The organism is Methyloversatilis sp. NSM2 (assembly GCF_038066675.1).
In the GTDB taxonomy this organism is placed as follows: Bacteria; Pseudomonadota; Gammaproteobacteria; order Burkholderiales; family Rhodocyclaceae; genus Methyloversatilis; species Methyloversatilis discipulorum_A.
The window spans coordinates 502,604-558,445 of sequence record NZ_JBBUKV010000004.1 but is presented as its reverse complement, the minus strand read 5'-3'; the positions used below and the strand labels follow the sequence as shown (position 1 = coordinate 558,445).

The following is a 55,842-nucleotide window of genomic DNA, read 5'->3' as shown; positions in this document are numbered from 1 at the left end:
CCGCGCCGATGCGCTGGGCGGCCGCTTTGCCATCGGTCCGGCACCGGAGCACGGCACCTTGCTGGAATTCGCGCTGCCGCTGGCGTGAAGCCGACGCACCCCTGCGGGTGCGTCAGGCGAGGACCATATTGTCGCGGTGTATCAGTTCCGGTTCGTCGACGTAACCGAGCAGTGCCTCGATGTCGGCAGACGGGCGACGCGCGATGCGCCGGGTTTCCGACGCCGAGTAGTTGATCAGGCCGCGCGCCAGTTCCTTGCCCGCACTGTCGCGGCAGGCGACGACCGCGCCGCGTTCGAACTGTCCCTGCACCTCGGTCACGCCGATAGGCAGCAGGCTGCGACCCTCGCCGAGCGCCTTCACGGCACCTTCGTCGAGTATCAGCGTGCCGGCGAGCTGCAGGTGATCGGCCAGCCACTGCTTGCGCGCAGCCAGCGGCGTGTTGCCTGCTTTCAGGAAGGAGCCGAGCGCTTCGCCGCGCACCAGACGCAGCAGAACGTCGGGTTCGCGACCGCTGGCGATGACCGTGTCGGCACCGCTGCGCGCGGCGCGGCGGGCAGCGCGAACCTTGGTGATCATGCCGCCGCGCGAAATGCCGGTGCCGGCACCGCCGGCCATCGACTCGAAGCGCGGGTCGTCGGCTTCGCCTTCGCTGATCAGCGTGGCGGCCGGATCCTTGCGCGGGTCGGCAGTGTAGAGGCCGCTCTGGTCGGTCAGGATGACCAGGCAGTCCGCTTCGGTCAGGTTGGCGACCAGCGCACCCAGCGTGTCGTTGTCGCCGAACTTGATCTCTTCGTAGACGACGGTGTCGTTCTCGTTGATCACCGGCACCACGCCGAGCTCCATCAGCGTGGACAGCGTCGAGCGGGCATTCAGGTAACGGGTGCGATCGGCCAAGTCCTCGTGCGTCAGCAGGATCTGCGCGCTGGCCAGACCGTACTGCGAGAAGGCGCCTTCGTAGGCCTGAGCCAGACCCATCTGACCGACGGCGGCAGCGGCCTGCAGTTCGTGCATCGCGCTCGGCCGTGTGCTCCAGCCCAGGCGCTGCATGCCGGCCGCAATGGCACCCGACGACACCAGCAGCACTTCGCGCCCCTCGGCGCGCAATGCGGCGATCTGGCGCGCCCATTCCTGCAGCGCGCCGAGGTCCAGCCCGGCGCCGTTATTGGTGACCAGCGCGCTGCCGACCTTGACGATCAGCCGCTTCGCATTCTCAAGGCGCGTTCTCATCGTCCGCTCCATCGCCCGGTTCGCTGGCGTCCAGATTGCGCACGTCCGGCTCCGGCTCGGGCGGCGGACGGGTCGCTTCCACGTGATCCATGATGGCGTAGCACAGCGCATCGCAGCCCTGACGTGTCATCGCCGAAATGCTGAACGCTCGTTCGGCGCCGAAGGCCTCGACGAAATCACGCACACGCTGTTCGCGCTCTTCCTCGGGAATCAGGTCGATCTTGTTCAGCACCAGCCAGCGCGGCTTCTGGTACAGCGATTCATCGTAGCGACGGAGCTCCTCGACGATGGCGCGCGCGTCGTGCAGCGGATCGGCTTCCGGATCGAAGGGGGCCAGATCGACCAGATGCAGCAGCAGACGGGTGCGCTGCAGGTGGCGCAGGAACTGGTGGCCGAGACCGGCACCTTCGGCCGCACCTTCGATCAGGCCCGGAATGTCGGCGATGACGAAGCTGCGCGAGTCGTCGACCCGTACGACGCCGAGGTTGGGCGCGAGCGTGGTGAAGGGGTAGTCGGCGACCTTGGGGCGCGCGGCGGACACGGCGCGGATGAAAGTGGACTTGCCGGCATTCGGCATGCCGAGCAGGCCGACGTCCGCCAGCACCTTCAGTTCGAGCTTCAGTTCGCGTCGCTCGCCGGCTTCGCCAGGCGTGGTCTGGCGCGGCGCGCGGTTGGTACTCGACTTGAAATGCAGGTTGCCCAGACCGCCGCGGCCGCCTCTGGCGATCAGCGCGCGGGCACCGTCGTGGTCGAGGTCGGCGATCACTTCGCCGGTTGCCAGATCGGTGATCGTGGTGCCGACCGGCATGCGCAGTTCGCGATCGTCGCCGCCCTTGCCGTAGCAATCGGCGCCGCGACCGTTCTCGCCGCTTGCGGCGCGGAACATGCGCGTATAGCGGAAATCGATCAGCGTATTCAGGTTGCGGTCGGCGACCGCCCAGATGCTGCCGCCGCGGCCGCCGTCACCACCGTCCGGACCGCCGAACGGAATGAATTTTTCGCGGCGGAACGAGGCCGAGCCATTGCCGCCATCGCCGGCGATGACCTCTATCTTCGCTTCGTCAAAGAATTTCATTTCGCTTCACGCGTGCCTGGAGTGACTGGAGTATCGAATACGAGCCGGATGCCGCCGTGTACGCAGGCGGCAGAAACGAAAAGCCCTGCCTCGCGGGCAGGGCTTCGGTTCAGGCGAGCCGGAATCAGGCTGCAGCCGGAACGATGGTGACCACGCGACGGCGGTTTGCACCCTTGACGACGAACTGCACAACGCCGTCAATCTTGGCGAACAGCGTGTGGTCCTTGCCCATGCCGACGTTGTCGCCGGGGTGGAACTCGGTGCCGCGCTGACGCACGATGATGCTGCCTGCCGAAATCAGCTGACCGCCATAGCTCTTGACGCCAAGGCGCTTCGATTCTGAGTCGCGGCCGTTACGCGTACTGCCGCCGCCTTTTTTGTGTGCCATTTGATGCTCTCCTGGATACGCTCAGCCCTGCTCAGCGCATTTTTCAACATTCTCAGCCGTTGATGGCTTCGATGCGCAGTTCGGTGTAGTTCTGACGATGACCTTGATGCTTCTGGTAGTGCTTGCGACGGCGCATCTTGAAAATCGTCACTTTCTTGTGGCGCCCTTGAGTGAGCACCGTTGCACGAACGCTGGCACCGGCAACCAGGGGCGCACCGATCTTGACCGATTCGCCCTCACCGACCATCAGAATCTGGTCGATCACGATTTCCGAGCCCACATCCGCAGGTATCTGTTCTACCTTGATTTTTTCGCCAGCGGCAACGCGATACTGCTTGCCACCGGTTTTTATGACCGCGTACATGTGTAACCCCAGTAAGGTTTAAGGGAATCCACAACTATATCCGAGAGGCTGGCTTTTTGTCAAAGGCTGCGAAACATCAACGGCTTGACGGGTTTTCGCGCGCTGCTACCATCCGCGTTTTTCCGCGTCCGGCAGCACTTCCTTGTCTTCAATGAACCGTCTTTACAGCCTGATTGCGGACGACATGCGCGCGCTGGATGGCGTCATCCGCGAGCGCCTGCACTCGGACGTCGTGCTGGTGCGCCAGGTGGCCGAGTACATCATCGGTGCCGGCGGCAAGCGGCTGCGTCCTGCGCTGGTGCTGCTGACCTCGGGCGCCTGCGGCTATTCGGGGGCTCATCGCACCGAGCTGGCCGCCGTGGTCGAGTTCATCCATACCGCGACGCTGCTGCACGACGACGTGGTGGATGAATCGGAACTGCGCCGCGGCGCCAAGACCGCCAACGCCCTGTTCGGCAACGCGGCCTCGGTGCTGGTCGGCGACTTCCTCTACTCGCGCGCCTTCCAGATGATGGTGTCGGTCGGCAGCATGCGCGTGCAGGCCGTGCTGGCCGAGGCGACCAACATCATCGCCGAGGGCGAGGTGCTGCAGCTGCTGAACTGCCACGATGCGGATGTCGACGAAGACCGCTATCTGCAGGTCATCCGTTACAAGACCGCCAAGCTGTTCGAGGCGGCCAGCCGCCTCGGCGCCATGCTGGCCGGCGTCGATGCCGACGTCGAGGAGCGCTTTGCACGTTTCGGCATGCACCTGGGCACCGCCTTCCAGCTGGTCGACGACATCCTCGATTACTCGGGCGACGAAGGTTCGATCGGCAAGAACCTCGGCGACGACCTGGCCGAGGGCAAGCCGACGCTGCCGCTGATCCACGTGATGAAGAACGGTACGCCCGAGCAGGTTGCCGTCGTCCGGCATGCTATCGAGGAGGGCGGGCGCGACGACTGGGCTGACGTGCTGAAGGCGGTGGTGGACAGTGGCGCGCTCGAGATTGCCCGTGTTCGCGCGAGGGAGGAAGCAGAACTGGCGCGTGCGGAATTGGCCGGACTGCAGGCGAATGAATATCTGCAGAGCCTGCTCGATCTCGCAACGTTTGCAGTCGAGAGAAAGTTCTAGTAAAGTGCGCGCCTCGTTGCTTACGGCAACGGGCACGACGAGCTGCCTCGGTAGTTTGCTGTGAGGTTCGGGGAATAGCTCAGCCTGGTAGAGCACTGCGTTCGGGACGCAGGGGCCGGAGGTTCGAATCCTCTTTCCCCGACCAAGAATCCCGCGAAAAAGCCACCTTCCGAGGTGGCTTTTTTGTTTTCCGGACCTGCGCGTGCGGCAAGCCTTCTGTGGCTAACGTCGGAGTGCCGCCATTCGGCGAAACTCGCTCACGCAAATCCCTTCCTCGAGCGGGAGGGCATCATGCAATTCTCCGCGGTCGGGCCCTGTGCAATGCACGTTCACAGCGGTCGCTTTGTCGGACGCTTCTCGGGTCCAAGGCGTCGCAACGCTCAGCCCAGGTCGAAAAACCGCCCTGTTCGATGTAGCCTTGGCGACCCGGAACCAAACAGCCCTGCTCACTGCAATGCCGCATCCCTATACCGATCTGCCGGACACCGCCTTCTGGTCGCGCACCGCTGGCGTTCCCGGGTTCGACATGAGGCAGGTTTCGGCCGGGAATGACGGCTTCGTGATTCACGCGACGGACAGGATCGTGTCGGCGGGCAGTTGCTTTGCGCAGCACCTGGCTCGCCTCCTGCCGACGCGGGGCTTCAACTATCTGGTGACTGAAACCGGACCGGCAGACCGCCAGTTCGGCGTCTACCCGGCACGTTTCGGCAACATCTATACCGTTCGGCAGCTGCTTCAGCTGTTCGAGCGCGCCTACGGACTGTTCGCGCCTCGCGAGCACGTCTGGCGCTGGTGTGATGCCTACGTCGATCCGTTCCGGCCCAATGTCGAGCCGAATGGCTTTGCCACGCTCGATGATCTGCTTGCGGACCGCGTATCGCACCTGGCGGCGGTACGCCGGATGTTCGAGCAGTGCGATGTGTTCGTGTTTACGCTGGGGATGACCGAAGCATGGGTATCCGATGTCGATGGCGCCGTATTTCCACTGGCGCCCGGCGTGCACGGTGGGCCGGAAGGCGAATCGGACTGCCGCTTCCACAATTTTTCGGTACCGGAGATGGTGGATGACCTGCGGCGCCTGATCGGCAATCTGCGCCTGCTGAATCCATCGGTGAAACTGGTGCTGAGTGTGTCGCCGGTGTCCATTGCGGCCACCTACGAACCGCGTCATGTGCTGGTATCCAACAGCTACACCAAGGCGGCACTGCGCGTGGTGGCGGACATGGTGACGCGAGACGACGATCTGACTTCGTACTTTCCGTCCTATGAGTGCGTTGCCGGCCATCACACGATGGGGCGCTACTTTCAGGCAGACATGCGTCACGTGACCCCTGAGGGTGTGCGCGACGTGGTCGATTACTTCACCGGGCTTTACCTGGCCCAGGGCCCGGCCACCGAGATACCGGCGCGCGTATCGCCGGCCGCGCAGACCACCCGGTCGGAGCGTGACCAGTGGTACGAGGTGTGGTGTGACGAAGAGCAGCTGACTGCACCATGAGATTCGGCATCGTCGGCAATTGCCAGTCGCGCGGCCTGCTCGACTGCCTCGAGGCGCTTGCACCCGATCATCTGTTCGATGCGATACAGGTCGAGCAGCTGGAGGACGGTGACGAGGCGACGCTGGCGGCCGTGATGGCTCTGGCGAACGAGGTGGATGTGCTGTTCGCGCACCTGCCGGAGTATGCCGTTGCCAGCGCGGGGCCTCAGCAGGCCTTGCGGAACGCCTTGTCGCTGGCGCGTCCGCGTTCGGTGATCGCAATTCCCACGGTGGTGTTCGGCGGGTTTCATCCGGACAGCTGCGTGCTCCGCTGCAACGGCACCTATGTGCAGACTGTCGCTGCCCACTATCACTCGGCCATCGTCGCCGGTGCCTACCTCTGCAAGCTGCCCGCAACGCGCGTGCCTGCACTGTTCAATCGCTTTGTCTACGCCGGCCTCGGTTATGTGAGCGACTTCGCGCACCACAGACAGGCCTTGCTGGATAGTTTCTCGAATCTGGGGTTCGACGCCCGCTACATTTTTGCTGCCCGCCGCACCTTCATGCACTGCCCGAACCACCCGGCCGTGTCCGTCCTGTTCGAACTGGCAAAGCAGATGCTGGCCCGGGTGAACGTCGAACCTCTGGCGGTGCCGCCGCCGGAGGACTGGCTGCTGAAGTACTCCCTGCTGTGGCCGGTCTATCCTGGCTTGCCCGGATCCACGCATGGCGAGTGTGACGAAGTGAAGCCTGCCGAAGCGCTGCGGCTTATCCATAGCGAGCGGGTGATCTCCTGGGGGGAGCTGATTGAAAGCAGCTACGCGTGCTACGCCGAAAATCGCCTGGAAAGTGCCGACTGGGTTTCCCCGGCCATCGAGCGGGCGGCTCGATTCCTCAGTGAGCACGTCCGCCCGTGAACAATGCGCCGGCCACTGACCGATTGCGCCGGTGTGCGACGCCTGCCCGGTGAGGGCAGGACCTCGATGCGCCCGCCCTCCGGATACTCGACGACACACGCATGAACATCTATCACGCGGACATCCAGATCGCCGCCGCCCGCTATCTGGGATGGATGCCGGATTACATCGCCGTCACGGACGACGACATCGCGGTATCCGGGTGGGCGCTGTCGATCTGGAACGAACCGGCGCAGCTGCGCTTCCTGATCAACGGTGCAGATTTCGATCAGGTCGATCGCGCGCTTGCATCGCCGGACCTGCTGGCGCCGTTCGCGCACATCCCGCATGCGGTGAACTCGCGCTTCTTCTGCAGGCATCGCCGCGACGGCAGGCCGGACCTGTTTGCCGACGGCTTCATCCGCCTGAACGTGACCGGCCCGTTCGGCGAACACAGGCTGTCGTACCGCACCGCGTGGTATCTGGCCGACCCCGCGCGCGAGCCCGACATGCCGTCGCCAGCGCAGATCGAACGCGTCATCGGCACGGGCAACTTGCAGATATTCCGGCTGGGCGGCGCCACCATCGCCAAGCACGTCGAGCAACTGCTGCTTGAGCGTTTCGACCGCTCCATCGGCTCCTTCCAGGCCATCCTCGACTGGGGGTGTGGCGCGGGACGGCTGAGCCGCTACCTGTCGCTGCTGTCGCCGTCGGTGACCGGCATAGACATCGATGCCGACAACGTTGCATGCTGTGACCGCACGCTGCCCGGTGCCCGCTTCGTCCACATCGACCTGATGCCGCCCACGCCCTTTGCGGATGGCGCGTTCGATCTGGTGATCGGGCTGTCGGTGCTTACCCACCTCGACGAGCCGGTGCAGGATGCCTGGCTGGCGGAGCTGCGTCGCATCACGCGTCCCGGCGCGCTGCTCCTGCTGTCGGTCCAGGGGCTGGCGCAGATGGTGTTCTTCGATACGCCGCCCACGCTGAATCTCGAAGCGCATCGCAGGGGCATACTGGATACCGGTGCCAACGACCAGTTGCAGGCCGTGCTCGACCATCCTTCGTACTACCGCAACGTGATGCATTCGCCCGACTACATCATGACCCGGTGGTCGCGCTGGTTCGATGTGCTGGACATCATCCCCGCCATGGCCGGCACACAGGACCTCGTGCTGCTCCGGCGACGCGCGGACTGAAAGGAAAGTACATGCATCCGAGCGCGATGGAGAACGGCAGGCTGTTCTTTGAGACCTATGTCGACGCCAGCGCACCGGCGCTGATACTCGACATCGGTTCGCAGGACGTCAACGGCTCGCTGCGACAGCTGGCGCCGCCCGGCGCACGCTATGTGGGGCTGGACTTCGCCGCCGGTCGCGGGGTGGACGTGGTACTCGACGACCCCTATCGGCTGCCGTTCGACGACGGCGTCGCAGACGTGGTGGTGAGCAGTTCGTGTTTCGAACATGTCGACATGTTCTGGCTCACTTTCAACGAAGTGCTGCGCGTGCTCAAACCGGATGGACTGTTCTACCTGAACGCGCCGTCGAACGGCGAATTCCACCGCTATCCGGTCGACTGCTGGCGCTTCTATCCGGATGCAGGCGAGGCGCTCGTACGCTGGGGGACACGGTCAGGCTATCGACCGGCACTGCTGGAATCGTTCACCACCTATCAGCATCTCGATATCTGGAATGACTTCGTCGCCATCTTCGTCAAGGATGAGGACTGTGTGGCGCGTTACCCGGCGCGCATGCTCGATCGCATCGAGCGCTACATGAATGGTCGCCGCTACGGCACCGAAGGCATCCTGAATCTCCACGCGGCGACCGAAGACGGAGCCCGCCTGCACGCCCTCACCGGTCACGCCAAGCCGCAGCAGTGACGCTCAGCCCACCTTGCGCAGCCACAGGCTGGCGCCGGTGTTGCGCAGGCACAAGGGCATCCGGGTTTCGAAGAAGCTGCGGTGGAAGTGCGACATGAAAGTGTTCATCAGCAGCACCTGGAAACGGTCGTTGTGCTGCAGGAAGGCGCGCACCATGTAGGCCTCGTTCCAGGCACGACCTTCGTAGATCCATTCCTTCGGATATTCGAAGGGATAGAAGATGTCGTGCAGATGGATCACGACACCCGGCGCCAGCGCCGGAAAGATATCGAACAGCAGGCGATTGACGTCGCTGCCCACCTTGCCGACATGCGTCGAGTCGATGAACAGCACGTCGTTCTCTTCAAGCTGCCTGAACACGTCGATACCGACGTCCTGCAGCGGGCTGGCGATGATCGTGGAACGGGCCGCATCGTCGGGGCTGATCAGGGACTGCAGCAATTGCGGGAAGGGATCGATGAAGGTGGTGTGCAGCGTGCGACCCAGAAAGTACTGGTTCGTATCGAGCGTCACGCATGACGAGTAACCGGAGCCGACTTCGACCAGCCGTCGCGGCGCCAGCGTGCGCAGCATGCAATGCAGCATGATCGCGTCGGAATGGCCGTAGGCCGGATTCAGGTAGTGATAGCGCAGTCCGGGCGTGGGCTGGTCGGCGAACGGGAGGGTGGAGTACAGCAGCGCAAAGCGCTCCAGCAGGGCCAACTGCGCGGTCTCACGCATGTCGATGCCAGGCAGTTCGCGCGGCACGGTACCGAACAGGCGGTCCTCGTTGCGCCGCAGCTCCTGCGGATCGGGGTAGGGCGAATAGAAGTGCCCGGACGGAAACAACTCGGGGACGACAACGGGGGGCTGCTTCATCGCGTGATTTTCGACTTGAATGGACCGGTTGCGCCGCGCTGCCGTGTCAAACTCGCCCTGGGCCGGCGTTCGTCCGCCCGCGTCTCTGCCGCATTATTGCATGCCGGTTCGCACCGGCCTCTCCAAGAAACCGCACTCACCCAATCCCGTGTCGCACAGCACTCCACTCCCCGATATCGACCACGAACTCGCCGGCCGGCTGGATGCAGCCTGGGGTGATCCCGCCGCCTGGGTCGCGCACGGCCTGCACTGGACCCACCTTCCGGCGGTCAAGGCGCGCCTGCACGAGCAGGTCACCGGCGACGCATCGGTCGAGCCGCTCGAGTGGTTCTTCAGCGTCGTCGCAGCCCATCAACCCCTGCCGCTCCGGCGGGTGCTCTTCCTCGGCTGCGGTCAGGGCAGGGACGAGCGCCTGGTTGCCCGATCAGCTTGGGCAGACGAGATCGTGGCTATCGACCTGTCCGCCAAGGCGCTGGATCTCGCGCGCGAACAGGCGAAAGCCGCCGGCGCGCGCATCCGTTACGTGCAGGCGGACATGAACAGCCTGCCAGTGGGGCAGAGCGGTTTCGAGCCCGGCAGCTTCGATGCCGTGCTGGGTATTTCCAGCGTGCACCATTGCGCCAATCTCGAAGACCTGTATGCGGGCGTGGCCCAGCTGCTGGCACCGGCAGGCTGGTTCTACCTCGACGAATACGTGGGCCCCGACCGCTTCCAGTGCGCGAACTCACAATTGCGTCTCATGAACCAGCTGGTCGATATGCTGCCGCACCACCTTCGCACGACGGGCGACGGACAGCTCAAAGGCAATCTGTGGCGGCCTTCGGTGGATGAGGTTGTTGCCGTGGATCCCACCGAAGCGGTCCGCTCGTCGGAAGTGCTGCCGCTGCTCGACCACCACTTCGACGTGTTCGAGCATCGACCTTATGGCGGCGCACTGATGCGCGTGGTGCTGGCCGCAATCGCGCAGAACTTCATGTGCGCCGAGGCCGAGCCCTGGCTGCACGCATTGTTGCGCGCCGAGGATGATCTTTTCCGGTCCGGGCGCGTGCAGCCGGACCTCGCGTGTGTCATCGCCCGCGTGCGGACTGCAACCACTGCGCCACCCAGTCCGTATCGTTGATGCCGAGCGAAAACACGGCGTGCGGCGTCGCCACCGCGTGGTCAGGCGGCAGCGCCGCGTAGGACTGACGGATCAGCGGCAGACGGTCGCTCAGCACGCGGTTTCCGGGGTCTAGCCGGGTGATCACCGTCAGGCCGGTCGGTGCGGTCGGCAGCGTAATGACGTGCAGGTCAGGACGCAGGCTCCGCAGACAGGGCACGATCTTCCAGCCGTCGCCGGTGTAGAACCCGGTCCGGCGCTCGCGCGCTGCGGTGAGCGCGTTGAGTGGCAGCGTGTCGTGCAGCAGCACGACCGCTCCGGGCGCGGCGTGGCGCTCGATGGCGATGAAGTCGTCCAGCACGGTTTCGAAGTGGTGATCGCCGTCAATGAAGGCGAGGTCGAAACCGTCGGGCACCAGCCCGCTGTCCGCCGGCACGGCGGCGAAGAAGTCGGCGCTGGTCTGGCGGTACAGGCGCGCATTCGCACGGCAGTGCTGCAGCGGGTCACCGAGCGGCGCAGGGTCCACGCCCACCACCCGCGTCGGTGGCTGGGCCAGCGCCAGCGATTCGCCCTTCTCGACGCCGATTTCCAGATACAGCCGCGGTGTCAGCTGTGCGTGGAACCAGGCCAGCCAGAAACGGTAGTCGGGCCCCGGCCAGCGCAGCCGCGCCAGCGCGACGTGCACGCCGGGCAGATTGGGCTCGCGGACCAGTGCATCGAGCAGACAATCGCGCGCGGCGTCGGTCAGTCCGTGCGCCATCAGATGTCGGAAGCGCCGCAGCGTGGGCTCTTCCAGCGGATGACGGGCGCTCATCGCGGTGTCTCCGACAGCGCGTCGCGCAGGATGTGGCCGAAGCGCTCCGGGCTGTAGCGGGCATCGCACTGATCCCACGCAGCGCGTTGCTGCCGGGCCCACAGTTCATCGTCATGCAGCAGGCGTGCGATGCCGCGGGCAAAGGCGTCGGCATCGCGGGCGGACTGGATGTCGATGCCCGCGCTCCAGTCCAGCTGCCGCACCAGCACGGCGGAGGCCACGACCGGCACACCGTTGGCGGCCGCCTCGATCACCTTGGCGGGCACGCCGCCGGCGAACCGTACCGGCGCGACGAACACGCGTGCGCGGTCGTACAGCGGCTCCAGGCTGTCCACCGGACCGATCAGCTGCACGTCGTCGCCGGCAAGATCGCTCACCCGATGCGAGCGGTTGATGCCGACGACGGACAGCACCGGCGCATGCGGCAGCAGGTCGCGCAGCCGCGGCATGACTTCGGTGATGAACCAGACCAGACCGTCCTCGTTCGGCGTGTCCGGATGCAGCGCGCCGACGAACAGCAGACCGCTGCGATGCTGCGGCCCTGGCGCCGTGCGGCGGGTCGATATCGCGTGACTCAGTATCCGGACCTGATGGCCGGCGGCGCGGAACAGGCGGGCATCGCGTTGCGACACCACCCACACCTGATCGGCACCTCTGGCCAGCCCGATCTCGGCGGCCAGACGGGTCTGTGCCGCCGCCCGCGTCAGCGGGCGTCCCTTGACCGCCGCTTCCGGAATCTCACGCAACGCGAACAGCGCTTCCGCGTCGTAGATCATGCGCATGCCGGCGAACAGTTCCGGCCTGCGCCGGAACAGCGGCGACAGCGCCTGAAGATTGGGCGGGCGGCTCACCACGAGCACGTCATAGATACCGCGACGCTGGTCGAGAAAGGTTTCGAGCCGGCCCATGCCGTGGCCGAGCGCCACTTCCGTAGTCGCGGGCAGCGACGCGTACACATCCCGCCAGTCATCATCCTCCTGCCACAGCGGAAAGAAGGTGACCGGCCAGTCGCTCAATGCCTGCAGCATCAGGCGGGCGCGTGGCAGACCGCCGCCCTTCACCATGTGCGGCACCTCGTTGTCTAGGATGAGCACGCGCGGGCGGCGCGGATGGTCCTCAGGCGAGCGCCAGCGATCGCCCGACAGCGGCTGTGGCGCGGGTGCCGGCTGGCCCTTCAGCCATTCGCCATGGCGGTCCACGAAGCGCTGCCGGTTCTCGCGCATCTGCCGGGGCGCTTCGTCGCCGGTGGCACTGCCCCATTCCAGGTGTTCGACCAGCACCGCCGGCTCATACACCACGCGGAAACCGGCGCGCCAGGCGCGCAGGCAGAAATCCGTGTCCTCGTAATAGGCCGGCGCGAAGCGCTCGTCGAAGCCGCCCAGCATCCGCCACAGAGGCGTGCGCACCGCCATGAACACGCCGGACACGTAATCGGTCGCCCGGCTCGCCATCGCCGCCGGGCAGAAGGGGTCTTCGCCGCGGCCGATGCCCAGCGACGAGCCGTCGCGGAAGATCGTGTTGCCCGCTTCCTGCAATCCGCCCGCCGTCAGCACGATGCGGCCGCCGAGCACCCCGATCGCCGGCTCGGCGTCGAGCCGGGTGAGCGCCGCTGCCAGCGCGCCCTGCTGCAGGATGGCGTCACTGTTCAGGAACACCAGATGACGTCCGCGTGCCAGCGCCGCTGCCTGATTGGCGGCGCGCAGGAAACCGGCGTTCTCCGCGTTGTGCACGATGCACGCACCGCGCACGCGTTGCAGCAGCGAGTCCGTTTCATCGTCCGACGCGTTGTCCACGATGATGGTCTCGAACACCGCACCCCGCTGGTCGGCCAGCGCCTGCAGCGTCATGCGTGTCAGTCCGGCCTGCTTGTAGAGGACCACGATCACCGACAGATCAGGCGTCGTGCCTGCCGGAAGCGTCGGCAATTCGAGGACTGCCGCCTTGTCCAGCCAGACCTGGAGCGCACGGCGCGCCCGGGCGCGGATCTGTGCCTTCGGGTCGTCTTCGGCGGCGTCTGCGGCAACCAGATCGAGCATGCGCTCGCACGCGTGCTCGATCTGGCGCGCCACCCGGCGTCCATCGAGCAGAGGTGATTCGTACATGCGCTGGCGCAGGGTGGTGCGATGGTGTCGCAGCGTATCGACGTCGGCGGCCAGTGCGGTCGCGGTGTCGACATAGGTGGCCGCGCTGTCGGCCACCCAGCTATCCAGTCCGAGCGAGGCCAGTACGGAAAGCCCCTGGCGCGCGCCGGCCCAGTCGCCCGCCAGGCTGATCACCGGCACGCCCATCCACAGCGGTTCGAACAGGCTCAGCCCGCCGTTGCCTGGAAAGCTGTCGAGCACCAGATCGATCTGCTGCAGCCATTCGAACAGCCCGGCGTGGCTGCGCGGCGGGTCGAACGCCACGCGTGCGCCGTCGATGCCGTGGGCGTTCAGCACGGCTAGGATGCGCGTGCGCTGCGGCCAGTCGCTGGCCACTTCACCGATGAAGTGGATGCGCGATCGCGGGGTCGCCGCGACCACCTGGGCCCATGTTTCGAGGCAGGCGCCGGTCATGCGCAGCCCGCGCGCGGTGACGCCGAAGGTGACGACGCCATTGCGCAGCACCGGCGGCGGCAGCGGCTGCGGTGCATGAACAGGCGGGTCCCAGCACCACTGGCCGCCGTCGAGCCGCCACAGCGCCTCTTCGTGGAACGCCTCGTGCGCGGCCGGCACCGCGTGAGCGTCGGTCAGCAGCACGTCGAACAGCCCTCCGGCCGTGACCGGGCAACCGAGCCAGCCCACCTGCAGCGGCGCGACGCGGCGGGCGTAGGCTTGCAGCAGTTCGAACTGGCCCTCGAACGGATGCAGCCCGCCGGCATCGATCACGACGTCGATGCGGTTCGCCGCGCACGATGCGGCCAGTCGGGCAGCCACCAGCGGCTCGCAGTGGATGTGCGGCGGCAGATCCGGCGGCGGACGGTTGCTGAACAGGAACACGTCGGCCTGTTCGGCGTCGTGATTCGCGAGCACCCGGTGCAGCAGGCTCTGGTGCAGCTGCCCCGCGACGTAGGCGATGCGCAGTCGCGCGCCGTGCCGACGCAGCGCGGGCGGCCGCGGCGTTCGATCCAGGCCTGCCCGCAGCTTGAGTGCGCGGTACAGGTCGCGCGCGGCCCGCGCGAGATCGGCCGGCGTCGACGCGTCGGACAGCGTTGCGCCATACAGCGCCGCACTGTCGACCCACGGATCGGGTGGACAGTCCTCCACGGCGGCGGTGAGCAGACGGTCGACGCAGTCATGACCATGGCGCGCGATGGCCACGGCCAGCGCCTCGCGCAGCGCGGCCCGCCGTTCCGGTACCGAGGCCTGCTTCAGCGCCGCGCGCGCGCCGGGAGCGTCGAGACCGACGAGGCGCGCCAGCATGGCGGTCGCACCGGTCACGTTCTGGCGTTCGCTCGCCAGCCGACGACACAGATCCAGCGCGCGTACCGCGCTGGCCGACTGCGGGTCGCCGCTCTCGGTCAGCAACCGGGCCTTCATCAGCACGGCCTGGGCATGACCGGGTTGCCGGGCAAGTACGTCGTCGACCGCCTCCAGACCGTGGCTGAAATCGCCGCAGCGCAGACAGGCCTCGGCCAGCTCCAGCACGGGCAGCACATCGTCCGGCTGCAGCGCGCGCAGGCGCAGGAAGGCCAGCTGAGCCTGGCCCGGGCGTTGGTCCGCGAGCAGTATCCAGCCCAGTTGCCGCAGGCTGTCGCTGCGATCGGGCTGCAGCAGCAGGGCGGTTTCGATGGCGGTTTCGGCTTCGCTCAGCCGACGCTGCCGCAGCCGCACTTCGGCCAGGGCTCGCCAGGCATCGACCTGCTGCGGGTCGTGCGCGACGGCAGCCTGCGCGAGTTCCGCCGCCCGCGCCAGCTCGTCGCCAGCGGCGAACACGAAGGCGGCCTGTACCCTCGTGTCCTGATCGTCCGGGTGGAGCGTCAGCGCCCGCCGCATGGCGTCCTTCGCCACCGGCAGTTCGCCCTGTTCGAGCGCCAGCCAGGCCAGCGCGCGCAGCGCGGCCACATTGTCCGCATCGAGGCGCAGGGCGCGCGCCAGCGCGCGCCGCGCGAGGCCACCCCGGCGTCGCTGGCTATGCACTGCCGCCAGCAGGCGCCAGAGCTCGCTTTCGCCCGGCGCAGTGCGCAGCAGTGCCCACAGCTGCCGGCGTGCGTCGGCTGTCCGCTTCAGGTCGAGCAGCGCCTGCACCTTCAGTGCCTGCGCTGGCAAGGACTGCGGCTGTTGCTGCAGTACGAGTTCGACCAGCCACAGCGCCGCTTCGGCGCGACCCCAGCCGGACTGGATCTGTGCGCGACGCAGCAGCGCATCGGCGTTCGTCGGGTCACGCTGCTGGACTTCGGCGTAGCACTGCTCAGCCGCTTCGAGATCGCCCGAGCGGTGCTGCAGCACGCCGAGCAGGTACCAGGCGTCCGCCCGTTCCGGATGGGTGTCCGCCTGGCTGCGCGCCAGTGCGAGCGCGTGTGCGCGCCGGCCCTGGTCCCACTCGTGACAGGCCTGTTCCGTCAGCAACTCGGCGTCCAAGGACAGATGTTCGAGTCCGCGAGCGAGTGCACGGCCGGCCAGATCGGGGCGGTGCAGGGCTGCATGGCATTGCGCGAGGTGGCGGTGCAGTGTGCGCTGCTCCGGCGCGCCATGAGGAAAAGCCGCGATGGCCTCCTCGTACAGCTCGATCGCCTCCCTCAGCATTCCCTGCCGCTGCAGCAGCCATGCCGATTGCAGCAGGCGTTGCGGTTGACGGGAGGCCTGCAGCGCCTTCCCCGCCCAGATCGCGGCCTCGGACACCTGATCGACGTCCTGCAGCAGCCAGGCCAGCGTGAAGGCGGCTTCATCCAGACGGGCATCCAGCAGACAGGCACGGCGCAGAGCCTCGATCGCCGGCGCGACGTCGCCGCGGCGCTGGTGCAGCAGGCCGGCATACCAGTGCAACGGTGCGTAGTGGGAAGCGCGGGCCAGTGCCGGCAACAGGACGTCCGCGGCCGCATCCATCCGACCGGCATCGAGCAGGAAGTAGCCCAGCGCAGCGGCGACCGACGGCCCGCCATCGGTGGCATGTGCCTGCTGCGCGCAGTGCATGGCCGCCGTCTTCTCGCCGTCGGCGAAATGCCGCCAGGCCTGCCGGATCAGCTCCGTCGCATTCACGGCGCGTGCGTCGTCAAGGCAGCGCGCGGTCGCCGCTCGCTACCGGCCGCCGGGCCACGACCGTGAACATCGCGACCTCCCTGTTCTCGGCCGGCTGCTTCTGTTTATGGATGCTGACCGTGCTTTCGGTGAACCCCATTACGCCCAGCGCCGATACGAAGAACTGCGGCGTGAACTGCCACCAGGTGTGCACCTGGGGCACACCGGTGTGCGGCAGCAGCCAGCATGCAGGCGCATCGCCCAGCGCCGGGTCGTAAGCTTCGGTGACCACCATGGTGTGCCGGACCCGTTCGGCGACGCTCTGCAGCAGGTCGAAGGGGCGGCGGCAGTGCAGCAGCACCGACGCCAGGATGCCGATGTCGAAAGGGCCGAAACCGGGCGGGAGTTCGTAGGGATCGCCCTCGAACACCCTGATCCGTGAGTCGTGCTGTCGATGCAGGTACCAGAACGAATTGCGCACCATCTCGATCTGTTCGCTGAAGGTTTCGCGCCAGCCCGGCGTATCGAAGCCTTCGAGGGGCACGATGTCCCACAGATGCGACATCGGCGGCTCCACGCAGGTGACGGTCGCACCGGCCATCTCCATGCAGAAGGACAGAAAGCCGCTCGCTGGACCGATCTCCAGTACCGATTGACCGGTTACGCAGATGTCGCCCAGATAGCCGAACGGGTCAGGTCGCAGATCCCATTCTCCGGCCACCTCTTCGCCGTCGGCCAGATCGCAGGAATGATAGAAGCGGCAGTCTTCGCGCCGCGGGGAGCGTGGCGCGACCTCGCGCAGGGCAGCGGGGAGCGAACCGGGCGCAGCCGGGGTGACGCTGCTGTCGAGCGTCGTACCTGATCTGTCGCTGTCGTCGATGAGCGACTGGCTGGCGTGCACGGCAAGCATGCTCAGCAGTTCTCCGACGATGAGCGGCGTGGACACCACATGGGCCGCGGCCTGACGCAGCGCCGCTTCTCTGTGTCGGGCGCTGAGCACCGGATCGTAAAGCTGTCGCAGCGCCTGCGCCCAGTCGTCGATCGCCGCTTCGGGGGCGAGCACGAAACCGCCGTCGCCGACCAGATCGGGCAGCGCGCCGCGCGTGCTGGCCAGCACCGGCAGGCCATTGATCTGCGCCTCGATCACGGTGCGGCCGAAGGACTCCTCCCATACCGAGGGCATCAGCAGCACCCGCGTGCGGGCGAACACCTCGCGCATGTCGCGCGTCGGGCCACACCATTCGATATTGCCCAGCCGTGCCGCCCGGTCGAGGCAGTAGGCGCGCCAGTGCGGGTCGATGTGCCAGCTTTCCACCACGAGGAAGGGCAGTTCCGGGCAGGCCGCGGCCAGCGAGAACATGATTTCGACGCCCTTGATCGGCGTCGGATTGACGAACAGCACCTTGTCGCCGGTCTGCCCGCTCGCATAGGACTCGGCCGCTACGACCGGCGGGATCACCGCACAGTCGATGCCGTACAGCGTGCGCCAGCGCTGTGCGGTGAACGCCGAATTGGCGAGGAACAGCAGCGACGGGTGCGGTGCAAGATGACCGGCGAGCTGGTGCGTCTCCACGTTGTGCAGATAGACCGCCGTCGGGCGTCCGGTCGTCAGGCTGGCCAGCACCATCGGTGCCAGCGCCAAACCATTCTGCACGACGATGACATCGGCGCCCCAGGCGGCAGCGGCCATCGGCAGCGCCTTTTCCGGCGCATCGGCGCGCAGCACGAGGTAACCCAGGCTCTCGTCACCGCTCGCCGGCTGTTCGGCGGCAGAAGGGTCAGTCCGCAGACGACCGCACAGAACCGCCGCATCGGCGCCCATCGCCTTGATGGCCAGGCAGAGGTCGTGCGTGGTGGTCTGCAGCCCGCCGGTGAGGTCGGGCAGATGGGCATAGTTGGAAACAAACAGGACGCGCATGGCCTACCCGTGTTGTGAAGGCGGCGGGAGCGTCTGTCGCAGGGCGACCCGGATCGGTCACCCGCCCCGCTCCCGCAAGGCGCGTGCTCAGGAAGCGTTGTTGAGCTGGCCGACCGAAAGAAGGTTGCGCAAGGTCTGCGACGGGTTGCTTCCGACAGTGTTGTCGACGACGCTCTTCAGTCTGTCGTTGGCCAACGTACCACCCGGGTTGTTGGCGCCTCCAGGCATATTTCCGGTGCTGATCAACTGGCCGGCGGGGGCGGGGGCAGGATTGGGGTTGCCCTGGTTGATGCTGTTCGGCCGGGTTTCCAGCTGCTGAATCTGCGCGGTGAGCTGTTGCGGTGATGTGCGTGACGGTGTTGAAACGCCCTGGGAACCGAGGGTGCTGCCAAAGCCCGGACGCGTAATGATCTGGGTGTTGCCGTTGTTGTCAGTCGCCCGCATCTGCTGGCCGAACAGGAAGGTGGCGCTCGTACCATTCGGGCGGGACTCGATGACGGAGATGCCGCCGCGGATCTCCACCTTGCCCTGCGATGTGGCGATTTCGGTCGCGGTGGTCTTGCTGATGTGTCCGCCGACCACGCGCAGCAGACCCTGGTTCAGGCGCAGCCGGATCTGGCCCTGCCGGGTGGCCGGGTCGTAGTTGAAGGTGTCGATGACCAGCTCGGAATCGGCGCCCAGCGTGACGGCCGACTGGTCAAGGAAAAGAACGTGCAGTTGTCCGTCCGGTCCGGTGCGCAGCGTTTCGCCGGGCACGACGTTGTCGCCGACCACCACGGTCTTCTGGTTTGAGGAAGAGGGCGCGCTGGCGGTGATGGCGGACACGACGCCCGCGCGGGGCGTCGGTGCAGTCTGCGCAAAGGCGGTCGGCAGCGCGGCGCTGGTCAGGGCGGCGGCAATCCACCAGTCCTTGGAAATCGGCGGGGTCATTGCGTGTTCCTCGTGCAATCGTAGCGGTTCAATGTCAGGCGCATGGCTGTACGCGCGTCAGAAGCGATAGGCTGCTGCACCGAACAAGGAAGAATTCTTGTTGCGGAAGTTGGGCAGGTTGGCGTCGGTGTCCATGTGCTCGACCTGGATCAGCAGCGACCAGGCGGTCGACAGTGCCACTGTGTTGCCGATACCGATGCGCCACTCGGTATCCCGGCGCTTCCTGGTCGGATCGACGGACGGATCGGCGGCCTGGTAGTGGCGCTGATGCACGCCGCCCCAGATCGACGTCGTCCAGGCACCGCCATTGGCGACGAACGGGTTGGCGTAGCTGAACGCATAGGTCAGCCGCCCTTCGTAGCCGTCGTAGTCGTAATAATCGCGGTCGGTGCGATGGAAGCGGGCGCGCAGTTCGCCGCTCAGCGCTGTGCCCGGGCTCAGTTCCCGGGTCAGACGCACGCGGAACAGGTTGTCCGGGCCACCGAGCAGGTTGGCGTTCGGCACGTCGATGCGCGATGCGTAGTCGAAATTGCGGTACTCGTAACCGGCGTCGATCACCGTGCGCTCGTTGATGAGATAGCCCGCGTCGAGGCCGACGCCGTAGCTGTCGAGGTATTTGTGTCCCTGTGCGCTCAGCGTGCCGACGATGAGGTGCGGACGCAGGGTCAGGCCGGGCGCGCCGGTGGCGGAAGGCTTGAAGCGTATGCCGCTGGTCACCTCGACCAGCGCGAGGTTGTACGGATCCGCCTGACTGGCCGACAGCCGTGAGCCGGAGGACGAGCTGTATTTGATCACCTGGGCCACCAGCGAACTGACGACGGCCGCCTCGTTCTGGGTGCCGAGGTCATAGCGGTGGTCCAGACGCAGCGTCGCCTGCAGGTCGGTGTCCGACTTCGGTTTGAACGGTGCGGCAACCGCCAGCGGCAGGCCACCGGACAGAACCGTGTCGCGGTCGGAGCGTGCTGCCGGGTTGGTCTGCGCCCGCACACCGAACACCAGCACACCGTCAAACTGCGACACCTGATTGCGTTTGCTGACGTCGCGCAGCAGATCTTCCGCAGCGGTCCTTTGCTCACCCGTCAGGCGGTTGTCGTCTAGCGCCTGCCGCAGCAGGGCTTCCGACATGCTGTAGGACGCCAGGCGGTAGTACAGCACGGCCAGTTCCACGCGCACGGCCGGGTGAGCGGCCGGATCGAGCAGCAGGCGTTCCATGGCGGCGATCCCGCCCTCGTAATTGCCGTCCTGCACGAGCAGGCGGGCATAGTTCAAGCCGGCTTCCATGTCGGCCGGCGCGCGCATGACCTGCTGGAAAGCCTCGTCGACCTGACGGTCGAGCGGCCAGTTTCCCGGGGTCTGTGCATTTGCCGAGGCACACAGAAATGCACCTGCGGAAATGATCGCGAACGGCAGCGGCCGGAAAACTCGATGGTCAGTCAGACGCCTCAATTGGGGTTCCTCGGCTTTGGACAGTCGTACATATACGGCCGGAATGTAACAGAACTGTACGCCCGAGACCTCTGATAATCGCCCGCCGTGTCTGTGGACGCGCGCACCCCGGACGCAGGCGCCAGAGCTTCGAATCTTTGCGTCGAATCCTGGCTCGGTATCGTCTCTCCCCGACCAGGAATCCCGCGAAAAAGCCCGCTTCCGAGGTGGCTCTCCTGTTTTCTGCGCCGGCTGCCCGGCCAAGCTGGTACGCTGCCTTTCCTCCGCATTCCGCCCGCTGTCGCCCGAGATGTCCCGCATCCTGTTTTTTGTGCTCCTGGCCTTCCTGGCCTGGCTGTGGTTCTTCAAGAAGCCTGCGCGCTCCAAGTCCGACAAGAGCAAGCCTGCCGAGCCGGTGGCCGAGCGCATCGTGCAGTGCGCCGAGTGCGGTCTGCGCATTCCCGAGGGCGAGGCCGTGTTCACCGATGCGCAATACTTCTGCTGCCCCGAGCATCGCGATGCTCACAACGGCCGGGTCTGACGCTGCCGCCGCTGCCGCGCTCCCGGTGGCGGGGGTGAGTTCGCTGCGCTACTTCAATCTGTATCGGCTGCTGATCGCCTCGGTGCTGGTCGCGCTGGTGTTCGGCGTGCCGGGTGAAATCAGCTTTGCCGATTACCGCGGCGCGCTGTTCGCCAGCGCCGCGCGCGGCTACTGGGTGTTCGCCGTCTGCGTCATGCTCGGCGCCGACCGCCTGCTGCGGACCGACGACGCGCGACTGACCGCAGGCGTGCTCGCCGACATCTTCTTCCTCACGCTGCTCACCTACGCCGGCGGCGGGCTCAGCACCGGTCTGCCCTTCATGCACGTGGTCGTGCTGGCCTTCGCCGCGCTGGTCGGGCAGGGCCGGCTGGCGGTGTTCTACGCGGCGGTGGCCAGCCTGGCCATGCTGTTCCAGCAGGCGATGCAGTGGGTCACGCTGGGTTCCGACGCCGGTGGCTTCGTGCATGTCGGTTCGATCAGCATCGGTTTCTTCGCCACCGCGATCGCGGTACGCCTGCTGGCGCGGCGCGTCATCGCCAACGAGTCGCTGGCGCGCGAGCGTGGCCGCGATCTGGCCGAGCAGGTGCGGGTGAACGAGCGGGTGATCCGCGACATGGACGACGGCGTGCTGGTCGTCGACACGCTCGGCCACGTGCGGCAGGCCAACCCGCAGGCGCGTCGTCTGCTCGACCCGCTGATGCCGCGCCCGGTCATGCTGGCCGACTATTCGCCGGCGCTTGCCGCGGCGATGGCGGCGCAGGCCGACCCCGAGCGCGAGCGCGTGTTCGTGCTCGACCTGCCGTCGCGCCCCGCTGCGCTGCGCGTGCGCTGCGTGCCGGCCGGCGGCGCTGGCGGGCATCTGGTGTTCATCGAGGATCTGGCGCGGCTGCGCGAGCAGGCGCGGCAGATCAAGCTCGCTGCGCTCGGCCGGCTGACCGCCAGCATGGCGCATGAGATACGCAATCCGCTGGCGGCCATCAGCCAGGCGGCCGAACTGCTGCAGGAAGAGCGGCGTGCCGAAACCCAGGCACGGCTTACCCGCATCATCGGCGACAACGCGCAGCGGCTGGACCGCATGGTCAGCGACGTGCTGGAACTGGGGCGTCGTGATCGCGCCGAGCCGGAACTGCTCGAACTGGGCAGCTATGTGCGCACCTTCGTCGACGAATTCGCGATGCGCGAGCCCGGCGTGCGAGCGCGCGTGCACATCGAAACCGGGGCGCCGGCGCGCATCTGGTTCGATCGCGGCCATCTGCATCAGGTGCTGTGGAACCTGCTCGGCAATGCACTGCGCTTCGCCGGCCCGGACGACGGCGCGGTGCGCCTGACGGTCAGCGCGACCGAAGACGCGACGCTGCTCGACATCGTCGACAACGGCCCCGGCGTTTCCGACAGCGCCCGCGCGCACCTGTTCGAACCTTTCTTCACCACCCACAGCCGCGGCACCGGGCTGGGCCTCTACATCGCGCGCGAACTCAGCGACGCCAACGGGGCCGCGCTCGACTTCGTGGATAATTCGCCAGGTGCGCACTTTCGCCTGCGCGGCCTGAACAGGAGCTTGGACGAATCATGGAACGGCGGCGGACTGAGCGGGAGCTGAAGGTGCTGGTCGTCGACGACGAAGACGACCTGCGCGAACTGCTCGACATGTCGCTGGCGCGCATGGGCCTGCACGCGTCGCTCGCCGGTTCGGTCGGCGAAGCGCGCGAACTGCTGGGCAAGGAACGCTTCGCGCTGTGCCTGACCGATATGCGCCTGCCCGACGGCGAGGGCATGGAACTGGTGCGCCACATCGCCGAACACCACCGCGACCTGCCGGTGGCCGTCATCACCGCCTTCGGCAGCATGGACAACGCGGTCGCCGCACTGAAGGCGGGCGCCTTCGACTATCTCGCCAAGCCGGTATCGATCGAGCAGCTGCGTGCGCTGGTGCGTTCGGCGCTCGACCTGCCGACGCGCGGCGGCGAGGTGCGGCCGGCCGGCACCGACGCGCTGGTCGGCGACGCGCCGGCCATGACGCAGGTGCGCGAAACCATCGCCAAGCTCGCGCGCAGTGGCGCGCCGGTGCATATCCACGGCGAATCCGGCAGCGGCAAGGAACGTGCGGCGCGGCTCATCCATGAGCTGGGTGCGCGGCGCGAAGGGCCTTTCGTCGCGGTCAACTGCGGTGCCATTCCGGAGAATCTGGTCGAGTCCGAATTCTTCGGGTATGCGAAAGGCGCCTTCACCGGCGCCGATGCAGACCGTGAAGGCTATTTCCAGGCGGCGCGCGGCGGCACGCTCTTCCTCGACGAAGTGGGCGACCTGCCGCTGGCGATGCAGGTGAAGCTGCTGCGTGCGATACAGGAGAAGTCGGTGCGCCGCGTCGGCGCGCGCACTGAAGAGGCGACCGACGTGCGCCTGATCAGCGCCACCCACCGCAATCTGCGGCAGATGGTGGACGAGGGGCGTTTCCGTCAGGATCTCTTTTACCGGCTCAACGTGCTTGAACTGCGCATGCCCAGCCTGCGCGAGTGTCGCGAATCGATTCCGCAACTGGCGCAGACCCTGCTCGAACGCATTGCCGCCGCCGACGGCAAGAAGCCCGAACTGACGCGCGCGGCGGTCGATGCGCTCTGCGCCTATCCCTTCCCGGGCAATGTGCGCGAACTGGAAAACGTGCTCGAACGCGCTTACGCGCTCAGTTCGGGTGAGCGCATCGACGCCGCCGACCTCGGCCTGATGCCGGTCGACGACGAGGTGCCGGACATGCCGGCCGGCGAACTGTCGCTGCAGGACTATCTCGACCGCATGGAGCGCGCCGCCATCGAGGACGCGCTGCGCAAGACGCGCTACAACCGCACCGCCGCCGCCCGCCTGCTCGGCGTTACCTTCCGCTCGCTGCGCTACCGCCTGCAGCGGCTGGGCATCAATGACTGAGTGCGGCTGCAACCTTCGTCGGAATGTGGGCCGCCTCGTCGCGAGCAGGCGCGCACCCATGAATGTCCAGCCCGGATGTGGGAGCGAGCTTGCTCGCGATCTGCCTGTGCACGGCCACGCCCGATGACCACCGATTTCCACATCGACGCCGACGGCTGGTGCTCCGCCGCCCGCCGCATCGAATCGCCGAATTCCGACCCGCGCCCCGAGGGCGAGGCGGTGTCGCTGGTGGTGATGCACTGCATCAGTCTGCCGCCAGGCGAATTCGGCGGCCCCTATATAGAAGAGCTGTTCCTGAACCGGCTCGACCCGGCGGCCCACCCGTATTTCGTCGATGTCGCGCCGCTGCGCGTGTCGGCGCATTTCGTGGTGCGGCGCAATGGCGAGCTGCTGCAGTTCGTGCCGACCACGCGCCGCGCCTGGCATGCCGGGCGTTCGAGCTGGGGCGGGCGGGAAGGCTGCAACGACTTCTCGGTCGGCATCGAGCTTGAAGGCTGCAACGTGCTGCCCTTCGAGGATGCCCAATACCGGTGCGCCGCAGCGCTGATTGACGCACTGCGCAAAAGGCACCCCGTTGCCGATGTGGTAGGTCATTCGGATATTGCACCGGGAAGAAAGATTGATCCCGGTGCCTGCTTCGACTGGAAACGCTTGCCCGGCGTCACTCGGCCGGACTGATTCCCGCCATACCGGCGTTTGCGCCGGATTCCTCTGCGCCAGCCCATGCCCGGTGCCAATTCCTTGCGCATCGAAGGGGGATTTTTGCAGGCTCGCCGCACTGGCTAGCAGAAAAATCGCGCTTGCGGGTGCTGGAAGTGGTCACTAGAATTAGTAGCTCATCGAGCTTCAACCACTACCTATAGTGGTCAGTTAGCGAAATCCCATCAAAAACCGCTCTCCGTCGCGCTTGCGACGGCCTTACAGGGAGACGTCCGCATGCAATTGACCGCCGAACACACGAGCACCCGTCAGCAGTCCCCCAGCCCCGACCAGATCAGCATCGATGAGCTGCCGAGCGCGGCAGCCCTGCACGCTGACTACAAGGTGATCCGCCGCAACGGTGCGGTGGTGAACTTCGAGCCGGCCAAGATTTCGATCGCGGTGACCAAGGCTTTCCTGGCGGTGAATGGCGGGCAGGGTGCCGCGTCGGCGCGCGTGCGCGAACAGGTGGCCGGCATCACCACCCAGGTGGTGCAGGCGCTGGTGCGTCGCCAGCCGCACGGCGGCACCTTCCATATCGAAGACATCCAGGACCAGGTGGAACTGGCGCTGATGCGCTCGGCCGAGCACGACGTCGCACGCGCCTACGTGCTGTATCGCGAGAAGCGCGCCGCCGAGCGTGCGCAGAAGCAGCACGCGGTCGAAGCCGCGGCTGACCAGCCGGTGCTGCACGTGGTCGACGGCAACCGTCGCATGCCGCTGGACCACGCCGCGCTGCGCGGTCTGATCGAAGCCTCGTGCGAGGCGCTGGGCGACGTGGTGTCGGTCGACGCCATCCTGAATGCCACGCTGTCCAATCTGTACGACGGCGTGCCGGTCGAGGAAGTGCGCAAGTCGGCCATCATGGCCGCCCGTTCGCTGCTGGAGCAGGACCCGGCCTACGGCTACGTCACCGCCCGCCTGCTGCTGCACACGGTGCGTCACGAAGTGCTGGGCGAAGAGGTGTCGCAGGCGCAGATGGCCACCGCCTACGCCGAATACTTCCCGCGCTACATCAAGCTGGGCATCGAAGCCGAACTGCTCGATTCCAAGCTGGCCCAGTTCGACCTCGCCAAGCTGGGCGCCGCGCTGGACCACCGCAACGACCTGCGCTTCAACTACCTCGGCCTGCAGACGCTGTACGACCGCTACTTCCTGCACATCCGCGACCGCCGCATCGAACTGCCGCAGGTGTTCTTCATGCGCGTGGCGATGGGCCTGGCGCTGAACGAGATCCACCGCGAAGAGCGCGCGATCGAGTTCTACAAGCTGCTGTCCAGCTTCGACTTCATGAGCTCGACGCCGACGCTGTTCAACAGCGGCACGCTGCGCCCGCAGCTGTCGTCCTGCTACCTCACCACGGTGGCCGACGATCTCGACGGCATTTTCGAGGCGATCAAGGAAAACGCGCTGCTGGCCAAGTTCGCTGGCGGTCTGGGCAACGACTGGACGCCGGTGCGCGCGCTGGGTTCGCACATCAAGGGCACCAACGGCAAGTCGCAGGGCGTGGTCCCCTTCCTGAAGGTGGTCAATGACACCGCCGTCGCGGTGAACCAGGGTGGCAAGCGCAAGGGCGCCGTCTGCGCCTATCTCGAAAGCTGGCACCTCGACATCGAGGAATTCCTCGACCTGCGCAAGAACACCGGCGACGACCGCCGCCGCACGCACGACATGAACACCGCCAACTGGATTCCCGACCTGTTCATGCGTCGCGTGATGGAAAACGGCGAATGGACGCTGTTCTCGCCGGCCGACTGCCCGGACCTGCACGACCTCTACGGCAGTGCCTTCGAGCAGGCCTACACCCGTTACGAAGAGAAGGCCGCGCGCGGTGAGATCCGTCTGTTCAAGAAGACGCAGGCGGTCGCGCTGTGGCGCAAGATGCTGTCGATGCTGTTCGAAACCGGTCACCCGTGGATCACCTTCAAGGATCCGTGCAACCTGCGTTCGCCGCAGCAGCATGTCGGCGTCGTGCATAGCTCGAACCTCTGCACCGAAATCACGCTGAACACCTCGGACACCGAAATCGCCGTCTGCAACCTCGGCTCGGTGAACCTGGTCGCCCACCTGAAGGACGACGGCAAGGGCGGCAAGGCGCTCGACCACGACAAGCTGCGCAAGACCATCCGCACCGCGATGCGCATGCTCGACAACGTGATCGACATCAACTACTACTCGGTCGGCAAGGCGCGCAACGCCAACCTGAAGCACCGCCCGGTCGGCATGGGCCTGATGGGCTTCCAGGAAGCGCTGCACGAACTGCGCACGCCCTACGCCTCCGACGCGGCGGTCGAATTCGCCGACCGCTCGATGGAAGCGGTGGCCTACTACGCCTACTGGGCCTCGACCGAACTGGCCGAAGAGCGCGGCCGCTACTCCAGCTACAAGGGCAGCCTGTGGGACCGCGGCATCCTGCCGCACGACTCGCTGGACATCCTGGCCGAGCAGCGCGGCGGCTACCTCGAAGTCGACCGCTCGGTCACGATGGACTGGGACGCGCTGCGCAACCGCATCGCCAATTACGGCATGCGCAATTCGAACTGCCTGGCGATCGCACCGACCGCCACCATTTCGAACATCATCGGCGTCGATGCCAGCATCGAGCCGACCTACCAGAACCTGTTCGTCAAATCGAACCTGTCGGGCGAATTCACCGTGGTGAACGAGCACCTGGTGCGCGACCTGAAGAAGCTGGGTCTGTGGGACGAAGTGATGGTCGCCGACCTGAAGTATTTCGACGGCTCGCTGTCGCGCATCGACCGCATCCCGGCCGACATCCGCGCGCTCTACGCGACCGCCTTCGAAGTCGAGCCGAAGTGGCTGGTCGAAGCCGCGTCGCGCCGCCAGAAGTGGATCGACCAGGCGCAGAGCCTGAACATCTACATGGCTGGCGCCTCCGGCAAGAAGCTGGACGAAACCTACAAGCTCGCCTGGCTGCGCGGCCTGAAGACCACCTACTACCTGCGCGCCATGGGCGCCACCCACGCCGAGAAATCCACCGGCCGCGGCGGCGAACTGAACGCAGTGCCCAGCCAGTCCGAAGAGCCGGCGCCCAAGTTCTGCGCTATCGACGACCCGACCTGCGAAGCCTGCCAGTGAGGACTTTCCACCCTTGCCTGCTTCTGCAGGCAAGGGTGGGGGGCTAGAGGCTGGGGGCCAGGGGCGAGCGGAGCGTGCTCCGCGCATCGCCCCGCCTGACTAAAGCAATACCCGGCGCGCCGTGCGCGCCGACTGAAGGAGAAAACAACAATGCTGAGTTTCGAAGACGACCTGCCGATGACCGCACCGCAACCCGGTCTGGCGCTGCGCACTCCGATGCCTGACTCGCGCGAACTGCCGATGTCGCCGCCGGCCACGCCGGCCGCCCAGGGTGACGCGCGCATGCGCCGCATCCGCGCCGAAGACAAGCGCGTCATCAACGGCGGCACCGACGTGAACCAGCTCGTGCCCTTCAAGTACAAGTGGGCCTGGGAAAAGTACCTCGCCGGCTGCGCCAACCACTGGATGCCGCAGGAAGTGAACATGCAGCGCGACATCGAACTGTGGAAGTCGCCGAACGGCCTGACCGAAGACGAACGCCGTCTGGTCAAGCGCAACCTCGGCTTCTTCGTCACCGCCGATTCGCTGGCCGCCAACAACATCGTGCTCGGCACCTACCGCCACATCACCGCGCCCGAGTGCCGCCAGTACCTGCTGCGCCAAGCCTTCGAAGAGGCCATCCACACCCACGCCTACCAGTACATCGTCGAGTCGCTGGGCCTGGACGAAGGCGAGGTGTTCAACGCCTATCACGAAGTGCAGTCCATCCGTGACAAGGACGAGTTCCTCATCCCCTTCATCGACGTGCTGACCGACCCGGCCTTCAAGACCGGCACGCCCGAAGCCGACCAGCAACTGCTGAAGAGCCTCATCGTGTTTGCCTGCCTGATGGAAGGCCTGTTCTTCTACGTCGGCTTCGTGCAGATCCTCGCCCTCGGCCGCCAGAACAAGATGACCGGCGCAGCCGAGCAGTACCAGTACATCCTGCGCGACGAGTCCATGCACTGCAATTTCGGCATCGACCTGATCAACCAGATCAAGCTCGAAAACCCGCACCTGTGGACCCCGGAATTCCGCGAAGAGCTCAAGGCCCTGTTCCGCAAGGCCGTCGAGCTGGAATACCGCTACGCCGAAGACACCATGCCGCGCGGCGTGCTCGGCCTGAACTCCAACATGTTCAAGGAATACCTGCGCTTCATCGCCAACCGCCGCGCGCAGCAGATCGGTCTGGACGTGCTCTACCCGGGCGCGGAAAACCCCTTCCCGTGGATGAGCGAAATGATCGACCTGAAGAAGGAGCGCAACTTCTTCGAAACCCGGGTGATCGAGTATCAGACGGGTGGGGCGTTGAGTTGGGATTGATGGAGGTCGGTGCCCGCTCTAGGGACTGATTCATCTGCGCGGTCTGCGGACCGGGCAAAAAATGGGGCGCCAGCGGGCGCCCCATTTTTTTGCCTCATCTGGCTTGTTGTCCTGCAGATAGACCTGCGGATTAATAGTCCGGCGGCGCAGGGGCGCCTACCCCAGTTCCGCGAAGTGCTCCATCAAACTCGGCTCGACAGGCTCTTCGTGCATCGTTCAAACGCTGCACTAGCCACAGAGCAAAGTGGCCTAGCGCGAAAGTCCATTCGCGAATGAGGGATTAGGCATTGGCAAGCGGCCCGGCATTAACTCAACTACCTCTTGGTCGAAGCGCGTTGAGTAAGAGCGGATCCCGCAGCAGTCTTTGAAGCCTTGCTCGAACTCGAACTCCGCAGCGTATTTGAAGCTGCGCTAGCGGCACTGCGAGACGTTACCTTGGGCCGAGCCTTGTGCTGTGAGAGTGCCGACCCGGCTGCCGACTTCGCACTCTTGCTTGACTGACTGCTCCGTAGCACCTTTGATGCAGCAGTTGCCGCCCGCTTAGTCGTTACTTCAGAGTTATTTGCCATCTTTAGCTCCTTCGGTTGCCGGGCTAGACTTCTTCACTATCTCAACTGGAGACGTGTCATTGAGGACCAAGAACGCTACTAGCGTCAGTATGGCAGCAAATAGAACCGCACTTGCCAAACCGCCGGCCACATTTACTCCAAACTGCGGCCAGAATCGTTTGAGGTCCCGAATTTCGCCGACGATGACTCCATTCTGGATATCTTCTCGGAAGTCCTTATCAAGCTCTGCGGTAACTTCTTCGGAATAGGCAAGCAGCGCGTTCTCGGCGGTTCCCCTCGCTCTAAGCAGTACGCCAGGGGGCTGACTTTCGTACCAGCCGCGTACGAGATCCGCGGAAGGAAGTGCTCCTTGCACCTTCTCATAGTGTCGCATCCACTCGATGCGCTGCTCTTCAACTACAGCAAACGCCAGCAGACCCAAAAGCCAGCTCTGCTGTGACTCTTCGACGAGCTCTCGATATACGTCCTCGGCACCGCGATAGGTCGGGTTGGCGGGTAGAGGTGATGTCATAGTCTTGGATCTGACGTGTAACGTTGTTATGAGGCACCGCTGGCGCGCAGAACGGAGAGTAGCCACCATCGGTAGGAGTGGATGGCCGGTTCGATGCACCTGTTAGCCATCAGTTTGCGACCTTCGAACAGCGTGTCGAGTGTCGCGCGAGCGCTAAGTGCAGGCGGGCAACTAAAACCCTGCCGAACACAATCAACTCCAGATGGACACCAGTTCAGCAATCTTGGAAGCAATTACAGTCATTGTGTCTTCCGATGTGTCCAGACCGCTTCGCGAAGCAAGCATAGGACTGACGTCGCGGAGCGCTGCATAAGTCGTGCCGTGCACGATAGGTACCAAGCGGTTACCCTGCAAAAGGGTCGAAAGCTCCTTGTCGGCAACGCCCTCTTTAGGGAGGCGAGCTAGCAATGCAGGGGTGACCAGGACGAGCCCAATTTTCGAGGCTGCCAAACCTTTATCAATCGCGCGCATCATCGGCACGCCGAGGCCAAGGTCTTTCTCACTGAACCACACTTTGACCCCCGCCGCCTCAAGTACATCGTGCAATTGTCGTGCGGCGCCGTGTCGGTCGTCCCAAGCATGACAGAGGAAACAATCTCGGAGATCGGATTTCTCCGCCGCTTGCGCCTCCACAGCCTCGCGTACAGGCGTGAGCGATGCAATCTGAGCAGCCGTATAAGAGACAGTCGATCCAGCACGCGACCATCGAGCCCTCGAGCCGCTTCCGGTGGACCTGCCGCCACTGCTGTAGCTGCCGCCAACAGAAACGTAGGATGGGCCGTCGCTGCCATAGCCATAGCTGCCGCGGTAGCCTCCATAACGGCCACCGCACGCAGGGCATGCTGCAGCAGCGCTTGCCGAGCGATGACCATAGACTGGAGCAGTACATCTCGCCATGATTTCGACTCCTCATGTCGCAACATGATGCCAATTGCCTATGCGACTATAGCCCGCCGCAGCGCGACTTGGAATCCCTCGCAAACTCCAGATCGATCTCCGCTGCGTACCGCGCATTGACCGACGGCGACAGGTGCGCATATCGCCGCACCATCTCGGCGGACTGCCAACCGCCCAGCTCCTGCAGGACGAACAGCGGCACCCGGCGCTGCACCAGCCAGCTCGCCCAGGTGTGGCGCAGATCGGGTAATAGGGGACAGGCCACGTTTCTCGCGCCCCTAGGACTCGAAGGATGAGTTGCGTTCTGATGCTCACGTATGAGCCAGCGCCGCGCTCGAGTGCTGCAGGTTGCGCTGGGGACGTCTGTGATGTCTGGCGGGTGCTACCATGGTGCTACCCATAGTCATGAGGCCGCGATGACCGCTACGACCACGCTGAAACTTCCGGACGAACTGAAGGCGCGCATCGCTGCGGTGGCGCAGCAGTGCGGCAAAAGCGCGCACGCTTTCATGGTCGAGGCGCTGCAACTGCAGACCGAACTGGCCGAACGTCGCAGTGCCTTCGTGGCCGATGCGCTGCTGGCGCGCGAAGAGGTCGCGCGTTACGGGCTGGTGGTGGATGCTGACGAGGTGTTCGATTACCTGAAGGCGCGCGCCGAAGGAAGAGGCGCCCGCAAGCCCGATCCGTCGGCGATCTGAGCAGCGGGCCTCATTGTGACTACCCGTGTAGTGCTGGCGCCGCGAGCGCTGGCGGATCTGGAACGTCTGACCGATTCCCTGCTGCAGGCAGATGCGCCTGCAACTGCTGCCGAGACGCTGCCCATCCTGCAATCCGGCTTCGCGGTGCTGCGCGAGCATCCTTTGATCGGACGCAAGGTCGAGCACGACCTCCGGGAGCTGGTCATTTCACGCGGCCGAACCGGTTACGTGGCCCTCTATGACTACGACGCCGGTCGCGATGTCGTCATCGTGCTTGCCGTACGGCATCAGCGGGAGGGTGGATACGGCGCTTGAACCCTGCGCGGCGGTCTCCGATGGTGACGCTTGCAGTCCCGACCGCCTCAGGGTCACCATGTCGGCGGGTTGAATACGTTCCCGGATCTGCTTGACCATTGGAGGCTTACGACAATGAAAGGCACCACACTTCGTATTTCCGCGCTTGCATTCCTTTTCTCCGCGTCGCTCCCCGCGCTGGCCGTCACCAGCACCTTCGATTCGGATGCCGAAGGCTGGAGCGCCCAGGGGGACATCGAGGGGCCGCTGACCTGGAGCGCCACCGGCGGCAATCCGGGCGGCAATGTGTTCATCGACGACCTGACCACCGGCGGCGTCACCTACTTCGTCGCTCCCTCGCAGTTCCTCGGCAACTTCGCCGGCGCGTTCGGCTCGCAACTCACCTTCGATCTGATGCAGCGCTATCCGGGCGGGCCGAACCAGTTCGACGACGAGGACGTGATCCTGTCGGGCGGCGGCCTCACCGTCGTGTATGACACGGCGAACAATCCGGTCAACAACGGCTGGACGTCGTATTCGGTTCCGCTGTCGGCGGCCGGCTGGCGACTGAACACCCTGTCGGGCAGCGCGCCGACCGAGGAGCAGTTTCTTGCCGTGCTGTCGAACCTGAGTTCGCTGAGAATTCGGGCGGAATATCAGACGGGGGCCGACGTCGGTCATCTGGACAACGTCGCCCTCGTGCCGGAGCCGACCACCGTGTTGATGCTGCTGTCCGGCATCGGCTGCGTCGCGTTCGCTGCACGCCGGAAGCGGCGCGCAGTGGATTGAGGCGGAGGCGCGGAGCGGCTGCTCGCGCTGTCAGTATGTCGGTCTGGATCGCCGCTATGCGACGGACGGGATACACCGGTCGCGTAAAAGACGCGCGACGCGGCAGCGCGGTCAGCTTCCATCACTCGCGGCACGTGACCGCGACCGCACGCTCCGTGCCGTAACCCCGCGCTCGCGGCGCAGCAGTTTGCGCAGCATCGAAGGGTCGGCGTAGCCGACCTGGGCGGCCACCGATTCCAGCGAGGCGTGGCCGGTTTCGAGCAACTGGGTGGCGCGCTCGACGCGCAGTTTCTGCACGTACTGGATGGGCGACATGCCGACCGCCGACGCGAAGTGCCGGCTCAGCGTGCGCGGCGTCATGTGCAGCGCGTCGGCCAGCATGGCGAGCGTGACGGGTTCGCCGAGGCGGCTCTGCAGCCAGCGGTCGGCGCGCTGCAGCGTCGGTGTCTGCCGTGCCAGATGCGAGGCGATGGCGTACTGACTTTGCGATACGCGGTGGTCCAGCATCAGGAAGCGCGCGCAACTGCGTGCCAGTTCGTCCGAGCCGTGGCGCGCCACCAGCGCGAGCATCAGGTCGGCCTGGGCCAGCGCGGCGCCGGCGGTGCTGATCGGGCCGTCGCTGACCACCATGCGCGTCATGTCGAGATCGACCTGCGGAAAACGTTCGCGGAACAGGGGCGCCAGCCACCAGCTGGTGGTGGCGACGCGGCGGTCGAGCAGGCCGGCCTGCGCCAGCGCGAAGGTGCTGACGCAGGACGCGGCGACGTCGGCGCCGCTTTCCAGCCAGTTGCCCACACGCGCCATCGCCTTCACCACGTCGCGTGTCGCCAGCCATTCTTCCAGCGCTTCGCGGTGGGCGCGATTGGCGCCCGGCAGCAGCACCAGATCGGGCGCCGGCAGATCGGCCATGCGCGCGAGCGGGCCGACTTCGAGCCCGGAACCGCTGCGCTCGCGCCGTCGTCCGGTGCCGGCCAGTGTCACCTCGAACAGCGGCGGTCGTTCGGCCTGGAGACACAGGCGGTTGGCGGTGTTCATCACGTCCAGCGTGATGCCCAGGCTGATGTCGAGCACGCCGGGCACGATCAGTACGGCTGTTTTCATGATGTCCATATTAGCCCGATTGATGTCGATCCAGACACTCGATCGGAAGGCTCCCGGACCGCAGCATGGATACCCGGACATCCAAGGCCGCACCTCAACAGTGGCGGCGGGTGTCCGCCCGACGATCACCGAGGAGCCACACGTGAACACCCCTGACGAACGCTTCCTGCGCACCGACACTTCCCGGATGGCGCGCACCACCGGCGGACTGGATTACCTGCACGACAGCGCGGGCGCGCCGTTCAACTACATGTACCCGCCGCCCGACGGCGAGCCGTGGGAGAACTGCAGCTACCGCACGCACGTGGTCGACATCATCGACGCCCGCCCGGGCGCGCAGCACTTCCTGCTCCATCGTCACGGCTTCGAACTGCGCGAGGCGCCGAGCTGCCTTGATGATGTCGACGACGACGCGCAGATCCGCGCCCGCTACTACCCGGAGGTCGAGGCCATCGCCTGCGAGGCCGCCGGCGGTGCGCGCGCGCTGTGCTTCGATCACCAGATCCGCCGGCGCAGCCGCGACGAACAGCACCTCACCTTCGGCCGGCAGAACGCCCAGGCCTCGGCGGTGGGGCGCGTTCACAACGACTATTCGGAGGCGAGCGGTCTGGCCCGGCTCGGCCTGGTGCTGCGCGACGATGTGGCGCAGGCGCGCGTGCGCCGCTATGCGGTGGTGAACGTGTGGCGTCCGCTGATCGAGCCGGTGATCGACGCGCCGCTGGCGATGTGCGACGCGCGCTCGGTGATGGCGCAGGACCTGGTCGCGGCGGAGATCCGCTACCCCGGACGCAGCGGCGAAATCTATGTGCTGAAGCACGCGCCGCAGCACCGCTGGTACTACTTCCCGCACATGACGAAGCGCGAGGTGCTGGTCTTCAAGCAGTACGACTCGCAGGCGAGCGGGGTATCGCGCTTCACGCCGCACGCCGCCTTTCTCGACCCGGCCGCACCGGCCGACGCGCCGCTGCGCGCGAGCATCGAGGCGCGCTGCCTCGTGCTGTTCGACTGAGGGCGTGCCATGAACGACCCGGTCATCGAATACTGGTTCGACTTCGCCAGCCCCTACAGCTACCTCAGCACGGCGCACATCGACACGCTGGCCCGGCTGCGCGGCGTGCGCGTGCTGTGGCGCCCGCTGCTGCTCGGCCCGATCTTCCGCGCCGCCGGCTGGCAGGCTTCGCCCTTCCTGCAGCAGCCGGCCAAGTTCGCCTGGATGTGGACCGACCTCGCGCGCCAGTGCGCGCGGCACGCGCTGCCGTGGCGCAAGCCGTCGCAGTTTCCGCGCAACGGCGTGCTGCCCGCCCGCATCGCGCTCGCTCATGCGGAAGCGCCGTGGATCGCCAGCTTCTGCACCCGCGTGTTCGAACTGAACTTCGTCGATGACGCGGACATCGACGACGTCGATGCGATGCGTCGCCTGCTCGCCGAACTGGGCCAGCCGGCGGATGCCGCGCTCGCGAGCGCGCAGTCGCCCGAGGTGAAGCAGGCGCTGCGCGCGCAGACCGAGCAGGGGGCGCGGCGCGGCCTGTTCGGCGCGCCCAGCTTCTTCGTCGGTGACGCGCTGTACTGGGGCAACGAACAGCTGGAGGACGCGCTCGATGCCGCCATCCACCGTCGATGATCACAGCGCCGCACCGGAGGGCTTCACGCCGCGTGTGCTGCGCGGTCCCTTCTTCGGCGGCCGCACGGTGTTCACCGGCGGCGCGCTCACGGATCTGTTCGCGGCGCGCATTCGCGGCGACGACTGCAACGGCCTGGGCATCACGCACGGCGGCGTCATCGCCACGCTGGCCGACATCTTCCTGGTCGGCTTCATCGCCGCGCAATTGCCGGCGCACGCACGGCTGGTGACCGCCAGTCTGTCCGTCGACTACCTCGGCCCGAGCCGCGCGGGGGACTGGCTGCTCGGCCGCATTCATGCGCACCGCATCGGCGGGCGCCAGTGCGTCGCGTCCGGGGAGTTCCGCGTCGGCGAGCGGACGGTTGCGCTGATCAAGGCGAGCGGCGCCTTCCTTGCTGATAGCGGAGCGCCACAATGACGAATCCCTGCTTTGCCGATACCCCCGAACCGCCTTACTACGTCGTGATCTTCTCGGCGCAGCGCACGCCCGGCGACAACGGCTATGCCGACATGGCCGAGCGCATGGTCGAGCTGGCCGCGCGGCAGCCAGGCTTTCTCGGCATCGAGCGCGCCCGCAACCCGGACGGCTTCGGCCTCAATGTGTCGTACTGGGCCAGCGAGGAGGCCATCGCAGCGTGGCGCAATCACGCCGAGCACGCACTCGCGCGACAGACCGGCCGCGAACGCTGGTACGCGCAGTTCTCGCTGCGCGTGGCGCGGGTCGAGCGCGCGTACGGGACGACGCTGCGGAAATGACGTCGCCCGTCCTTGCCTTCCCCCCAACACCACAGGAGCTATCCATGTCGACACCCCCGCGCCCGATTGCCGTGCTTGCCGCGGACGTGGCCCCGCGCATCCGGCCGTCCGTCTACCCGGAACCGTTCGCGTCGCGCATGCGCGGTCGCACCAAGCGTGCGCTGGGCGACTTGTTCGGCCTGCAGAATTTCGGCGTGAACCTGACGCGGCTCGAACCCGGCGCGGTGTCTGCGCTGCGCCACGCGCACAGCCGGCAGGACGAATTCATCTACGTGCTGCAGGGCGCGCCGGCGCTGCACACCGACGAAGGACTGACGCGTCTTTCGCCCGGCATGTGCGCCGGCTTTGCGGCGGGCCGCGACAACGCCCATCGTCTGGTCAATGACACGACCGATGTCGTGGTCTATCTGGAGATCGGCGACCGCAGTCGGGGCGATCAGGCGAGCTACCCGGACGACGACCTGCGGGCGGAACTGATCGACGGGCACTGGGTGTTCAGCCACAAGGACGGGCGACCGTACTGAGGGGGCGAAGGGTCGGCACACGGTGCGGTGGGCCTGGGATGGAACGGAATGAACGGGCCGGTATTCGCCATCGGCGTGGCCTGAAGGGGCGCCAGGCTGCCGCCCCTTCATCCGTCACGCCCGCATCAGCCGGCCACTGCTTCCGCCGCTCGACGCAGGGCGGCCTCTTCCTGCTCGATCCACTGCTTCAGCTTCTCGACGTGTTCCGCTTCTTCGCGCACGAACTCCTTCGCCACCTTGCGGATGTTCGCGTCGCGCGTGGTGTTGGCAATCGCGTAGTAGAACTCGTAGCCACGGCGTTCGCCCTGCAGCGCGGCCTTGAGCGCACCGAGACGCGCCAGGGCGGGATCACCTGCCCACAGTGCGGTCTTCTCCGGGGTGGTGTTGTCGGGCCAGGCCGAGCTGGCCGGCAGGCTTTCCACCACTTCGTACTTCACGCACCTGGCCTTGGCTTCTTCCAGATGCAAGCGCGAATAGCTGCCGAGCTGCGCGAACAGCGCAGCGACGTCGCTGTTGCCACAGGCGTTCATGCGCTCCGCCAGTTCTTCGAAGTGCACGGCAGCGTCTTCTTCGACCTTGACCGCATAGTTCAGGAACTGGTCGAGCGTCTGGATGCCGACGCCGCCCTTGTAGATCGCGGCGGCGATCGATAGCGCCGGTCCCTTCACCGGCTTGGTCACATCGCCTTCGAACACGACGGCGATATCTTCGTCGCGAACGAAGCACTGGCAGGCCAGCCGGTGACGCGGCGGCATGTCATTCACTTCGGCGTCCATGATTTCCTGCTTGGTGATCTTGCCGAGCTGACGCAGGATTTCCTTTTCCTTTTCGGTCAGGGCGATGCCATAGCGCACGGTCGGGCTGTAGTGCACGACCTCCACCAGGCATGAGCCGCATTCACCGTCCTGACAGTCGAACGGAATCGGGATGTTGTTGGCTTTGGCGAGGGCGAGCAGAGTGCCGCGTTCGCCGGCCACCGCATAGACCGTGAGGTCGCGCGGCATCAACGGAGAAGAGAAGGTTACGTTAGCCATTTCGGGGCTCCAGGTTGTGTCCGGATCGGACCCGGTCTGACTGCAAGTTGCATGCCGCGTGAATGGCGCCTCCGTGTAACCTTCATGACATGAGTACATGTCAGTACGTCATTGATCCACATCATGAAGTCGCGGTTTATCCGGCTTTCAAGAAGGTGGATGAACGACGGGTTTGATCTGCTTCAAGGCGGTCTGGAAGTGCTGTGCTAGCGCCTGCGCTGCAGGGGCGTGGCGCCTTGTGGACAGACCTGTCGGCTACGCAGTGTTTGCGACACGGACTGCATCGCCGAATACCGCGTGCAGGTCAACTTCCGTCCTGGCCGTCGTCCTTCAGGCCGGCGACGATGGCGTCGAACACCAGGCGCACCCGCGCCGGCACCGGGCCGCGCTGCGGGCGATACACGATGACGTCCCACGGCGGCGGTGCGTCCTTCTCCAGCACCTCGACCAGTCGCCCGGCGCGCACGTGCGTGCGCGCGAGATAGTCGGGCAGCTGCGCAAACGCGATGCCGGCCAGCACGGCTTCGCACTCGGCCGCCGGGTCGTCGGTGAAGAAGGCGGGCTGCTGCGGCAGCAGCGTGCGTTCGCGGCTGAAGAACCAGTGCCACGGACGGTTGGTATTGCGGTTGATCAGCGCGCTGGTGGGCAGCGCGTGCAGCGCATCGACCGACGGCGGCACGCCGACGCGTTCGATCAGCGCCGGGCTCGCATGCACGCCGAAAGCCACTTTGCCGACACGGCGCATCACAGAGCGCGCGTGGCTCAGCACGCCCATGCGCACGCCGATGTCGATCTGTTCGTCCACGGCGTCGCTCAGTTCGTCCGATAGCCGGATGTCGATGGCAATGCCGGGGTGCTCCACCGCGAGCCGGGTCAGCACGGGCAGCACGAGCAGTCGACCGAGCGCGCGCGGCGCGGTGATGCGCACGCGCCCGGCCATCGCCGCGGCCGCCCGCTTCTCGGCGGGCCGCAGCACCTCGTCGAGCTGCGACAGTGTCGCTGCGGCTTCGGCCGCCTTCGCGGTGCCGAACTCGGTGATGCGGGTCTGCCGCGTCGTGCGGTGGAACAGCGTTTCGCCGAAGTGATCTTCGAGACGGCGGATGGCCCGGGTGACAGCCTGCGGCGACAGGCCCAGCCGGGTGGCGGCCTCGCGGAAGTTCTTCGCGTCGGCGGCGGCGACGAAGATGCGCAGCGCGTCCTGCAGTGAATTCATGGTCTGCCTGAAAGTGGAATACTGAAATCCGGATCATTCCATTTATTTCCACTCTCCGCATCCCGATACTGGCTACATCACCCATTCAACAGAGGATGCAGTCATGAAAGCCCTTCACACTTCCATCGTCACTTCTTTCGCAGTGCTGGCCGGTCTGGCCGCCACGCCGGCCTTCGCTTCGCCGCAGGGCGCGGACAGCAAGGCGGTCGCCGCCGAGTGCGCGGCACTGCCCGGCCATGCCGAACTGCGCGATGCGCTCACCCGCGCCCGGCGCGCGGACAACGGCGGCTTCGACCTCGACATGTGGGGCACCGTCGTGAGCCGCAGCGGCACGGTGTGCGCGGTCGCCTTCACCGGCGAAAGCAACGCCAGCCAGTGGCCGGGCAGCCGGGCCATTTCGGCGCAGAAGGCGAATACCGCCAATGCCTTCAGCCTGCCCACGCTGGCACTGGCCACCGCCAATCTGTACAGCGCCACGCAGCCGGGCGGCAGCCTGTTCGGTCTGCAGGAAAGCAATCCGGTCAATGCCGCGCTGGCGTATGCCGGACCGGCAACGGCCTGGGGGCAGGCGAACGATCCGCTGGTGGGCCAGCGCATGGGCGGCGTCAATGTGTTTGGCGGCGGGCTGGCGCTGTACAGCGCACAGGGCGAACTGCTGGGCGCGCTCGGCGTGTCGGGCGACAGCTCCTGCGCCGATCACGCCATCGCCTGGCGTACGCGCAACCTGCTGCGGCTCGACTACGTGCCGGCTGGCGTCGGCCCGGATGGCGTCGATCAGATCAGCTTCGACGGCGACTGGAAGCAGCCGCACTGCGTCAATGCCGCGACCGAAGATGCGGTGGTGAAGGCCCTGCCGCCCACCCGCCGCCGCGACGGGCTGGCTGCGACGACGCAGGACTGAGCGGTATCGAGGGCGTCCCTAGTGGCGCCCTCTGTCGGCGCCGGGTCGGCAGCGGAGCGATCTATCCTCGACGGCTCATCGCCAGCAGCCCGCTGGTCTGGTCGGTGATCGCCATCACCACGTCGCGCTGCAGGCGGCTCAGCCAGCGCTGGGGCAGGGCACGCGCGCCGCAGCGGGCGCCGGCCAGCATGCCGACCAGGGCGCCGGTGGTGTCGGCGTCGTCGCCCATGTTCACGGTGGCGACCAGCGCCGTTTCGAAATCGGCGTGGCTGACGAAATGGTGCAGCACGGTCTGTACGGTATCGACGACATAGGCGGTGGCGCGGCCGGGGTAGGGCTGGAAGGCGAAGGCCGGGTGGGTCTGCACCCAATCCGCCACCCAGGCTGCGCCATCGTCGTGCGATGCGCCAGACAGCAGACGGGCGAGCAGCTGCGCGAAGCCCACCGTGGCGGCATCGGACAGCGGGTGGTGGTGGGTGATGCGCGCCTGCGCCAGACTCACGCGTTCCAGCGCGGCGGCATCGTGCCACAGCGCCAGCACCGTGGGCAGGTTGCGCATCAGCGCGCCATTACCGCCATCGCGCTCGTTCGGCGGGCCGCTCAGGCTGCCGTCGGCAAGGTAGCGCTGCAGGCCGCGGCGGCAGGTGTTGCCACAATCCACCGGCTTGCTGCGCAGCCAGCCGACGAAGGCGTCGGCAATCGTGCGCGTCGCCGCCGTCATGTGCTCGTCGCCGGTGATGCGCGCGCCGCCGACCTCCAGCAGCGCATCACCCAGCGCCAGGCACATCGTCGTGTCGTCGGTCACCTGTCCGCGCGCCAGCCTGAGCCAGCCGCCGCCGACGATGTCTCGATGCTCGCCGTACTGCGCGCGGATTTCGCGCGGGCGCATGAATTCGACCGTGGCGCCGAGTGCGTCGCCGATGGCCAGCCCGAGGTAGGCGCCGAGGGCGCGGTCGTACAGCGTGTCGAAGTCGTCAGTCATATGCGGTTCAGAAAGCGGATTCATTGGCAGCTTGCCTGTGCCGGGTAGTCGCCGCCCAGGGCAAGCACTTCCTGTTCGCCGTGCAGCACCGGGCCGGGCAGCAGACCGGGCCACACCAGCAGCTTGCAGCGCGGCACCTGAAGTTCGAACACCCAGTCGCCGAAGCAGCCCGCTTCGTCACGCGACAGCGAGAACGACGCGATGCTGTTCAGGCGCACCGTGCATTGGCGGTCCTGCAGCCGGCCGGCGACCAGCTGCTCTTCGGCGCGCGTGCTGCCGCGCCACAGGCGCACATGACTGCCCGGCGGCTGCTGCGGCAGGCCGAAACGGTCGAGCGCCCACTGGCTGAATTCGTACAGCAGGTCGAGCTGCTGGTGGATGCAGTTGCCGTGGTAGCGGCTGGCGGCCTTCTCTTCGAGATAGCTCACCCAGGCGGGTGACGGGAAGCGCTCCAGCCGTGCCTTGTGGAACATGGGCACCAGACCGAAGCGACTTTCGACCCAGCCTTTCAGAACGGCGCCGGCCGGGCCGTTGGCGTCGCCTCCCCAGCCCTGCAGCAGCCGGCGCCAGCTGCAGCGCCAGCGTCGCGCCTCGGCGCTGTCGCGCGGCGCGTCGGCCGGTTGCAGGCCGAAGGCGATGGCGACGTAGTGCTCGAACACGTCGCGCGCTTCGGGCAGATCGGTGCAGCGATCAAGCAACGCGAACAGGCCGCGGTGCGCCTCGCGCGTGCCGGCGATGTGCAGCGGCAAGGGGTGTTCGTTGAACAGCCGGCTGGCCAGCACCGGCGCCGGCGCGCCGACCAGATTGGTGCTGTACCAGCGGTGCGGCTGCGCGTCCGCCGTCCCGCCCGTGTCAGGCGAGACGGCGGACGCATCCGGCGCGCGGGCGGGCGACGACAGGATTCCGGGGCGCGCGCGTTTCGGCCCGGTGCCATGAGGAAGGGCGGATTCGATCGGCATCCGGCCAGTATTCGAGGCCTTTTCACCGCCCGTCAAGCACGGGGGTCAAGGATGATGCAGATCGCCGCCCGGGGAGGCCGGACGCGCCTCAGGGCGCGCTCTGCTGGCTTTCCGGATAGGCGGTGTCAGTGCTGTCGTGCGTGCGCTCCCAGTCGCCGACCGGGTCGGCCGGCGTCTTCCTGCGATGGGCGAACGCATATCCGAGTGCAAGGGCGAGTGAGGCGGCAATCAGCTTGATCATCGATATTTCCTCCAGGTGCGGGGTCACCGGGCGCGGCGACCTGTCCGTTCAGTGTGGGCCGGGGCGGCAGCGCTCGCTGTAGGCCAGCGACACCGCTGCCCGTAGGACGGGCGCTGCGCCATTCCGGTCCGGTGGTTTGCGCAACGCGGCACCGGCGCACACCGCCAGCACCGGTCCGCCCGCCGCTGCAGCGATGGCCAGCGTCGCAGCAAACCGCGCGCCCGCCGTCGTCGGCTCTCCATCGGACCTCGTGTATCGTCTGCCCCGACCGCGCGCTGCCCGCACGCCGCACCGCGCCCGACCTTTGCTGCGTTACCGGAGCCCGAGCCCTCATGCCGAAATTCGTCGATACCTCGCCGCCCGGCGTCTGCATCTTCTGTCGCATCGTCGCCGGTGAACTGCCCGCCGCGCGCGTGTTCGAGGACGATCTGACGCTGGCATTCATGGACCTCGGCCAGGTCAATCCGGGTCACGTGCTGGTCGCGACCAAGCGGCACGCCGCCACGCTGTTCGACATCACGCCGGAGGAGGGCGCCGCGGTGATGAACACCGCGCAGCGCGTGGCCGCCGCCATCCGCGAAACCTTCGACCCGCCGGGGCTGAATCTGCTGCAGGCCAACGGCAAGGAGGGCGAACAGACGGTGTTCCACTTCCACATGCACGTGCTGCCGCGCCACGCGAACGACGGCGTCGGCCTGATCTGGCCGCGCAAGGAACCGGGTGCGGAGGTGCTGCGTGGGTATGCGGCGCAGCTTGCGGCCCTCCTGACACGCGACTGAGGCAGGCTCGCCGGACGAACCGTATCCCGGCGGCGATCAGCGCATCTCGAACAGTTCCTGATGGAAACGGTCGGGCGGCAGGCCGTGGGCGACGAAGTCCGCGCGCAGCGCCTCACCGAAGCGCGGCGGGCCGCAGAACCAGATGCTGGCCGACGCCCAGTCGGGCACCGCGGCGCGGATGCGTTCGCCATTCAGGCGTCCGTCCCGGGCATCGACCAGCAGGTGCAGTCGCACGCCGGCCGCTGCGACATCCGCGGTGAGATGGTCGATGGCGCTCTGATCGAAGTCGGCCGTCGGATGAAACAGATCGATCGCCCGCGCGTCCGGTGTGGCGGCGCGCTGCTTCATGCGGGCGATGAAGGGCGTGATGCCGATGCCAGCCCCGACCCAGATCTGCCGCGGCTGTGCATCCTCGAAGTCGAAACAGCCGTACGGCCCCTCGACCGTCACCGGCATGCCGATCTTCAATGTGTCGCGCAGGCGGCGCGTGTGGTCGCCCAGTGCCTTGGCGATGAACACGAGCCGGCGCTCAGCCGGATTCCATGCCGACGCGATCGTGTACGGGTGGGCGCCTTCGCGCCTGTCCGACGTGACGAAGGCGAACTGCCCCGGCGCGTGTCCGCGCCAGCCATCCTCCAGCTGTATGGCCGCTTCGAGCACGTGCACGCCGGGGTACTCGGTCAGCGCCGCGATGTGGCCCTGCACCTTTTGACCGGCCCCGATCCGTCCGCCCAGGCTCAGCAGCGCGGCCACGCTGCCGCCGATCAGCAGGGCCGCCACCAGCCAGCCGACCGGTTGTGACCAGTACGCGAACTTGGTGAGCACCACCGTGTGATAGGCCAGCGCGAGGTAGGCGAGCGCAATCCATTTGTGCGTCCTGGCGAACCAGTGATAGGGAAAGCGCTTGACCAGCGCCAGCACGATCAGCACCACCGCGGCATAGAACGCCCACTCGCCGACGGCTTCGGCCATCCCGCGCTGGCTGCGCAGCCAGCCTTCGACCGCACCCAGCGTTTCGCCGGCCACCGGCTTGCGTGCCGGCCGCACCAGCCAGCCCCAGCCCACCATCCACTTGGTACCGGTCGCCCACCACCAGTGAAGGACGGCCACCACCAGCGCCGCGATGCCCAGCCACTTGTGCAGCCGATACATTCTGTCCAGCCCGCCCAGCAGCGACTCCAGCCATCTCGAACGCAAGGCCAGCAGCATCGCCACGCTCATTACGGCGATAGCGATCACCCCGCTGTACTGCATGAACACCGAGCGGAACGAGAAATAGGTGAACGGCTCGGGCGCCAGCGTATCGGCGGCGAGCCAGAGCAGGGTTGGCAGCAGCAGGGTGGTGAGGAATGCGAGGTGGAGGCGTTTCATTGGGTGGCTTGGGCGATCTTCAGCTTAGCCTCAACATTCGATTGGGCGGTCAGGCGTCATCAGCGAAATGCCCGCTGCTCCAGCCTCCCGCAAAGAAGTAGCCGTGTCGGCTCGAAAGCAAGCCGTCGGCTGCGTATTCCTGATTGACGGTCCGTATCGTGTTGAGAGATGCCGACTGCACAACGTTGATGGAATCGCGCAGAACAGCGACCAGAGTGCTTCCATCCGAAGACCAGCGCAGTTTGGCGCAGTCCTGGAGCGGAACGGATGCCAGCAGTTCGCCTGTTGAGGTGGAGTACTTCGCCAGTCTAGATCGACCGGCAAAGGCGATGGTGTCACCGGTCGTGGATACTGCCGCTGCACTCGACTCCAGGTAGGCGACGCGGAGCGGTAGCTCGTCGGCAGCAGACTCGAACGGCCATTGATGACGGGTGACGTACTGGTGTCCAAGAGACTCAGTAGGTGAGCGAACTTTAGGCTGATGAACGACAAACCAGGTTCTTCGATCAAGCGTGGGGCACACGGCCTGAATCGATTCGTTGTCAAACGCAAGTACTTTGAGAACGTTCCCGTTGTGAGCGTTACGCACTCGAAGTTTTCCAGACCATGACGCGTCCACCAAAAACTCGCCACAAGCTGAGTACATGGCTGCAGTTCCCTCACCTTCGGCTTCGTTTCGGCAGTTCAAGAGTTGCTCACCCGTGTGGCGGGAGATGACAACAATCCGACCCGAGGTGGACTTCACTGCTATACGCGTTGCATCGGGGCTGAAGTCGGCATGCGAGGGGTGCGGAAGTGGCTGAGCAGAAAGTAACTTTCGCCGTGCAAGCGCGTCGATGACCGTCAGGCGTTCGCCAACTACTGCAAGCAGAGTCTCATCGGTCGAAGCGCTTATCTCGTAGCAACTTGTGAGCATCATGTCGCGGAGTGGGTCGGGTGTTGATGACGAATGACTTTTTATCTGGCGCAGTTTTTCGCCATGAATCCGACCGCTGCGGGGTGAACAGGCTGCACCGACCGGCCGAAAATGACCTCGCCTCGGCGGCTTCGCGGATCTTGGCTGAAGATTCACTGGCATAAAACGGTGACGAAAAACCTCACCTTCGCGCGACCGCTCCTGAGACCGGCTCGCCAGCACGACGCCTTCCTCCGACGAGCACCTGAACCGCATTACACCATAAGCATCAAGGCCCTCCACGCCCTGCGGCTGACGCTCTGGATCAGATGTGGCGGGTTTCGTGATTCATCGGCGCCATGCACGACGCGGGTAACTCAAAAGTACGGGCTGCCGAAGCTCACCCCTGCCGCAGTTCCTGACTCAGCTGATACACCGCCATCGCATAGAAGTACGAGCGGTTGTAGCGGGTGATCGCGTAGAAGTTGCGGAAGCCGAGCCAGTATTCGGTCTGGGCGTCGGAGGTGACGAGGTCGACCAGGGTGGCCGGTTTGGCGATCAGGTCGCCGCCGCGCAGCGGGCGGGCGCCGGCGGTGTCTAGGGTGGCGGTGTCGATCGACGGTTCGACGCCGGCGGCGACCAGCGGGGCGGCGGCTTCGTCGGTGATGCGGATGCGCTGGGCCACCGGTTCGCCGCTTTCCCAGCCGTGCGCGGCGAGGTAGGCGGCGACGCTGCCGATGGCATCCACCGGGCTGTTCATCAGGTCGGTGCGGCCGTCGCCGTCGAAGTCGACGGCGTAGCGGCGCCAGCTGCTGGGCAGGAATTGCGGGTAGCCGAGCGCGCCGGCGTAGGAGCCGCGGAAGTCGGTGACGTCGCGGCCCTGCTCACGGGCGAGCAGGAACAGTTCGCCCAGTTCGCGGCGGAACAGTTCGGCGCGCGGCGGGTAGGTGAAGCCCAGCGTCGACAGCGCGCTCAGCAGTTCGAAGTCGCCGGTCTGGCGGCCATAGATGGTTTCGACGCCGATGATGGCGGCGACCACTTCGCGCGGCACGCCGAAGGTCTGTTCGGCGCGCTCGAAGGTGGCGGCGTGTTCGGCCAGGAAGTCGCGGCCGGCGCGGATGCGCAGCGGTTCGACGAAGCGGCTGCGGTAGCGCGTCCACGATTTCACTGCCGGGCTCGACGGCGGACGGATGAGCTGGATCACGCGGGGCAGCAGCCGCGCTTCGGCGAAGCGCGCCAGCAGCTGCGCCTCGTCGAAGCCGTGCGCGGCGGCCAGTTCGGCGCAGAAGGCGCGCACGTCGTCGCGCTCGGCGAAGTTGTCCGGCGTGGTGCTGATCTGTGCCGGCAGCTGCGGCGACAGCAGCAGGGCGCCGGCACCGGTCAGGAAGTGACGGCGGGATGCGGAGTGAGCAGTGAAGCGGGCGGTCATGTTCGGGGCGGTGTGCGGTGGCGGCGCAGCGCGCGGGCGTGCGTCCGGAGTGCGCGCACGGCCGGCGCATGGGCGGCGCGGCCGTAGCGGGCGTCTGCATAAAGTGTACACGCTGTGCGCAATTCTGCTGCCAGATCGGGGCGCAGCGCGGCGATGCGGTCGGCGTAATCGAGCGGCCCTTCCCACGCTTCGCGGCCCAGGCCGGCCGGACGCAGCGCGCGGTCGATGCCGGCCCAGGCGCGCGCCAGCGCGTCGGCGGCGATCTGGCGGCGCAGCGCCCACAGCGTCAGCGCGATGGCGATGACGGCGCACAGCGAGGCCATCCAAGCGGTCATCGTGCGCCAGTCCGGCTGCGCCATGCCGAGGCGCGCCAGCAGTTCGCGCTGCTTCTGCTGGTCGTAGGACAGCACCCACTGGTTCCACGCGTTGTTGGCCGCTTCCCAGCGGTGGCGCAGGTCGCGCAGCCAGCCGAGGTCGGCGCGCGCGACGAAGGGCACCGGTTCGCCGGCCGGCAGGTCGGCCAGTCCGCGTTCGACGCGCGACGGCAGGATGGCGGCGGTCGGGTCGACCCGGCGCCAGCCTTCGCCATCCAGCCACACTTCGGCCCAGGCGTGCGCGTCGGACTGGCGCACGACGACGAAGCCATCGACCTCGTTGCGTTCGCCGCCCTGGTAGCCGGTCACCACGCGCGCCGGCAGGCCGGCGGCGCGCATCAGGAACACGAAGGCGCCAGCGTAGTGCTCGCAGAAGCCGCGTCGGCTGTCGAACAGGAACTGGTCGATGCCGTCCTCGCCGAGCAGCGGCGGCGTCAGCGTGTAGACGAAGGCTTCGCGGCGGAACAGGCGCAGCGCGGCGTCCACCGTTTCGGCGTCGCTGCCGGCGTCCAGATGCATCTGGCGGGCCAGTGCGCGGGCGCGCGGATTGCCGGTGGGCGGCAGGCGGCGGGCGGCATCGAGATAGGCGCTCCATTCCTCGCGGCCGGGGCGCGCCGTCGGCACCGATTCGAAGCGGTCGCGCCGGCGCGCGCGCACGATTTCGCTGCCCAGCACCTGCCAGTCGTCGGACACGCGCGCACCCAGCGGCAGGCCGGCCACGGTTTCGAGCGCGAACAGCCAGTTCTTGCCATGCGGCTCCAGCGTCACTTCGTAGCCGACGCGTGGGCCGCTGACCGCGTGCGGCGTGCCGTCGTTGAGGCGGCGCGCGGCCTCGCCCTGACGCCAGGTGCGGCCGTCGAAGGTGCTCAGCACCGGGCCGCGCCAGTACAGTTCACGCGCCGGTGGCGGCGCGTCGTCGAAGCGGGCGCGGAACGCGATTTCGCCGGACAGGCTCAGCTGCGATATGTCGCCCGGCGACATGCTGTCGGACAGGCCGGAGCGCGCGCCGAAGGCGTCGAGCGGCAGCCCCCACAGCGGACCGGGCACGCGCGGGAACAGCACGAACAGCACCAGCATGAAGGGCAGGGCCTGTGCCAGCATCCACGCCGACTGGCGCAGCAGCGCGCGCACCGGTGCAGGCGGGCCGGTCAGCGCGATCAGCGCGGCGGTGATCACCACCATCGAGCCGAACAGCACGGCCGCCACGGCCGGTGTCTGCGAATAGAGAAAGGCGGCCAGCAGCATGAAGTAGCCGAGCAGCACGACGGTGTGGCCGTCGCGCACGCTCCTCAGCTCGTGCAGCTTGAGCACCAGCAGCAGCGTGAGCAGCGCGACGCCGGGCTCGCGGCCGAACAGGCGGCCGAAGGTGAGCGTGACGCCAGCGCAGCAGGCGATCACCACCAGTGCTTTGACCATACTGCTGGCGCCGGCCCAGCCCAGCTTCCACTGCGCCAGCCGCCACGTGAACAGCAGCAGCGCCACCGCGTTGAGCCAGCCCGGCAGGTGGTCGGCGTGCGGCAGCAGTGCGCAGGCGGCGACCGCCATCAGCCAGCCGATGCGGGTGTTGGTCAGCGGTGCGGACGGCAGGGTGGGTGCCGCGGGCGCGCGTTGGCGACGGAACATCATGCGGGCAGTCCGTGCAGGGCCAGCGCGCGCAGCACGCGCTCGCGGTGACCGGGGCCGTTGCCCGGCGCGATGCGCACGTCGGGCAGCGCCAGGCCGTAGCGCAGCCCGGCTGCGTCGGCGTCGAGCGCCCAGCCGGTCAGCCGCGCGAGTCGGGCTTCGAGCGACAGGGCGGCTGGCAGCTGAGCAAGGTCCAGCCACAGTTCGCCACCGTCCTGGCCGTCGAACTGCTTGGTCAGCAGCGGCAGGTCGGGTGCGCGCGCCCAGGCTTTCCAGGCGACGTGGCGCGGCGAGTCGGCGGCGCGGTGGTCGCGCAGGCTGGCGAATTCCTCGGTGCCGTCGCCCTGCGGCCGCAGACCGGCGCGGCCGGCGTCACTCGCCGGCAGCGGCGGGCGGCCGGCTTCCGGCTGCACATAGACGAGGCAGCGCTGTTGCGGTTGCGCGTAGCTCCAGGCGCGGATCAGGCCCAGCGGGTAACGGGTGCTCAGCGTGACCCGGCCCGGCGTCAGCCAGCCGCGGCGGGTGGTCGGCAGCGACAGCGTCACTGCGCAGCGGCCGTTCGCGTCGACCGCGGCGTCAACCGGTTCGGCGCCCGCCATCATCAGCTGCAGCGCCGGACGCGGGCGTGGTGCTTCATTGTCCAGCCACAGCGTGAAGCGCGCCGGCTGGCCGGCGAACACCGGGGTCGGGGGCGTTTCGCGAAGATGCAGCGCGAGCAGGTTGCGGAAGGTGTGCAGCAGCGCGACCTGGCCCAGGCCGGCCAGCATGAATACCAGCGCGAAGCCCAGGCTCAGCGTGTAGTTGATCGCGGTCAGCAGCATGGCGATCAGCGCCACGCCCCATACCAGCCCGACGCGGGTCGGCAGCACGAAGATGCGCCGGCGGTCCAGCGTCAGCGGCAGCGCGGGCGAACCACCGAGCGTGGCCAGCCAGCGGCGGAGTGCGTCGTGCATCAGGCCGGCAGCGCCACCGCCTGCAGCAGCGCGCGCGCCGCGTCGTCCGGGCTGCCCTGTTCGAGCGCCGGCAGGCGGTGCAGCGCGACGGAGGGCAGCACCGCCTGCACGTCTTCCGGCAGCACGTGGGCGCGGTCGAAGACGCGTGCGTGGGCGCGGGCGGCGGCCAGCAGCGCGAGACCGGCGCGCGGGCTCAGGCCGAGCCGCCAGGCGCCGCTGCTGCGGGTGTGCGCGATCAGCGCCTGCACATAGTCGATCAGCGCGTCGGCCACGTGCAGCGACTCGGCTTCGGCGCGCCATTGCGTCAGCGTCGCGGCGTCGGCCACCGGCGCCAGATCGGCCAGCAGGCTGCGCCGGTCGCGGCCGGTCAGCAGCGCGCGTTCGGCCGCCGGGTCGGGATAACCCATGGTGATGCGCATCATGAAGCGGTCGAGCTGCGATTCGGGCAGCGGGTAGGTGCCGATCTGGCTGGCCGGGTTCTGCGTCGCGATGACGAAGAAGGGCTCGGGCAGGCGGCGGGTTTCGCCCTCGACGCTGACCTGGTGCTCTTCCATCGCTTCCAGCAGCGCGCTCTGCGTGCGCGGCGTGGCGCGGTTTACCTCGTCGGCCAGCAGCACCTGCGTGAACACCGGCCCCGGGTGGAAACGGAAGGCACCGGTTTCGCGTTCGAACACCGATACGCCGAGGATGTCGGCCGGCAGCAGGTCGCTGGTGAATTGCACGCGGCGAAAGTCGAGGCCGAACAGCTGGGCCATCACGTGCGCCAGCGTGGTCTTGCCGGTGCCCGGCACGTCCTCGATCAGCAGGTGGCCGCCGGCGATCAGGCAGGTCAGCGCCAGTTCGAGCCGGCTGCGCTTGCCGAGTATGAGGGTGGAGGCGGCTTCGACGACGGCGCGGGGAGCGAGGGTGGGCATGGCTTGAGCTACGTTAAGTTGTGGCGGGATGATCGGCGCGATACTGTAGAAACATGACGGCAGTACATGCCCGGCCCTGAAGCCGCGCGGTCCTGCCTGTGACACAGAGCCGGAACGGCCGGTTGCATCGATAACTGCAGGAATCCGGAGGAGAGGCGGTGACGACCGCATACATTACACACCGCGACTGTGCCCTGCATGACATGGGGCCGCACCATCCCGAATGCCCCGACCGTCTGGCCGCGATACAGGACCGCCTGATCGCCAGCGGTCTCGACGCCTACCTGCAGCACCACGACGCGCCGGCGGCCGACATCGACATGCTGGCGCGCGCGCATTCGCCGGAGTACCTGCGGCAGATCTTCGACGCGGTGCCGGGCAGCGGCATCGTCCATCTCGACCCGGATACCGCGATGTGCCCGAATTCGCTGCGCGCCGCACTGCGCGCGGCCGGCGCCGGCGTGCACGCGACCGATCTGGTGATGTCGGGCGCCGCGGTGAATGCCTTCTGCGCGGTGCGCCCGCCCGGCCATCACGCCGAATACGCCCGCGCGATGGGTTTCTGCTTCTTCAACAACGTCGTGGTCGCCGCCCGCCATGCGCTGGAAAAGCACGGGCTTGAGCGCGTTGCCATCATCGATTTCGACGTGCACCACGGCAATGGCACCGAAAACATCGTCGCCCACGACAATCGCATCCTGATGGTGAGCATTTTCCAGCACCCCTTCTACCCGTACTCGGGTGCGGAGCCGCTGGCCGACAACCTGTGCAACGTGCCGCTGCCGGCCGGCACCCGCGGCGACGGCTTCCGCGAGGCGGTGACGACGAAGTGGCTGCCGCGACTCGACGCCTTCGCGCCTCAGATGATTTTCATCTCGGCCGGTTTCGACGCGCACTACGAGGACGACATGGCGTCGCTCGGGCTGGTCGAGGCCGATTACGCGTGGGTCAGCACCGAGCTGATGAAGATCGCGAAGAAGCACGGCAAAGGTCGCATCGTGTCGATGCTTGAAGGCGGCTACGCGCTGTCGGCGCTGGGGCGCAGCGCGGTCGAGCACATTCGGGCGCTGGCCGAGCTTTGAGTGGCCGGGAGCTGTTACAGACTGATCCAGTTGCCACTGTTGGGCTTGCACCCGCGCTCCGGTAGAATGGCGCGTTTCCTGCCGAAGCCACTGTTTCGCACATGATTACCGGATCGCTCGTCGCCATCGTCACTCCCATGAACGAGGATGGCAGTCTCGACTACGCCAGCCTGCGTCGCCTGATTGATTTCCACGTCGCCGAAGGTACCGACGGCATCGTCATCGTCGGCACCACCGGCGAGTCGCCCACCGTCGATTTCGACGAGCACTGCGAACTGATCCGCTTCACGGTCGAGCACACCGCCGGCCGTATCCCGGTCATCGCCGGCACCGGCGCCAACTCGACGCGCGAGGCGATCGAACTGGCGCAGCATGCGAAGTCGGTCGGCGTCGATGCCTGCCTGACCGTCGTGCCGTACTACAACAAGCCGACGCAGGAAGGCCTGTACCGTCACTTCCGCGCCCAGGCCGAAGCGGTCGATGTGCCCTTCATCCTGTACAACGTGCCCGGCCGCACGGTGGCCGATCTGGCCAACGACACGACCATCCGCCTGTCGGAAATTCCGAACATCGTCGGTATCAAGGACGCCACCGGCAATCTCGACCGCGCTGGCGAACTGATCAACCGCGCACCCGAGGGCTTCGCGCTGTACAGCGGCGACGACGCCTCGACCGCCGCCTTCATCCTGATGGGCGGCCACGGCTCGATCTCGGTCACCGCCAACGTGGCACCGCGCCTGATGCACGAAATGAACGCCGCCGCGCTGGCCGCCGACGCGGTCAAGGCGCGCGCGATCAACGCGAAGCTGATCGGCCTGCACCGTCAGCTTTTCTGTGAAGCCAACCCGATTCCGGTCAAGTGGGCCGTGCAGCAGATGGGCCTGTGCGGCCCGACGCTGCGTCTGCCGCTGACCGAATTGCAGCCGCAATTCCACGAGCAGGTCCGCGCCGCGATGAAGCAGGCCGGCGTGCTTGCCTGATCGTCCTCTGGTATCCCGTTCGATGAATCTGCTGAAGTTTTCCGCGCTGTGCGTGGCACTGGTGAGCGCGCTCACCGGCTGCTCGATGTTCGACAAGGTCATGGATTCAGGCAAGGTCGATTACAAGGCCCAGGCCAAGCGCACGCCGCGCCTCGACCTGCCGCCCGACCTGACGCTGCCGCAGCAGACCGACCGCTTCGCGGTGCCGGATTCCGGCGGCAAGGGTACGGCGACCATGTCGGCCTACAACGCCGACCGCACGAACACCGGCGGTGTGGTGCAGCCGCAGTCGTCGGGCGTGCTGCCGCAGGTCGACAAGATGCGCATCGAGCGTGCCGGCAGCCAGCGCTGGCTGGTGGTCAATGCCAGCCCTGACGATCTGTGGCCGCAGGTGAAGGAGTTCTGGCAGGAAACCGGTTTCCTGATCGACATCGAACAGCCGGAAGCCGGCGTGATGGAAACGGACTGGAACGAGAACCGCGCCAAGCTTCCGAACGACATCATCCGCAACACCATCGGCCGCCTGATCGACCAGCTCTACTCGACGCCCGAGCGCGACAAGTTCCGCACCCGCCTGGAGCCGGGCGCCGAGCCGGGCACCACCGAAATCTACGTCAGCCACCGCGGCGTGGTCGAGGTCTATACCAACGAGCGCAGCGACAACACCGTCTGGCAGCCGCGTCCGGCCGACCCCGAGCTGGAAGCCGAAATGCTGCGTCGCCTGATGGTGCGTCTGGGCGCCGACAACGAGCGAGCCAAGGTGCTGCTGGCCGCACAACCGGTGGCCGAGCGCGCGCAACTGGTGTCGGCCGACAAGGGCAGCACGCTGCAGGTGTACGAAGGTTTCGACCGCGCCTGGCGCCGCGTCGGCCTGGCGCTGGACCGCGTCGGCTTCACCGTCGAGGACCGCGACCGTTCTCAGGGTGTGTACTTCGTGCGCTACGTCGACCCGGAAGTCGACGCCACCGGCAAGAAAGACGGCGGCATCCTGTCCAAGCTGCTGTTCTTCATGCCGGACGACAAGCCGGACCCGAAGGCCGGCCAGAGCCAGTACCGCATCCTGGTCAAGGGCGAGGGCAAGCAAAGTTCGGTTCAGGTGCTCACCCGCGAAGGCGGCCTCGACGACACCCGCACCGCGAAGCGCATCCTGTCGCTGCTGCACGAGCAGCTGAAGTAAGCGGCGCGGCAATGCCGCCCTTGCACGAACAAAAGGCGCCATCGGCGCCTTTTGTTTTTGTGCTCACCGCAACGGCCGCGTCGCGGCCAAGGCCGCTTCCACAGGGGGCCCTTCACCCGAGCCTGCGCCGAAAACTGTGGGAGCGAGCTTGCTCGCGATTGCGGCCTTGATCGAAGCCGGCGGCCAGCAACAACCGCGTCGCGGCCAAGGCCGCTCCCACAGGGGGCGCTCTTACAAGGAGCGGGCCCCGACCCGTGACCGGAGCCGGGTTTCTGTGGGAGGGGCCTTCTGACCCCGACAGCAGCGGTGGGCAGTGCGCGGCGCCGGCTTGCGGCGCTGTCGGCAGCAATGCCCGCCTCCACGGGGTCCTTTGCTCGGGCCTGCGCCGAAAACTGTGGGAGCGAGCTTGCTCGCGATTGCGGCCTTGATCGAAGCCAGAGGCCGGCAACAGCCGCGTCGCGGCCAAGGCCGCTCCCACAGGAACCGCTTACACAGCGATCGTGCCCGACCCGCAGCGGGGGTTCTGTGGGAGGGGTCTTCTGACCCCGACAGCAGCGGTGGGCAGTGCGCGGCGCCGGCTTGCGGCGCTGTCGGCAGCAATGCCCGCCTACCCGGGATCCTTTGCTCAGGCCTGCGCCGAAAACTGTGGGAGCGAGCTTGCTCGCGATTGCGGCCTTGATCGAAGCCAGCGGCCGGCAACAGCCGCGTCGCGGCCAAGGCCGCTCCCACAGGAACCGCTTACACAGGGATCGTGCCCGACCCGCCGCGGGGGTTCTGTGGGAGGGGTCTTCTGACCCCGACAGCGGCGGTGGGCAGTGCGCGGCGCCGCGTCAAGGACCGGTCGGCAGCCTTCAGGCCCGCATCGACAGCGCTTCAGCCTGTTCCGCGACTTCGGCCAGATTGACCACTTCGCCGATCACGACGATGGCCGGGCTGCCCAGCTTTGCGTTGGCGACGGCCTGCGGCAGGTCGCGCAGCGTGGAGATGACGGCACGCTGGCTGTCGCGGGTGCCGTTCTGGATCGCACAGGCCGGGGTGTCGGCGGCGAGACCGCCGACGTGCAGCGCCTCGGCGATGGACGCCAGCTTGCGCATGCCCATGTAGATGACCAGTGTCGTGCCGCAGCGGGCCAGTGCCGCCCAGTCGGGCTCGCGGCCCGGCTGGCCGTCTTCGCGTGCGTGGCCGGTGACGAAGGTGACGCCGCAGGCCATGTCGCGGTGGGTGACCGGCACGCCCAGCGTGGCCGGTACCGCGATGCCGGCCGACAGGCCGCTGACCACCTCGCATTCGATGCCGGCCCGGCGCAGAGTCTGCATTTCCTCGCCGCCGCGGCCGAACACGAAGGGGTCGCCGCCCTTGACCCGGCCGACCGTGAAGCCGGCGCGCGCATAGCGCAGCATCAGGCGTTCGATGAAGGCCTGCGGCGTGCTGCGACAGCCGCCACGCTTGCCGACGCGCACGATGCGGGCGTCGCTGCGCGCGTGTTGGAGCACGGCGGTGTCGGCCAGGTCGTCGACCAGCAGCACGTCGCAGCGGCCGAGCGCACGCACGGCCTTCAGCGTCAGCAGTTCGGGGTCGCCGGGGCCGGCGCCTATCAGGTAGACCTTTCCGGTCCGGGGTGCGTAAGTTGTCATGACGAGTACCTTGCAAGTCCGGTGCCAGCCCCGGATATGTCACGCCGACGCCGCGATTTCACCCGTCGCGGGCGTTGCGGCCGTCTGCCATGCCCGCGACGGGTGCATAGGCGCACCGTCGCTGTGCGGCCGGTGCTACAGTCAGACTGTGTCCCAGCAAACGACGCGCCGTGCCGAACGAAACCCTGAAATCCGACCGAACTGCCGAGGCGCGCACGCGCGGCGATGCGAAGGAACGCATTTTCGCGGCGGCCGAGAAGCTATTTACCGAGCAGGGCTATGCGGCGACCTCGATGCGCATGATCGCGTCGGCGGCCGGCGTGCCGCTGGCGTCGATCAATTACCACTTCGGGT

At 66.9% G+C, this 55,842-nt stretch carries 52 protein-coding genes, 1 tRNA gene and 1 pseudogene (2 of these 54 only partly in view); 28 read left to right on the top strand and 26 right to left on the bottom strand.

Features of this window, described 5'->3' with window-relative positions:
* Positions 1–88, top strand: partial view of a sensor histidine kinase gene (locus WJU27_RS10280; protein WP_020163827.1) — the 3' end only. The gene continues 1,370 nt to the left of window position 1, outside the view; only the last 88 of its 1,458 coding nucleotides appear in the window; its start codon lies beyond the left edge, outside the window; it ends in the stop codon at positions 86–88.
* Between the two features lie 24 nt (positions 89–112).
* Here WJU27_RS10280 and proB read toward each other — a convergent pair whose 3' ends face one another.
* The 4 genes from proB to rplU all read right to left on the bottom strand — a co-directional run bounded on the left by proB (position 113) and on the right by rplU (position 3,055).
* Positions 113–1,228 carry a glutamate 5-kinase gene (gene proB / locus WJU27_RS10275; protein ID WP_020163828.1) on the bottom strand — a complete coding sequence of 372 codons (1,116 nt, stop codon included), beginning with the start codon at positions 1,226–1,228 and terminating at the stop codon, positions 113–115.
* On the bottom strand, positions 1,212–2,303 hold the full coding sequence (cgtA, locus tag WJU27_RS10270) for an Obg family GTPase CgtA (protein WP_020163829.1): 1,092 nt from the start codon (positions 2,301–2,303) through the stop codon (positions 1,212–1,214). Before cgtA ends, proB begins: the two co-directional genes overlap by 17 nt.
* A 124-nt stretch (positions 2,304–2,427) precedes the next feature.
* Positions 2,428–2,691 carry a 50S ribosomal protein L27 gene (rpmA, locus tag WJU27_RS10265; RefSeq protein ID WP_008057943.1) on the bottom strand — a complete coding sequence of 88 codons (264 nt, stop codon included), beginning with the start codon at positions 2,689–2,691 and terminating at the stop codon, positions 2,428–2,430.
* 52 nt (positions 2,692–2,743) lie between these two features.
* Positions 2,744–3,055, bottom strand: a complete 312-nt coding sequence (gene rplU / locus WJU27_RS10260) for a 50S ribosomal protein L21 (protein ID WP_019919226.1) — start codon at positions 3,053–3,055, stop codon at positions 2,744–2,746.
* A 151-nt stretch (positions 3,056–3,206) separates the two neighbouring features.
* Here rplU and WJU27_RS10255 point away from each other — a divergent pair, with 151 nt between their 5' ends.
* The 6 genes from WJU27_RS10255 to WJU27_RS10230 all read left to right on the top strand — a co-directional run bounded on the left by WJU27_RS10255 (position 3,207) and on the right by WJU27_RS10230 (position 8,427).
* The gene (locus tag WJU27_RS10255; protein WP_020163830.1) at positions 3,207–4,169 is read left to right on the top strand and encodes a polyprenyl synthetase family protein; all 963 of its coding nucleotides are present in this window, start codon (positions 3,207–3,209) and stop codon (positions 4,167–4,169) included.
* A 68-nt stretch (positions 4,170–4,237) separates the two neighbouring features.
* Positions 4,238–4,314 (top strand) — tRNA-Pro (locus WJU27_RS10250).
* Between the two features lie 198 nt (positions 4,315–4,512).
* On the top strand, positions 4,513–5,667 hold the full coding sequence (locus WJU27_RS10245; RefSeq protein WP_341422061.1) for a GSCFA domain-containing protein: 1,155 nt from the start codon (positions 4,513–4,515) through the stop codon (positions 5,665–5,667).
* Positions 5,664–6,563 carry a WcbI family polysaccharide biosynthesis putative acetyltransferase gene (locus WJU27_RS10240; protein ID WP_341422060.1) on the top strand — a complete coding sequence of 300 codons (900 nt, stop codon included), beginning with the start codon at positions 5,664–5,666 and terminating at the stop codon, positions 6,561–6,563. The genes WJU27_RS10245 and WJU27_RS10240 overlap by 4 nt, the downstream gene beginning before the upstream one ends.
* A gap of 101 nt (positions 6,564–6,664) precedes the next feature.
* Positions 6,665–7,741: a class I SAM-dependent methyltransferase gene (locus WJU27_RS10235; protein WP_341422059.1), complete on the top strand. Its 1,077-nt coding sequence runs from the start codon at positions 6,665–6,667 to the stop codon at positions 7,739–7,741.
* Positions 7,742–7,752: 11 nt separating this feature from the next.
* Positions 7,753–8,427 carry a class I SAM-dependent methyltransferase gene (locus WJU27_RS10230; protein ID WP_341422058.1) on the top strand — a complete coding sequence of 225 codons (675 nt, stop codon included), beginning with the start codon at positions 7,753–7,755 and terminating at the stop codon, positions 8,425–8,427.
* 3 nt (positions 8,428–8,430) lie between these two features.
* Here the strand turns inward: WJU27_RS10230 and WJU27_RS10225 are convergent, their stop codons facing one another.
* Entirely contained in the window at positions 8,431–9,285 is an 855-nt protein-coding gene (locus tag WJU27_RS10225; protein WP_341422057.1) for a class I SAM-dependent methyltransferase, read from the bottom strand.
* Between the two features lie 100 nt (positions 9,286–9,385).
* Here WJU27_RS10225 and WJU27_RS10220 point away from each other — a divergent pair, with 100 nt between their 5' ends.
* On the top strand, positions 9,386–10,405 hold the full coding sequence (locus WJU27_RS10220) for a class I SAM-dependent methyltransferase (protein ID WP_341422056.1): 1,020 nt from the start codon (positions 9,386–9,388) through the stop codon (positions 10,403–10,405).
* Here the strand turns inward: WJU27_RS10220 and WJU27_RS10215 are convergent.
* From WJU27_RS10215 to WJU27_RS10195, 5 genes are all read right to left on the bottom strand, one after another.
* A complete protein-coding gene (locus WJU27_RS10215; RefSeq protein WP_341422055.1) occupies positions 10,353–11,198 on the bottom strand; it encodes a class I SAM-dependent methyltransferase in 846 nt (281 codons plus the stop codon). The genes WJU27_RS10220 and WJU27_RS10215 overlap by 53 nt on opposite strands.
* Positions 11,195–16,375, bottom strand: a complete 5,181-nt coding sequence (locus WJU27_RS10210) for a tetratricopeptide repeat protein (protein ID WP_341422054.1) — start codon at positions 16,373–16,375, stop codon at positions 11,195–11,197. Before WJU27_RS10210 ends, WJU27_RS10215 begins: the two co-directional genes overlap by 4 nt.
* 13 nt (positions 16,376–16,388) lie before the next feature.
* Positions 16,389–18,272 (bottom strand): glycosyltransferase, encoded by a 1,884-nt coding sequence (locus WJU27_RS10205; protein ID WP_341422053.1) that lies wholly within the window; start codon positions 18,270–18,272, stop codon positions 16,389–16,391.
* 87 nt (positions 18,273–18,359) lie between these two features.
* Positions 18,360–19,202 (bottom strand): FecR family protein, encoded by an 843-nt coding sequence (locus tag WJU27_RS10200; protein WP_341422052.1) that lies wholly within the window; start codon positions 19,200–19,202, stop codon positions 18,360–18,362.
* A 57-nt stretch (positions 19,203–19,259) separates the two neighbouring features.
* Positions 19,260–20,648: a tetratricopeptide repeat protein gene (locus WJU27_RS10195; protein ID WP_341422051.1), complete on the bottom strand. Its 1,389-nt coding sequence runs from the start codon at positions 20,646–20,648 to the stop codon at positions 19,260–19,262.
* 289 nt (positions 20,649–20,937) lie between these two features.
* Here WJU27_RS10195 and WJU27_RS10190 point away from each other — a divergent pair, with 289 nt between their 5' ends.
* From WJU27_RS10190 to WJU27_RS10165, 6 genes are all read left to right on the top strand, one after another.
* The gene (locus tag WJU27_RS10190; protein ID WP_020163842.1) at positions 20,938–21,168 is read left to right on the top strand and encodes a PP0621 family protein; all 231 of its coding nucleotides are present in this window, start codon (positions 20,938–20,940) and stop codon (positions 21,166–21,168) included.
* A 34-nt stretch (positions 21,169–21,202) separates the two neighbouring features.
* Positions 21,203–22,768 (top strand): sensor histidine kinase, encoded by a 1,566-nt coding sequence (locus tag WJU27_RS10185; RefSeq protein WP_341422050.1) that lies wholly within the window; start codon positions 21,203–21,205, stop codon positions 22,766–22,768.
* Complete coding sequence (locus tag WJU27_RS10180; RefSeq protein ID WP_341422049.1) at positions 22,738–24,087, top strand: sigma-54-dependent transcriptional regulator; 1,350 nt, start codon at positions 22,738–22,740, stop codon at positions 24,085–24,087. Before WJU27_RS10185 ends, WJU27_RS10180 begins: the two co-directional genes overlap by 31 nt.
* Positions 24,088–24,210: 123 nt before the next feature.
* Positions 24,211–24,765 (top strand): 1,6-anhydro-N-acetylmuramyl-L-alanine amidase AmpD, encoded by a 555-nt coding sequence (gene ampD / locus WJU27_RS10175; protein WP_341422048.1) that lies wholly within the window; start codon positions 24,211–24,213, stop codon positions 24,763–24,765.
* 258 nt (positions 24,766–25,023) lie between these two features.
* Positions 25,024–27,885, top strand: coding sequence for a ribonucleoside-diphosphate reductase subunit alpha (locus tag WJU27_RS10170; protein WP_341422047.1), 2,862 nt, complete (start codon positions 25,024–25,026; stop codon positions 27,883–27,885).
* A gap of 150 nt (positions 27,886–28,035) precedes the next feature.
* On the top strand, positions 28,036–29,187 hold the full coding sequence (locus WJU27_RS10165; protein ID WP_296809742.1) for a ribonucleotide-diphosphate reductase subunit beta: 1,152 nt from the start codon (positions 28,036–28,038) through the stop codon (positions 29,185–29,187).
* Between the two features lie 558 nt (positions 29,188–29,745).
* Here WJU27_RS10165 and WJU27_RS10160 read toward each other — a convergent pair.
* The 3 genes and pseudogenes from WJU27_RS10160 to WJU27_RS10150 all read right to left on the bottom strand — a co-directional run.
* Positions 29,746–30,267: a hypothetical protein gene (locus tag WJU27_RS10160; protein WP_341422046.1), complete on the bottom strand. Its 522-nt coding sequence runs from the start codon at positions 30,265–30,267 to the stop codon at positions 29,746–29,748.
* Positions 30,268–30,459: 192 nt separating this feature from the next.
* Positions 30,460–31,164 (bottom strand): toll/interleukin-1 receptor domain-containing protein, encoded by a 705-nt coding sequence (locus WJU27_RS10155; RefSeq protein WP_341422045.1) that lies wholly within the window; start codon positions 31,162–31,164, stop codon positions 30,460–30,462.
* Between the two features lie 46 nt (positions 31,165–31,210).
* A pseudogene (locus WJU27_RS10150) lies at positions 31,211–31,408 on the bottom strand (tyrosine-type recombinase/integrase); the annotation flags it as partial.
* A 172-nt stretch (positions 31,409–31,580) separates the two neighbouring features.
* On the opposite strand from WJU27_RS10150, the gene WJU27_RS10145 reads away from it, so the two are divergent.
* The 3 genes from WJU27_RS10145 to WJU27_RS10135 all read left to right on the top strand — a co-directional run bounded on the left by WJU27_RS10145 (position 31,581) and on the right by WJU27_RS10135 (position 32,945).
* On the top strand, positions 31,581–31,862 hold the full coding sequence (locus WJU27_RS10145) for a CopG family ribbon-helix-helix protein (protein ID WP_341422044.1): 282 nt from the start codon (positions 31,581–31,583) through the stop codon (positions 31,860–31,862).
* Positions 31,863–31,877: 15 nt separating this feature from the next.
* Positions 31,878–32,177: a type II toxin-antitoxin system RelE/ParE family toxin gene (locus tag WJU27_RS10140; RefSeq protein ID WP_341422043.1), complete on the top strand. Its 300-nt coding sequence runs from the start codon at positions 31,878–31,880 to the stop codon at positions 32,175–32,177.
* A gap of 114 nt (positions 32,178–32,291) precedes the next feature.
* On the top strand, positions 32,292–32,945 hold the full coding sequence (locus WJU27_RS10135; RefSeq protein WP_341422042.1) for a laminin B domain-containing protein: 654 nt from the start codon (positions 32,292–32,294) through the stop codon (positions 32,943–32,945).
* Between the two features lie 111 nt (positions 32,946–33,056).
* On the opposite strand, the gene WJU27_RS10130 is transcribed toward WJU27_RS10135, so the two are convergent.
* Positions 33,057–34,046 carry a GlxA family transcriptional regulator gene (locus tag WJU27_RS10130; protein ID WP_341422041.1) on the bottom strand — a complete coding sequence of 330 codons (990 nt, stop codon included), beginning with the start codon at positions 34,044–34,046 and terminating at the stop codon, positions 33,057–33,059.
* 142 nt (positions 34,047–34,188) lie between these two features.
* Between WJU27_RS10130 and WJU27_RS10125 the strand changes: the two genes are divergently transcribed.
* From WJU27_RS10125 to WJU27_RS10105, 5 genes are read left to right on the top strand one after another with little or no spacing between them, the layout of a single operon-like run.
* Positions 34,189–35,055: a CmcJ/NvfI family oxidoreductase gene (locus tag WJU27_RS10125; RefSeq protein WP_341422040.1), complete on the top strand. Its 867-nt coding sequence runs from the start codon at positions 34,189–34,191 to the stop codon at positions 35,053–35,055.
* Between the two features lie 9 nt (positions 35,056–35,064).
* Positions 35,065–35,667, top strand: a complete 603-nt coding sequence (locus tag WJU27_RS10120; RefSeq protein WP_341422039.1) for a 2-hydroxychromene-2-carboxylate isomerase — start codon at positions 35,065–35,067, stop codon at positions 35,665–35,667.
* Complete coding sequence (locus WJU27_RS10115; RefSeq protein WP_341422038.1) at positions 35,645–36,085, top strand: PaaI family thioesterase; 441 nt, start codon at positions 35,645–35,647, stop codon at positions 36,083–36,085. The genes WJU27_RS10120 and WJU27_RS10115 overlap by 23 nt, the downstream gene beginning before the upstream one ends.
* Entirely contained in the window at positions 36,082–36,423 is a 342-nt protein-coding gene (locus tag WJU27_RS10110; protein ID WP_304004492.1) for an antibiotic biosynthesis monooxygenase family protein, read from the top strand. The genes WJU27_RS10115 and WJU27_RS10110 overlap by 4 nt, the downstream gene beginning before the upstream one ends.
* A 44-nt stretch (positions 36,424–36,467) precedes the next feature.
* Positions 36,468–36,947, top strand: coding sequence for a cupin domain-containing protein (locus WJU27_RS10105; RefSeq protein ID WP_341422037.1), 480 nt, complete (start codon positions 36,468–36,470; stop codon positions 36,945–36,947).
* 125 nt (positions 36,948–37,072) lie between these two features.
* Here WJU27_RS10105 and WJU27_RS10100 read toward each other — a convergent pair whose 3' ends face one another.
* Positions 37,073–37,981, bottom strand: coding sequence for a 2Fe-2S iron-sulfur cluster-binding protein (locus tag WJU27_RS10100; RefSeq protein ID WP_341422036.1), 909 nt, complete (start codon positions 37,979–37,981; stop codon positions 37,073–37,075).
* 304 nt (positions 37,982–38,285) lie between these two features.
* A complete protein-coding gene (locus tag WJU27_RS10095) occupies positions 38,286–39,194 on the bottom strand; it encodes a LysR family transcriptional regulator (protein ID WP_020163868.1) in 909 nt (302 codons plus the stop codon).
* A gap of 103 nt (positions 39,195–39,297) precedes the next feature.
* Here WJU27_RS10095 and WJU27_RS10090 point away from each other — a divergent pair, with 103 nt between their 5' ends.
* Positions 39,298–40,095, top strand: a complete 798-nt coding sequence (locus tag WJU27_RS10090; protein WP_341422035.1) for a GlcG/HbpS family heme-binding protein — start codon at positions 39,298–39,300, stop codon at positions 40,093–40,095.
* A gap of 61 nt (positions 40,096–40,156) precedes the next feature.
* Here the strand turns inward: WJU27_RS10090 and draG are convergent, their stop codons facing one another.
* From draG to WJU27_RS10075, 3 genes are all read right to left on the bottom strand, one after another.
* Positions 40,157–41,077, bottom strand: coding sequence for an ADP-ribosyl-[dinitrogen reductase] hydrolase (gene draG, locus WJU27_RS10085; protein WP_341422034.1), 921 nt, complete (start codon positions 41,075–41,077; stop codon positions 40,157–40,159).
* A gap of 20 nt (positions 41,078–41,097) precedes the next feature.
* Positions 41,098–42,036, bottom strand: a complete 939-nt coding sequence (locus WJU27_RS10080) for an NAD(+)--dinitrogen-reductase ADP-D-ribosyltransferase (protein ID WP_341422033.1) — start codon at positions 42,034–42,036, stop codon at positions 41,098–41,100.
* 88 nt (positions 42,037–42,124) lie between these two features.
* Complete coding sequence (locus WJU27_RS10075; RefSeq protein ID WP_020163872.1) at positions 42,125–42,277, bottom strand: hypothetical protein; 153 nt, start codon at positions 42,275–42,277, stop codon at positions 42,125–42,127.
* 332 nt (positions 42,278–42,609) lie between these two features.
* On the opposite strand from WJU27_RS10075, the gene WJU27_RS10070 reads away from it, so the two are divergent.
* On the top strand, positions 42,610–43,056 hold the full coding sequence (locus tag WJU27_RS10070) for an HIT family protein (protein WP_341422032.1): 447 nt from the start codon (positions 42,610–42,612) through the stop codon (positions 43,054–43,056).
* Positions 43,057–43,092: 36 nt separating this feature from the next.
* On the opposite strand, the gene WJU27_RS10065 is transcribed toward WJU27_RS10070, so the two are convergent.
* The 6 genes from WJU27_RS10065 to WJU27_RS10040 form a co-directional block, all read right to left on the bottom strand.
* Positions 43,093–44,427: a ferredoxin reductase family protein gene (locus WJU27_RS10065; RefSeq protein WP_341422031.1), complete on the bottom strand. Its 1,335-nt coding sequence runs from the start codon at positions 44,425–44,427 to the stop codon at positions 43,093–43,095.
* 49 nt (positions 44,428–44,476) lie between these two features.
* The gene (locus WJU27_RS10060; protein ID WP_341422030.1) at positions 44,477–45,346 is read right to left on the bottom strand and encodes a hypothetical protein; all 870 of its coding nucleotides are present in this window, start codon (positions 45,344–45,346) and stop codon (positions 44,477–44,479) included.
* Between the two features lie 376 nt (positions 45,347–45,722).
* Positions 45,723–46,751, bottom strand: a complete 1,029-nt coding sequence (gene mltB, locus WJU27_RS10055; protein WP_341422029.1) for a lytic murein transglycosylase B — start codon at positions 46,749–46,751, stop codon at positions 45,723–45,725.
* A complete protein-coding gene (locus WJU27_RS10050; protein ID WP_341422028.1) occupies positions 46,748–48,751 on the bottom strand; it encodes a transglutaminase TgpA family protein in 2,004 nt (667 codons plus the stop codon). Before WJU27_RS10050 ends, mltB begins: the two co-directional genes overlap by 4 nt.
* Positions 48,748–49,701, bottom strand: a complete 954-nt coding sequence (locus WJU27_RS10045; protein WP_341422027.1) for a DUF58 domain-containing protein — start codon at positions 49,699–49,701, stop codon at positions 48,748–48,750. The genes WJU27_RS10050 and WJU27_RS10045 overlap by 4 nt, the downstream gene beginning before the upstream one ends.
* Positions 49,701–50,615 (bottom strand): AAA family ATPase, encoded by a 915-nt coding sequence (locus WJU27_RS10040; protein WP_020163881.1) that lies wholly within the window; start codon positions 50,613–50,615, stop codon positions 49,701–49,703. The genes WJU27_RS10045 and WJU27_RS10040 overlap by 1 nt, the downstream gene beginning before the upstream one ends.
* A gap of 203 nt (positions 50,616–50,818) precedes the next feature.
* Here WJU27_RS10040 and WJU27_RS10035 point away from each other — a divergent pair, with 203 nt between their 5' ends.
* From WJU27_RS10035 to bamC, 3 genes are all read left to right on the top strand, one after another.
* Entirely contained in the window at positions 50,819–51,697 is an 879-nt protein-coding gene (locus tag WJU27_RS10035) for a histone deacetylase family protein (protein ID WP_051091672.1), read from the top strand.
* Between the two features lie 101 nt (positions 51,698–51,798).
* Complete coding sequence (dapA, locus tag WJU27_RS10030; RefSeq protein ID WP_029143586.1) at positions 51,799–52,677, top strand: 4-hydroxy-tetrahydrodipicolinate synthase; 879 nt, start codon at positions 51,799–51,801, stop codon at positions 52,675–52,677.
* 22 nt (positions 52,678–52,699) lie between these two features.
* Positions 52,700–53,854, top strand: coding sequence for an outer membrane protein assembly factor BamC (gene bamC, locus WJU27_RS10025; protein WP_020163884.1), 1,155 nt, complete (start codon positions 52,700–52,702; stop codon positions 53,852–53,854).
* Positions 53,855–54,705: 851 nt separating this feature from the next.
* Here bamC and cobA read toward each other — a convergent pair.
* Entirely contained in the window at positions 54,706–55,488 is a 783-nt protein-coding gene (cobA, locus tag WJU27_RS10020; RefSeq protein WP_341422026.1) for a uroporphyrinogen-III C-methyltransferase, read from the bottom strand.
* A gap of 170 nt (positions 55,489–55,658) precedes the next feature.
* On the opposite strand from cobA, the gene WJU27_RS10015 reads away from it, so the two are divergent.
* On the top strand, positions 55,659–55,842 hold the 5' end (the start) of the coding sequence (locus WJU27_RS10015; protein WP_019919168.1) for a TetR/AcrR family transcriptional regulator. 488 nt of this gene lie beyond the right edge of the window; the window shows 184 of its 672 coding nt (coding positions 1–184); it begins with the start codon at positions 55,659–55,661; the stop codon falls past the right edge of the window.

Excerpts from the sequence above, each read along its gene's own strand:
- WJU27_RS10215 (WP_341422055.1), bottom strand. The coding sequence starts at position 11,198 with ATGAGCGCCCGTCATCCGCTGGAAGAGCCCACGCTGCGGCGCTTCCGA.
- WJU27_RS10170 (WP_341422047.1), top strand. The coding sequence starts at position 25,024 with ATGCAATTGACCGCCGAACACACGAGCACCCGTCAGCAGTCCCCCAGC.
- WJU27_RS10090 (WP_341422035.1), top strand. The coding sequence starts at position 39,298 with ATGAAAGCCCTTCACACTTCCATCGTCACTTCTTTCGCAGTGCTGGCC.
- WJU27_RS10115 (WP_341422038.1), top strand. The coding sequence starts at position 35,645 with ATGCCGCCATCCACCGTCGATGATCACAGCGCCGCACCGGAGGGCTTC.
- proB (WP_020163828.1), bottom strand. The coding sequence starts at position 1,228 with ATGAGAACGCGCCTTGAGAATGCGAAGCGGCTGATCGTCAAGGTCGGC.
- WJU27_RS10095 (WP_020163868.1), bottom strand. The coding sequence starts at position 39,194 with ATGAATTCACTGCAGGACGCGCTGCGCATCTTCGTCGCCGCCGCCGAC.
- WJU27_RS10130 (WP_341422041.1), bottom strand. The coding sequence starts at position 34,046 with ATGAAAACAGCCGTACTGATCGTGCCCGGCGTGCTCGACATCAGCCTG.
- WJU27_RS10240 (WP_341422060.1), top strand. The coding sequence starts at position 5,664 with ATGAGATTCGGCATCGTCGGCAATTGCCAGTCGCGCGGCCTGCTCGAC.
- WJU27_RS10220 (WP_341422056.1), top strand. The coding sequence starts at position 9,386 with ATGCCGGTTCGCACCGGCCTCTCCAAGAAACCGCACTCACCCAATCCC.
- WJU27_RS10100 (WP_341422036.1), bottom strand. The coding sequence starts at position 37,981 with ATGGCTAACGTAACCTTCTCTTCTCCGTTGATGCCGCGCGACCTCACG.
- rplU (WP_019919226.1), bottom strand. The coding sequence starts at position 3,055 with ATGTACGCGGTCATAAAAACCGGTGGCAAGCAGTATCGCGTTGCCGCT.
- WJU27_RS10190 (WP_020163842.1), top strand. The coding sequence starts at position 20,938 with ATGTCCCGCATCCTGTTTTTTGTGCTCCTGGCCTTCCTGGCCTGGCTG.
- WJU27_RS10035 (WP_051091672.1), top strand. The coding sequence starts at position 50,819 with ATGGGGCCGCACCATCCCGAATGCCCCGACCGTCTGGCCGCGATACAG.
- WJU27_RS10045 (WP_341422027.1), bottom strand. The coding sequence starts at position 49,701 with ATGCACGACGCACTCCGCCGCTGGCTGGCCACGCTCGGTGGTTCGCCC.
- WJU27_RS10080 (WP_341422033.1), bottom strand. The coding sequence starts at position 42,036 with ATGCCGATCGAATCCGCCCTTCCTCATGGCACCGGGCCGAAACGCGCG.
- WJU27_RS10155 (WP_341422045.1), bottom strand. The coding sequence starts at position 31,164 with ATGGCGAGATGTACTGCTCCAGTCTATGGTCATCGCTCGGCAAGCGCT.
- WJU27_RS10065 (WP_341422031.1), bottom strand. The coding sequence starts at position 44,427 with ATGAAACGCCTCCACCTCGCATTCCTCACCACCCTGCTGCTGCCAACC.
- WJU27_RS10205 (WP_341422053.1), bottom strand. The coding sequence starts at position 18,272 with ATGCGCGTCCTGTTTGTTTCCAACTATGCCCATCTGCCCGACCTCACC.
- dapA (WP_029143586.1), top strand. The coding sequence starts at position 51,799 with ATGATTACCGGATCGCTCGTCGCCATCGTCACTCCCATGAACGAGGAT.
- WJU27_RS10040 (WP_020163881.1), bottom strand. The coding sequence starts at position 50,615 with ATGCCCACCCTCGCTCCCCGCGCCGTCGTCGAAGCCGCCTCCACCCTC.
- WJU27_RS10060 (WP_341422030.1), bottom strand. The coding sequence starts at position 45,346 with ATGATGCTCACAAGTTGCTACGAGATAAGCGCTTCGACCGATGAGACT.
- WJU27_RS10235 (WP_341422059.1), top strand. The coding sequence starts at position 6,665 with ATGAACATCTATCACGCGGACATCCAGATCGCCGCCGCCCGCTATCTG.
- WJU27_RS10120 (WP_341422039.1), top strand. The coding sequence starts at position 35,065 with ATGAACGACCCGGTCATCGAATACTGGTTCGACTTCGCCAGCCCCTAC.
- WJU27_RS10070 (WP_341422032.1), top strand. The coding sequence starts at position 42,610 with ATGCCGAAATTCGTCGATACCTCGCCGCCCGGCGTCTGCATCTTCTGT.
- WJU27_RS10110 (WP_304004492.1), top strand. The coding sequence starts at position 36,082 with ATGACGAATCCCTGCTTTGCCGATACCCCCGAACCGCCTTACTACGTC.
- WJU27_RS10200 (WP_341422052.1), bottom strand. The coding sequence starts at position 19,202 with ATGACCCCGCCGATTTCCAAGGACTGGTGGATTGCCGCCGCCCTGACC.
- WJU27_RS10255 (WP_020163830.1), top strand. The coding sequence starts at position 3,207 with ATGAACCGTCTTTACAGCCTGATTGCGGACGACATGCGCGCGCTGGAT.
- ampD (WP_341422048.1), top strand. The coding sequence starts at position 24,211 with ATGACCACCGATTTCCACATCGACGCCGACGGCTGGTGCTCCGCCGCC.
- cgtA (WP_020163829.1), bottom strand. The coding sequence starts at position 2,303 with ATGAAATTCTTTGACGAAGCGAAGATAGAGGTCATCGCCGGCGATGGC.
- WJU27_RS10050 (WP_341422028.1), bottom strand. The coding sequence starts at position 48,751 with ATGATGTTCCGTCGCCAACGCGCGCCCGCGGCACCCACCCTGCCGTCC.
- WJU27_RS10230 (WP_341422058.1), top strand. The coding sequence starts at position 7,753 with ATGCATCCGAGCGCGATGGAGAACGGCAGGCTGTTCTTTGAGACCTAT.
- rpmA (WP_008057943.1), bottom strand. The coding sequence starts at position 2,691 with ATGGCACACAAAAAAGGCGGCGGCAGTACGCGTAACGGCCGCGACTCA.
- draG (WP_341422034.1), bottom strand. The coding sequence starts at position 41,077 with ATGACTGACGACTTCGACACGCTGTACGACCGCGCCCTCGGCGCCTAC.
- WJU27_RS10105 (WP_341422037.1), top strand. The coding sequence starts at position 36,468 with ATGTCGACACCCCCGCGCCCGATTGCCGTGCTTGCCGCGGACGTGGCC.
- WJU27_RS10160 (WP_341422046.1), bottom strand. The coding sequence starts at position 30,267 with ATGACATCACCTCTACCCGCCAACCCGACCTATCGCGGTGCCGAGGAC.
- bamC (WP_020163884.1), top strand. The coding sequence starts at position 52,700 with ATGAATCTGCTGAAGTTTTCCGCGCTGTGCGTGGCACTGGTGAGCGCG.
- WJU27_RS10145 (WP_341422044.1), top strand. The coding sequence starts at position 31,581 with ATGACCGCTACGACCACGCTGAAACTTCCGGACGAACTGAAGGCGCGC.
- WJU27_RS10165 (WP_296809742.1), top strand. The coding sequence starts at position 28,036 with ATGCTGAGTTTCGAAGACGACCTGCCGATGACCGCACCGCAACCCGGT.
- mltB (WP_341422029.1), bottom strand. The coding sequence starts at position 46,751 with ATGACCGCCCGCTTCACTGCTCACTCCGCATCCCGCCGTCACTTCCTG.
- WJU27_RS10075 (WP_020163872.1), bottom strand. The coding sequence starts at position 42,277 with ATGATCAAGCTGATTGCCGCCTCACTCGCCCTTGCACTCGGATATGCG.
- cobA (WP_341422026.1), bottom strand. The coding sequence starts at position 55,488 with ATGACAACTTACGCACCCCGGACCGGAAAGGTCTACCTGATAGGCGCC.
- WJU27_RS10180 (WP_341422049.1), top strand. The coding sequence starts at position 22,738 with ATGGAACGGCGGCGGACTGAGCGGGAGCTGAAGGTGCTGGTCGTCGAC.
- WJU27_RS10225 (WP_341422057.1), bottom strand. The coding sequence starts at position 9,285 with ATGAAGCAGCCCCCCGTTGTCGTCCCCGAGTTGTTTCCGTCCGGGCAC.
- WJU27_RS10135 (WP_341422042.1), top strand. The coding sequence starts at position 32,292 with ATGAAAGGCACCACACTTCGTATTTCCGCGCTTGCATTCCTTTTCTCC.